A 57,671-nucleotide genomic window follows, 5' to 3' on the forward strand; every position below is an offset into this window, starting at 1 on the left:
GCTTTTGCTTAAATAATGGCAATCAATATGACCCAGCTGTCCCATTCTTTCCTTGATTATTTTCTGATGATTCTTTTAATCTTCGGAGTTAATCTGTTTACTTTATGCCGTTTTAAAATATTATAAACTCCTGAATAGGATGGCGTATGCTTTCCTAATTTGGGATTCAATATACTAACAATTTCATATCTGTTGTTTCCTTTTTCTCTTAATTCAATTACTTTTTGTTCTATAAAAGGCAAAGGGCGTCTGGTTTTATATCTTGGACCCCGCTTTTGGGGCAGTAAATCTATTGGCTTTCCGCTCTGCTTATAGCGATTGTAATACTTTAAAAAACTTTTTCTGCAGGTGTCATTGGCTGTATAAAAATCCATTGCTTTTTTATAAAGCGGATGGGTTTTGTTTTTTACCTGTTCATATTCTTTTATTAGAAAACGATATTTCTCTAAATAGTTCCGCTCTAATGTCGAATCCTGACTATTATTTCTCATCGTAACAAAATTTATTAAAGTTAAATTTTGTTACCGAATTATCTAACATCTACAGGAAGGACAATCGTTGCGGTTACTTTATGTTAAGTATTATGTTTGTTATTCAACAGAAAACCGAAACCCAATACCATGAAGGTTTTCAATCGAAATTCCTTTTTCATTTGATAGAATTTTACGCAGTCGGGAAATAAAAACGTCAAGACTTCTTCCCATAAAATAATCATCGGTTCCCCAAAGGGCAGTTAAAATTTGTTCTCTTTTTAAAACAAGGTTTCTATTGTCAAGAAATAGTTTCAGTAATTCGGCTTCTCGTTGTGTCAGTCCCACTTTTTCTTCTTCATTAAAGAGAATAAAATTTTTGGTATCAAATTGATACTTGCCAATCTCATAAACCGATTTTTCGGTCTTATTGTTTTTTTGGGAACGTTTCAGGAAAATTTCAATTTTCAGGATTAATTCCTCAATACTAAAAGGCTTAACCAAATAATCATCGGCACCAAGACGAAGTCCTTTTATACGGTCTTCTTTTAAAGTTTTAGCCGAAAGAAAAATAATAGGCACATCAGTATCCAGTTTTCGTACTTCTTCGGCCAATTCAAAACCGTCCATTTTTGGCATCATAATGTCAAAAATACAAATATCAAAATCTTCATTTTTAAAAGTTTCTAAACCTGATTTTCCATCGGTACAATGAATTACTTCATAGTTATGCTGCTCCAAATTGTCTTTGGTTAAAAAAGCAAGCGTTTCATCGTCTTCGGTGTAAAGTATTTTGAAGTTTTTCATTTTTTATAAGGAATTGACAAAGTTATGGTAACTCCGTTATCTGTATTATTTTCAGCTTTTATTTTCCAGTTCTGCAGACTGCAAATTTCTTTAACATAATATAAACCAAGTCCAAAACCGTTTACTTCATTACTCTTTTCGTTTTGAACGCGATAAAATTTATCAAATATAAAAGATAATTTTTTAGTAGAAATACCAATTCCGTTATCGATGAATTCTAATTTTAAAGTCGCATTTTCCTCGACTATTTTAATTGTAATTTCCGGTTTTTCATTGCAGTATTTTACCGCATTATCTAAAAGATTATAAACCAAATTGGCAAAATGAAAAACATCTGTATCCAATAAAAATTCCTTTGAAGTGCTTTCAATTTTAATAACAGCTTCGGGATATTTTAACTGAATATTTTCGATCGCTTCTTCAATAATCGGAACAATTAAAACCGTTTCTTTTTTTAATTCTAAAGGTGCATAATCTGATTTGGCAATATTTAAAATCTTCTCAATATGATGATTCAGCTTATTACTTTGATTGATAATAATCTCTGTATAAGTATGCAGCTTTTTATCATCTTTAATCGGGTTTTGTTCGCTTAAATATTTCGACGCAATTAAAATGGAAGATAAAGGCGTTTTAAATTCATGCGTCATATTATTAATAAAATCACGCTGTAATTCAGAGTATTTTTTTTGTTGTAAAAGTGTGAAAATCGAATAAACGTAAATCAATAAAATCAAGATCAGCATAATCGAAAGCACAAACCAAAAGCGCATTGAACTGAATAAATACGTCGTTTCATTAGGAAAACGAACCGCAAAATAATAAACTAAATTTTTATGTTTAGGAAAATAAACCGTCTGTTTACACTCTGATTTTTTTTTCGATAAAGAAATATAATCGCCATAAATCATTTCATCACTTTGGCAATTGTACATGGCATATTCAAAATCAGTCGTAATGTTCATTTTTTTGAATTCTGTTTTCAGATAAAACTCTAAAATATCAGGTTCAAATTCGTTGTCGACATTTACGATATAATAATCGTTGGCAATTTTTTGTACAGGATTTTGTGCCGGAAGTTCATGATTGGTTCCTTCGTATAATTTTTTGGCCACTTCCAAAAGCGCAAGATGGGCTTTTTGGCTCAGCTTTTTTTGTTCAATTGTAAAAGCCTCTTTGGTCCAAAGCAATTGCGCCACCAAAATACTGATAATGGCCACCAAACCGAGAATTATAATGCTATTGAGTTTATTTATTTTCAAGAAAACAGACTTTAGAGAGTGTAATATTAATCAAAATTCTAGTTAAAAACAGCGATTAACAAGTCATTAACAAACATTTGAAATCGGTTAACAGCGATTTGTTTTTGTCTGAATTACCTTTGTAATATAAAATTTGAACTATAAACCATTTAATATATTTAACTATGAAAATCATTAAAATTTCTATGTTGGCTTTGGCATTAAGCTTAATGTCTTTTTCGGCCATTGCTCCGGTAAAATCATTGGTTTCTGAAACAGCAGTTATCGAAACTGCCTCTACAATTGTATGGAAAGCAGAAACTATAGATGTTGGTCAAATTCCGCAGGGAACACCAAAAGCTATCGTTTACGAATTTAAAAATACAGGAAAAACAGCAGTTGTAATTACAAATGTTCAAGGTTCATGCGGTTGTACAGCAACAGATTATACTAAAGAACCAATTTTACCTGGCAAATCTGCAAAAGTTACGGCAACTTACAATGCAGCAAACAAAGGTGCTTTTACAAAAACAGTTACAGTAACAACAAGTGCTGAAACTACTCCAAAAGTACTTACTTTAAAAGGAACGGTTATTTAAATAAGGTTAGTTATAAAGTGGAGACTCCAAATATATGCCATGTATTTGGAGTTTTTTTATGCCTAAAAATGAAATAATTTTATTTTTTAATAGACTTGTTTTAAGTAAATCTTTTCTATTTTTATTAAAAATATTGTTATGAAAATTTGGCATTCATTTATCGCTTTTGTACTTCTTTTCACCATCGTTTCCTGTAATTCAAAAGGAGAAAAAAAAGAAGAAAACCAGAAAGCAGCAAAAGTAGTTATACCAGAACTGAAACTTTCTATTGACAGCACGGCTATTGCTGCTTTTTATGAAACCTATCCCAAATTGAAAAATTTTCAGGCTGAGGTAAATTCTTTGTATTTAAAAAAGAAATCTACTCAGTTATGGCTCGACAATAAAGGTGTAGTCGAATTTGGAAACACTTTGTACAGCAAATATAAAGGATTGGAAAATGAAGGGTTGAAAGCCAATTTTCCGTATAAAGAAATCAATGAAGTCTTTGACGGTAATGCCGATAATAAACTTTCAAAAGTCAATACCGATTTGATGATTACGAATCTATATTTTTATTATACCGAAAAAGTATATAGAGGATTTGATGAAAAAACTTCCAGATCGTTAGAATGGCTTCTGCCGAGAAAAAAACTCAATTATCAGGTTTTTACCGATTCTATTTTTAAAAAATCGACTATAAATGACGATAAGAAAAGTAAAATGTTCAGCCAGTATTATAAGCTTCGTGATGCTCTTAAACAATACAGAGAAATCGAAAAAAAGGGCGGCTGGAAAACAATAGAAGTTGAGGAAAATTTTAAAAGTTTAAAACTGGGAGATTCATCGGCAATTGTTTCACAAATTAGAGAAAGACTTTTTGTAACCCAGGATCTTAAAGAAGATAATAAAAGCGCTGTCTGCGATTCTATTTTAATTAAAGCTTTAAAAAACTACGAATTGCATCATGGATTTACGCCAAAAAATAACATTCTGCCAGAACATATCGCAGATTTAAATATTCCGGTTTCAGATAGAATAAAAACAATTATCGTTAACATGGAACGTTGCCGCTGGATCGATCCTGAACTGGAAAAAGGCAAACAATATATTGAGGTTAATATTCCTGAATTTAAATTGTACCTTATTCGTGACGGAAAAATTGCTTTTACATCGGCAGTTGTAGTGGGAAGAGCGATGACAAAAACGGTTATTTTTAGCGGTACAATGAGTAATATTGTTTTCAGCCCATACTGGAATGTACCGCCGAGTATTATTGCTAAAGAGATAAAACCCGGAATGGCCAAAAACAAAAATTATCTAAAACAGAAAAATCTGGAATGGAACAATGGTGCTGTGCGTCAGCTTCCGGGAATAAACAATTCACTTGGATTGGTAAAGTTCTTGTTTCCAAATACAAGTAATATTTATCTGCATGATACGCCATCAAAAAGTTTATTCGAAAGAGAAAGCAGAGCTTTTAGCCACGGCTGTGTACGTGTTGCAAAACCTCGTGAACTGGCAATTGAAATATTAAAAGAAGATCCGAAATGGACCGAAGCCCGAATAGATAAAGCTATGCATGCCGGCAAAGAAAGCTGGTATACCGTAAAGAAAAAATTCCCGGTTTACATAGGATATTTTACGGCATGGGTAGATCGAGAAGGACAATTAAACTTCTATAAAGATATTTATCAAAGAGATGAAAGTCTGCTTAAATTATTGACAGAGGAATAAAAGATTTTGCCACGAATTACACGAATTTTCACTAATTTTTTATCTGTAGAAAGGATAAATCATAATTCGTGAAAATTCGTGTAATTCGTGGCGAAAAAAAATTAACGCAAAACGTCAATACACTTATAAAAACGTTTGGTATAATGTTCCGTATCCAAAGCGGTAATGGTCACTTTTTGTGCTTTTCCGGATGAAGCATGAATAAATTTCGACTGCATTCCGTTGGCTTCGCAGATTATTCCCAAATGGCCTACAACGGTTCTGTCCTTGTATCCGTAAAAAACTAAAATATCTCCCACTTTAAAATCCTCAGGTTTTAAGGCAGTGCCTAAGTTTTTATAGCTGCCGGAACTTCTTGGCAGAGTCATGCCAAAATTTTTAAAAACATAACTTACAAAACCGGAACAATCAAATCCTTTTTTGGGATCACTGCTGGCGTATTTATAAGGAACATCCAAATATTTTTTAGCATACTCGATAATAGAATCGCGATTAATTTCAGTTTGAATTTTTGAATTATAAACAAGGGTTTGCTGTTCGTTCTTTTTTGTAGTAAAAGAAGAAAATAAGATAATAGATAAAAGGGCTGATAAAAGATACGATCGCATTATTTGTAAGTAAAAATGGGTTGAATCGCTAAAGATAGAGCCTAAATTTTGTAAATCAAAAGAATACCCTGTAACTAATTGTAAGAATTAACAGTTTTAACAATTGAACGATGGGTTTATGTGGTGTTTTTTTATTGCTTTTTGATGTTTTAGTATCTTTTTTGAAACAGTATTTCAGATATATTTGTGAATTACTTTTATAATTAACAAATAAATTATGTTTCTTAAAAAATATTCGTTTATAATTTTGTTTTTGCTGATTTCGACTCTTTCGATAGCTCAAAGTCTAAATCAAAATAAAACTTTTCTTTATGCAGGTCGAATTGAAAAACTTCAAAATGATAAGGTTATTTTGATTGGAACGGCATCTTCAGTTTCTTTTAATTTTAGCGGGAACGAATGTTCCATTTCACTTCAAAGTGTAGATGCTTATGAACATCATAATTATGTTTCCTTGGTTTTGGATGGAAAATATTTAGGGAAAATTAAAATTGAAAAAGGGGCAGTACAATCTTTTCCAATAAAAGCGGCTTCAAATAGAAAAGAGCATCGTCTCGAAATTTATAAAAATACAGAAGCGCACACTGGCGGTGTTTTATTTGCTGGAACAACGGCAAAATTGACTTCAATTTCATCAAAAAAGAAAAAGAAAATCGAATTTATTGGCGATTCTATAACTTGCGCGGCAGCAAGTGATTCTGTTGATTGTGACAAAGGAGAATACATGGACCATCATAACGGATATTATGCTTATGGACCAACACTTTCAAGAGCCATTGATGTAGATTATTTGACTAGTTCTGTTTCCGGAATTGGAATGTATCGCAATTGGAATGACGAAAACAAAGATGAAGCCATAATGCCGGATGTTTATCAGAATTTATATTTGACGAAAGACAATTCAAAACCTAAATATGATTTTGCTTTTCAGCCGAATATTATCAGCATTGCTTTAGGAACAAATGATTTTTCTGGCGGAGACGGAAAGAAAGAACGTTTGCCTTTTAATGCTGAAAAATACGTTTCTAATTACATTAATTTTATAAAAATGCTTTATGTGCACAATCCGAAAGCGCAGATTGTAATTACAAACAGCCCAATGGTTAATGGAGAAAAAGCAGTTGTTTTTGAAGATTGTCTGCATAAAGTTAAAAATGCTTTTGCTAATGATAAAGAACACAAGACTATTTTGATTTTCAAATTCAAACCAATGAAACCAAAGGGATGTTTAGGTCATCCTGATGTTGCAGATCAAAAAGTGATGGCAGATCAGTACGGACCTTTTTTAAAAAAGCTTCTAAATGAAAAATAAATTACTCTTCGTTTTCTTGTTTATGATTTTTGGTTCGGCTAAGGCCAATGTTACGCTTCCTGCTATTTTTGGCGATAATATGGTTTTACAGCGCAATTCTGAAGTTAGAATTTGGGGCTGGGCGAATCCTAAAGAAGAAATTAAATTAGTTTCCAGCTGGAACAATCAGGAATATAAAACCGTTACAAGTAATCAGGCAAAATGGGAACTTGTTATAAAAACTCCTGAAGCGGGCGGACCATATACAATTTCTCTAAAAGGATACAATGAAGTTGTACTCAAAAATATTTTAATTGGTGAAGTCTGGCTTTGTTCCGGACAATCGAACATGGAAATGTCAGCAAGTTGGGGAATTGACAACGGCGATGAAGAAGTTAAAAATGCGGCAAATCCGAATATTCGATTTTTTACGGTTTCAAAATCTACAGCTTTAACTCCTCAAAATAATGTATTAGGAAATTGGGTCGAATCGACTCCGGAAACCATGAAGTATTTCAGTGCCGTTGGTTATTTTTTTGCCAAACGTTTGCGCGAAGATTTAAAAAATGTTCCTATCGGATTAATTTCGTCTAACTGGGGCGGTACTCCGGCCGAAATCTGGATGCCGGAAGAAGTCGTTAAAAACGATGTTGTATTATTAGAAAATGCCAAAAAACTAAACGAACAGGAATATGGTCCGCATCAACCCGGACGAGCTTATAATGCTATGATTGCTCCAATTGCGGGATTTAAAATTGCAGGAACGATCTGGTATCAGGGCGAATCGAATGTGGGATCTTTGGTTTACGATAAAACGCTTTCGGCTTTGATTACCTCTTGGAGAAAGGCATGGAACGATGAATTTCCTTTTTACTTCGTTCAAATCGCACCTTATAAAACCGGAACTAATAATTTCGCTAACGTAACGGTTAGAAATTCTCAAAGAAAAATTTTAAAAGAAGTCTCGAAAACGGGAATGGTTTTGACTTCTGATATTTCGGATACGATAGATATTCACCCGAAAAACAAAAAATCAGTTGGAATTCGTTTGGCAAATCTGGCTTTGGCCGATACCTATAAAGTGAATTCAAATTTGGTGAATGGACCGCTTTTTAAAGAAATTAAAGTAGAGAAAAACAAAGTGACCGTTTCTTTTGATTATGCAGAAGGCTTATATTTTAAAGACAAAAAATCGAATCAATTTGAAGTGGCTGGAGTCGATGGTATTTTCTATCCGGCAGATGCTTCAATAAAAAATAATCAGGTGATTTTGACAAGTAAAAAAGTATTGAGTCCGGTAAAAGTGAGATTTGCGTGGGGAAATACAATTCAGTCGGATTTGTTTAATAAAGTGAATTTACCGGCTTCTTGTTTTACGACAGAATTTTAGAATGATAGTCCCGATAGCTATCGGGATTGCCCGCGGATTTTACTGATTGAACGGGTTAGCGCAGGTTTTTTGTTTGCTTTTGTCAGGCTGAGCGGAGTCGAAGCCCCGCAAAGTGAGATACACAAAGTTTTGTCATTTCGACTGAAAGGAGAAATCACACAAGAAACTCCTCACAGAATGTCGCCAATCTTTGTCGAATCCCGAGTGTGATTTCTCCTTTCAGTCGAAATGACAAGATTGTCTCTTTTGAAAACGATTTTGCGTGAGGGATAGCAGTGGAAAGCCCACAGCCTGACGAAGGAAGTGCGAGGACTTGTAACGAATAGCCCGATTCGCCGCGGCGAAACCAAGCCCAAAAGAATAAACTCAGTATCTCAGAATCTCAGCACCTTAGCGGCTTTTAAAAATAAACTAACCATGAAAAATAAAAAAATAATAATTATTGGGGTTTTGTCCCTGTTTACTGTTGAAAATATGAATGCACAAAAAAAGCCGTATTTAGATAAAAACAAAACTATTGAGCAAAGAATTGATTTGCTTTTGCCTTTGATGACATTGGAGGAAAAAGTGGGGCAGATGAACCAATACAATGGTTTTTGGGATGTTACGGGACCGGCTCCAAAAGGCGGAACGGCTGAATTAAAATACGAGCATTTACGAAAAGGATTAGTGGGCTCAATGCTTACGGTTCGTGGTGTGAAAGAGGTTCGTGCCGTGCAGAAAATTGCGGTTGAAGAAACTAGATTAGGGATTCCGCTTATCATTGGGTTTGATGTAATTCACGGTTATAAAACGTTAGGTCCGATTCCGCTGGCAGAAGCAGCAAGCTGGGATTTAGAGGCGATTAAAAAATCGGCGGCGATTGCGGCTGATGAAGCTTCAGCATCTGGAATTAACTGGACGTTTGGACCAAACGTAGATGTGGCAAATGACGCTCGTTGGGGACGTGTGATGGAAGGTGCAGGAGAAGATCCTTATTTGGGAAGTAAAATTGGTTATGCGAGGGTAAAAGGTTTTCAAGGGGAAACAATTGCCGATCTGGCTAAAGTAAATACAATTGCGGCATGTGCGAAACATTTTGCTGCGTATGGTTATGTGGAGGCTGGATTAGAATATAATATCGTTGATATTAGTAATTCTAAACTGTACAATTCGGTTTTGCCTCCTTTTGAAGCGACTGTAGAAGCTGGAGTTCGTACGTTTATGAATTCGTTTAATACTTTAAACGGTGTTCCGGCAACTGGAAATACTTTCCTGCAGAGAGATATTTTAAAAGGAAAATGGAAGTTTGATGGATTTGTAATCTCGGATTATGCTTCGATTCGCGAAATGATCGCACACGGATATGCCAAAGATGAAGCCGATGCAACAGCAAAAGCTGTTATTGCGGGTTCTGATATGGATATGGAATCGTATTTGTATGTGGCAAAATTGGTTGATTTGGTAAAATCTGGAAAGGTAAAAGAATCTTTGGTTGATGATGCGGTTCGCAGAATTCTTCGTGTGAAATTTGAATTGGGTTTATTTGATGATCCGTACAGATATTGTGATGAAAAACGAGAAAAAGAAGTTGTTGGAAGTAAAGCCAATAATGACGGTGTTCTGGACATGGCAAAAAAATCTATTGTTTTGTTGAAGAACGAGAAAAATTTGCTTCCGCTGAAGAAATCCGGACAAAAAATTGCTTTGATCGGCGCTTTGGCAAATGATAAAAACAGTCCGCTTGGAAGTTGGAGAATTGCTGCTGATGATAATACTGCGGTTTCGGTTTTAGAAGGAATGCAGCAATATAAAGACAATCAGTTGATTTTTGAAAAAGGAGCCGACTTATTGAAACAAAAAGCAACTTTCTTAACGGAAACGGTTTTCAACACAACTGACAAAAGCGGATTTGAAGCGGCAAAAACAGCGGCAAAAAATGCCGATGTTGTGGTTATGGTTTTAGGAGAATACGGTTTTCAGAGCGGGGAGGGAAGAAGCAGAACTGATTTGAATCTGCCTGGGTTGCAGCAGGAATTATTAGAGGAAATCTACAAAATGAATCCGAATGTGGTTTTGGTTTTAAATAATGGTCGTCCGCTGAGTATTCCGTGGGCTGCAGAAAATGTTCCGGCGATTGTAGAGGCTTGGCAACTGGGAACACAGACAGGAAATGCGGTTGCGCAGGTTTTATATGGGGATTACAATCCAAGTGGAAAACTGCCTATGTCGTTTCCGAGAAATGTAGGTCAGGTGCCAATTTATTACAACAAATACAGCACTGGAAGACCAATTGACAGCGACAAAAATGTCTTTTGGTCGCATTATATGGACGTGGAGAAAACGCCTCAATTTTCGTTTGGTTTTGGATTGAGTTATACTAAATTCGATTATAAAGATTTGAAATTGAATAAAACATCTTTTGCAAAAGGTGAAAAAGTTGAGGTTAGTGTTGACGTTACAAACACAGGAAATTATGACGGAAAAGAAGTCGTGCAATTGTATATTCACGATGAATTTGCGAGCATCGTTCGCCCAATTAAAGAATTAAAAGGGTTTGAATTGGTAAGTCTGAAAAAAGGTGAGACTAAAACGGTAACTTTTACTTTAACAGAGAAAGAACTTGGTTTTTATGACAACGAGGGGAATTATTTAGTAGAGCCCGGAACTTTTAAAATTATGGTGGGAGGAAGCTCTGATAAAGGTTTACAAAGTGGTTTTGAGATAAAAGAATAGGTTTTTCTTTAGGTGCAAAGTTTCAGAGGTACAGAGGTGCAAAGTTTTTTTCCGCGACCCGAGCGATAGCGAACTGGCGAAGAAATTCACGAATTTTTCAATAGCCCCTAGCTTTAGCTAGGGGAATAAGATTTGAATAATTAAGGGCTTTAGCCAAACTTCGTAGGTTTGGCTAAAGCCCTTTTGATTGTATTTATATTTTCATCCAGCTAAAGCTGGACGCAATTGATTTTTTTATGAAGTAAAAGCTAAAGCAGAAAGAATATGTTCTCTTTTTAATTCTGGAAAATCTTCAAGAATTTCGTCAAAAGACATTCCGGTAGAAAGCCACGAAAGAATATCTGAAACACAAATTCTAGTTCCTGTAATTACAGGTTTACCAAATCTAATGTCAGGATTTATTGAAATTAAATTTTGCCAGTTATTATTCATAATTTTATAATTTACACAAATTTACAAAAATTAAATACGATTTTGATTTTAAAATATTCATGTTTGTTTCTACCTTTAAATTCTATTAAAATTCCAACCTTTATACTAAAACGATGAAATATAACAGATGTGGTAAAAGCGGTTTATTACTGCCGGAGATTTCTTTAGGATTATGGCATAATTTCGGGTCGGTGGATAATTTTGAGAATGCTGAAAGTATCGCCGTAGAAGCTTTTAATAAAGGAATTACTCATTTTGATCTGGCTAATAATTACGGACCTGTTCCGGGTTCTGCTGAGGAAAATTTTGGTAAAATACTATGGCATAACTTTCAGGGAAACCTGCGTGATGAAATCGTAATTTCTACAAAAGCGGGTTATACCATGTGGAATGGCCCTTACGGAGATTGGGGATCTCGAAAATATCTGCTTTCGAGTTTAGACCAAAGTTTGAAGCGAATGAGCATTGATTATGTGGATATTTTTTATTCGCACCGCCCAGATCCTGAAACACCAATTGAAGAAACCATGATGGCGCTGGATCACGCTGTGAGAAGTGGAAAAGCGTTGTATGTTGGAATTAGTAATTATTCGGCAGAGCAGACTCGTGCTGCGGTTGATGTTTTAAAACAACTGGGAACGCCGTGTTTGATTCATCAGGCCAAATATTCGATGCTCGAACGCTGGGTAGAAAATGGTTTACTGGATGTTTTAGAAGAAAAAGGAGTAGGCTGTATTGCTTTTTCGCCTTTGGCACAAGGACTTTTAACGGACAAATATTTAAACGGAATCCCAGAAAATTCGAGAGCGCATAATCCAAACGGTCATTTGAAAGAAAATGAAGTTACAGAAGAACGTATTCAGAAATTAATTCAGTTAAATGAAATTGCGAAAAGCAGAAACCAATCTTTAGCACAATTGGCATTGGCATGGCTGCAAAAAGACAGACGAATTACATCGGTTTTAATTGGTGCCAGTTCTGTAAAGCAATTGTGTAATAATATTGATTGTTTACAAAACACTGATTTTTCGAATGACGAATTAAATGCTATTGAGAAAATATTGTCTTAATTGTTAATTATAAATTGTTAATTGTAAATGTTGAAATACATGGTTGTAGAGACGCACAGCAGTGCGTCTAACGTCCAGTTTGCGTCATGTATATCGTTGCGCATAAGACGCACTGCTGTGCGTCTCTACGGAAATTGGGTTGAGATAATATTATTATTTCTTCAACTTTAAATTGTATTTTTTTACAATCTCTAAGGTCGATTTATCGGTAGAAAAAACAGAATTCAAACCTTGTGGTTCCTGTGGCGGATCTGTTGTTAAAGGATCACTTGGATTCCATTTTCCGTCTTTAGTAATTGCTTTTCCTTCACCGCCAAATCCCCAGAAGTTTGCAGCTTGCAGCGGACCCTTATTTTTGACACTTTCGGCCACCCGGCTAAAAATATAATTGTAGAAGATATCTCGGTTTGCAACAGAAGATACCGCTGTTAAATTTTCGTTTTCTCTTGGAAGACCAAATTCTTCAATAATTATCGGGCGTTTTAAATGGTTTGCCACTTTTACGTGATCGTCAATATATTTTCCGGCATTTTCTAAAGTCGTTGGTAATGTTTTTTCTGGATTATCTGCTTTAAACCAACCCCAGTTTTTGGGCCAAATATGCATCGTTAAATAATCGATATTCGGATTCTGATGCGTGCGTTCAAAAATTTCCATGCTGTCATTTGAACTGTTTTTACCTTCAGAACCTGTCGAAATTAAGTGGTTTTTGTCAAGATTATCAATTAAATCAACGATGTTATTCAGCCAAATGGTAAATTTTGCTTCATTTTCCGGCGTAAAAGTGCGGGGTTCATTCCCAACCTGCCACGCCATAATGGTGTTATCATCAGTATATTTCTTTTTAGAATACGAATTTGTTCTTCCAATAATAAATTTTACATGATTTTCTAAAGCTTTCATACAAGGTTCACAGCTGTGAAACTGTTCTGTATATGCCATAAACTGAGGCCAGGTATTAGGCGGAATTGCAGGAACCGGAATTGCACCTTTTCCGTTCCATTCTAAATACTGCGACATGCCGCCAGACCATTCCCAGTTATTGGTTAGGTATAAAACGGCATACATTTTACGTTTGCCCATTTCGCTGATTAAAAAATCAAGTCCGTCGAGTAAATCTTCATCGTATTTTCCCTGCTCGTATTGCAGTGCCGGACGAACGGTAAAATCATATTTTCCGCCATCGGCACCCACTAAAATACGCAGATTGTCAATTCCGTTTTTTTGCAACAAATCGAGTTCGCGCAATAGTCTTTTTCTGTCTCCCACTTTTTTTGAAGCCAGTAAACTTCCGTACCAATAATTCGTTCCAATGTAGGCGTAAGGTTTATCGCCTTTATAAAATTGGTTTCCTTTTATGGTAATTTTTTCCTGCGCCTGACAAGCGATTGCTGAAAAAATAAGAGTTAATCCAAGAGTTTTTAGAAGTTTATTTTTCATGGTTTGTTTTGTTATTGTCATTGCAAGGAACGAAGCAATCTCAATCCTTTACTTTATCAGCAAATGTGCTTATTGTTTGGGTGGCTGCTTCGTTCCTCGCAATGAGATGCGTCGTTATTATTTCGGCATTTCATACATTTTGGGCAGCGTATTCAATAACGCTGATTTTGCTTTAGAACTATACGTTTTAAAATCGGCTGCGTTTGGAGCAGAACCAGTTGGTACATAATATCCGTCTTTGTTATTGTTCCAAAACATTACATAACTTATTTGAATATCATTTTTGGTTAAAGCATTGTATAATAAAGTTGAAAACCAATCTGTAATGGCCGGCGTTGTACTGGTAACGCGATAACCTGTTTCGGTTAAAGCTGCGATTTTTACTTTTGCTTTAGCATAATCAGAAAGAATTTTCAGCTTCGCATTGGCTTTGTCAGATCCCGTTTGACCTTGGTTATTGAAATCTCCGTAATTGTCCATTCCAAGAACATCAACATATTTATCGCCAGGATATCGGCTTAAATAATTGGTTTCGGTAGTGTATGAATTGTCCGGAGAAAAAGCGTAGAGAATATTGTGAACGCCTTTTGTGTTTTTTAAATAATCAACTGTAAATTGGTACGCTTGTTTGTATTTTTCTGGCGTGCAGAAATTAGCGCCCCACCAAAACCAGCTTCCGTCAAATTCGTGAAAAGGCCTGAAGATTATCGGAATCAATTCGCCATTTGCACCTTTTAGATTTGAAACTACGCTGGCAATTTTATCTAGTTTTTTCTTGTACCATTCGTTATTGGTTCCGCCTGGCAAAATACTTTTAAAAGCGGCTGCTTTTTCTTCTGTTGTCATATCGGCCGCATAAAAAGAAGCTTCTTTATTTGGTTCTCTCAAATGCCAGCAGAACGTATTGATTATGCCTTTCGCGTAAGCAGCTTTTGTATCAATAACAATTTTTTCTTCTTGTTGATAAAACCAATTTTCAGGCTTGCCATTATTTTCTTTATCAGTAATAAACATAAAATCTGAACCTATAATGGCAGGATCGTAACCTGTGTTTTTTTTGATGTCAGAATCTCCTCCGGCGTCTTGATAAAAACTGTTAAAAGCATCTTGCTGTCCAATTGCCGTTTTGGTTTTAGCCAGTTTTTTTAGATTATAAAATAAAGCGACAGTTTCTTTGGTAGCATTTGCGTCCACCATAAATGTTGCAGCATTTTGAGTTGTTAGAGGATCTACTTCTACCGGCGGATCAATGATAATGACAGGATCTGATTCTTTATCCGAAGAACAACTTATAAATGTTAGAACGGTGAGGCTTAAAAATGCTATTTTGAGAAATGTAGTCTTCATTTTTTTTAGGTTTTAATTCGGTTAATAAGCTCTAAACAGGCGCGGCTGTTGTGATATGGACATTTCCAGAATCCGGCTTTGTCTTTTTCTATTGGAGAATAATCTCGGTAAATTCCCCAAAACCATTCGCCGTTTTTAAGATCCACAATGTGTTTTTTAATGAAATTCCAGTTTTCAAGAACGACTTTCAGATATTCTTCATTTCCTGTTAATTGGTAAGCATTGTAAAAACCAATTAAAGCTTCGGCCTGAACCCACCAATGTTTTTCGGCAATTAGTTCGTTTTCTTTCGGATCAAATTCATACCAAAGGCCGCCATCGTGGTCTAATCCTTCTTTGGTAACTTCGGCAATTTGAACGGCGTGTTTTTTATAGCGCGCAATTAGATTCTCATCTTCTAAAACTTCGGCACAATGCAATAACAGCCAGGCAGCTTCAATGTCGTGTCCGTATGAAATCACGTCGGGTTTTTCGATCCAGTTTTCATCAAAAAATAAACGAAGATGTCCGGTTTCGGTATTAATGAAATGTTTTTCTATGGTTTCTAAAAGTTCAATACTGTCATTTCGGAGTGTTTCATCTTTCCATACTTTAAACAAATTGGCATAAGCTTCAATAATATGCAAATGCGTGTTCATTGTCTTTTTTTCGTTGGCATCTTTATCGCTTAAACGCAAATCCTCAATAGGCTGCCAATTGCGGGTAAAAGCTTCGAGATAACCTTTGTTTACAGGATCATAACTGTATTTTTGTATGCTTTTGTATAAGTTAATAGCAATTTCTAAAGCTTTTTGATCTTGAGAAATAGCATAATATTCAGATAATCCATAAATAGCAAAAGCTAAAGCATAAATCTGGTTTTTAGTATCTTTTGGTGTTTTGTCAGCATTAATGCTCCAAAAAAGACCGCCAAATTCTGGATCATAGAAGTGCTTTGAAAGATATTCAAAAGCCCTTTTGGCGATTTCTTTGTGACTTTCTTTTTTTGTGATGGGATAACTGGATGAAAATGTCCATAAAATTCTGGAATTCAAAACAGAACCTTTTTCTGCATTGGCAATAATATGATCGTTGAAATCAATTTGGCCAACAAAACCTCCGTTTTGATTATCAAGTGTATGTTTTGACCAATAATTCAGAATCGAATCCAGTTCGGTTGTTATTTCAGATTTAAGCTGTTTTAGATTTGCTGACACGGTGTATTAAATTGTATTATTTTTTTCGATTTGGCTGATTATTGTTTTTACAGAACCTGCAGAAATAAAAGTATCTGCCGGAGCATTGGTCACATAATCTACCAATTTATCTACCGAAGAAACAGCAACGTGCATTCTTGTATCTGATGATGCGTAATACACATAAACAGTTCCGTCAGCGTCTTCAATCCATCCGTTAGAAAATAAAACATTCGATACGTCGCCCACTCTTTCAATTCCTTCAGGGCCCATAAAATGTCCGGCGGGAACGTGAGTCACTTTCGAAATGTCATTTAAATCAGTCATAAACATATACAAAGTATAGCGTAATCCTGCAGCAGTATTTCGAACTCCGTGCGCCAAGTGTAACCAGCCTTTTTCGGTTTTAATAGGTGCAGGGCCAAGTCCGTTTTTTAATTCATAAATGGTATGATATTGTTTTCCAAAAATGATTTTTTCGTCTTTTACGACTGGATTTGTCATATCGTCAACGTATCCTAAACCAATTCCGCCTCCAGATCCAACGTCAATAAAACCGTCTTGCGGACGTGTGTAAAGGGCGTATTTTCCGTTTACAAATTCCGGATGCAAGACTACATTTCGCTGTTGTCCTGTATTTGAAATTAAATCCGGTAATCTTTCCCAGTTTACTAAATCTTTTGAGCGTACGATTCCTGCATTGGCTATGGCTGAACTTGTATCGCCTTTTGGCGCTTTTGGATCTTTTCTTTCGGTACAAAAAATACCGTAAACCCAGCCGTCTTCGTGGTTTATCAAACGCATGTCGTAAACGTTGGTATCTGGTTCTTCGGTTTGCGGAATCACGCAGGGTTTATCCCAAAATTTAAAATTATCTACGCCATTTGGACTTTCTGCAATGGCAAAAAATGATTTTCTGTCGATGCCTTCTACACGAACAGCCAAAAGGTATTTTCCGTTCCATTGCATTGCTCCGGCGTTGAAGGCGGCATTCATCCCGATTCTTTCCTGTAAAAACGGATTTGTTTTTTCGTTTAAATCAAAACGCCAGTTTAACGGAACGTGAGATGCGGTAACCACAGGGTTTTGATAACGCTGGTAAATTCCGTTTCCGGCATTTTCCTGCGGTGCATTTTTTTGCTCGATTAATGCTTTATGTTCTTTTTCTAATGCTGCTTTTCTATTTTGAAAAGTAGTCGAAGAGGATATTGTTGTCATATTTTTTGATTTCGGTATCTGATTTATTTTTTTAGTTTGCGTGGTCTCTTTTTTCGTTTAAATCTTGTTCTATCGTTTGCAGTTTTTCTTCGGATAAAGGATAGAATAAAATAAATGCGACTGATATTGCGGCTGCGATTGCAGGAAGGATGCTTAACATTAACTGAATTCCGTTTTGGGTTGCGGCTGTCTGTTCAACATTGGCTTGAAAACCATAATATCCTAAAAGCCATCCGGTTCCGGCTCCGCCAATTGTCCATCCAAATTTTTGTGACATTGACGAGGCTGAGAAAACCAATCCTGTGGCCCTGCGTCCTTGTTTCCATTCCGAATAATCGGCGCTGTCTGCATACATTGACCAGATTAACGGGAAAATGCAGCCGGCACAAATACTGATTAAAACCTGGAAACTCATGATTAGGAATACATCTTCTTTTCCGAAGAAATAGAAAACTAAACTTAGAATTGCAGCGATTGCCATGGCGCCAAAGAAGGTTTTCTTTTTACCAATTTTATTGGCAATAGGAGTAGCAATTATAACTCCGATGATATTGGCAGCCTGACCCAAAACCAAATAAATGGAGGTAGGAGTCATATGGAAATCGGTTCCAAAAAGTGAAAAATCAAAATTGACATTACTGCTTACATAGTATTTGAAATAGTAAACGGCAGCACCGTCTCGGATAGAATTAAAAACCAAAGTCCCGATTCCGGCTCCTAATAAAATCCACCAGGGTTTATTTTTTAAAAGGTCTTTTAAATCTTCTTTTAGGTTTGATTGTTCGTTTTCGATAGGTTTTACTCTTTCTTTAGTAAAGAAAAAACAAGCCCAGAAAAATGCGGTTGTAATAACTCCAAAAACAGATATTGTAGCCAGCCAGCCTGTTTTAGAATTTAGGCTTCCGCCGAAATAATTTACAAGAGGTTCAATCAGCCAAAGTGCCAAAAGACTGCCTCCAAATGCGAAGACCATTCTGTAAGACGATAAGGTGTTTCTGTCTTTTCTATCAGACGAGATGACACCCAGAAGTGATGCGTACGGAACGTTGATTAAAGAGTAAATCATCATCATTAAAGAATAAGTTACATAGGCATAAATTATTTTTCCTTTTTCGTCAAAATCCGGGGTATAAAAAGTTAAAACTCCAATCACGGCAAAAGGCACGGCAACCCATAATAAGTACGGTCTGAATTTTCCCCATTTGGTTTTAGTTCTGTCAGCAATAATGCCCACAATTGGGTCAAAACAGGAATCCCAAATTCGGGTAATCAAAAACATGGTTCCTACAACGGCAGGCGCTAATCCGAAAACATCGGTGTAGAAAAACAAAAGATACATACTAAAGATTTTCCAGAACATAGACGAAGCGGCATCTCCAAGTCCGTAACCAATTTTTTCTTTTAAACTAATTTTGTCGTGCATTGAGTGGTTATTTTAAGGTTTTGATTTTTGAGTTTGGTGATTATTTTAAAGCTTTTTTTATGTCTTTTTCAAATAAGGTTTTTTCGAGATTGTAATACTCCATAAAATCCTTTTCGCTTAGCTGTCCTTTAAAAGGGACGTAATAATGCATTTTCTTTTCGTTTTCCTGCCATCCGTGATTTCTCCACAATAAAACATAGGAAATTTTATAATTTCCAATGGCTTTAGAGAAAGTTCCTGTCCACCATTTTGGATCCGGAACAGCTTCGTAACCGGCTTCGGCAATGGCAATTAATTTGTGCTTTTCATGACCAATTTCGTCGATGATTTTCAATTGCTTTTGAACTTCTTCAATAAATTTTTGTCCGTCTTTATCATTATTATTTTGATAAGAATCAAAGCTTATCATATCGGCAAAATCATCACCGGGATAATTGGCCAGGAAATCTTCTTTGGTATTGAAACTGCTGGTATTGTACACATAAATAAGATTGTGAACGCCTTTTTTCTGAAGGTATTCAAAGGTGAATTTCCATGCTGTTTTAAATTCTTCTGGAGTACAATTTCCTTTTCCCCACCAAAACCAGCCTCCTGTAAGTTCGTGATAAGGTCTAAAGAGAATTGGAATGTTTTTTCCTTTTTTGTCTTTTAACGAAAGAAAGAAAGTCGCGGCTTTATCCAGCCATGAAGTAAATTTTTGATGATTTTCGCCTCCCGGTAAAATGGTTTTAAGGGAGTTTGGCGTATTATCCCAAGCGCTTTTTCCGGTTGCAGGATTATCAAAATGCCAGCTTATGGTTGAGATGCCGCCTCTTTCGTTAGCTTCTATAATGTATTGTTTCATTTTTGTAAAAGGAACGCCGTCTATATTATTGGCATTGTCTTTTTCTAAACCCGCAATATCCCAGCCGTAAACTGCCGGATAATCGCCTACTACATCTTTAATGTCGCTTCGGTTGTTTTCGTATTTCCAGTTTACACCGTAAGCTAGGTCATCCTGATGCCCAAAAAGGTACCCTTTTGCTGTAAGCTGGTTGAGCTTTTTATATAACAAAATAGTTTCAGGTGATGCTTTTTTATCTGCAAGTGACAAATTAGTATTACTGTTATTTTGCTGCGCAGCGCAGGAAGATCCTAATAATGCGGTAATTAAAAGTTTAAAAAAGTGTTTTTTCATTTTTGAAAATATTGTTTTTCAGTCGGTTTCTAATTTTACATTGAAAATGGATACCTGTTACTGAAGGCTGTTTTCTCTATTTGTAATTCAGTATTGTTTTCCTGATAAAATTATTAAAACTATAAAAAGGTTAAGTATTAAAAATGATTAATGTTTATTATTAATACTGTTTTTGTAAAGTTGATAATTTTATTTTTCAAAGATAAATGGATGTTTATAGCTTAATTAATATTATTTTATCAATTATATATCATATTATTGCAGGAAAAAAAGAAATCTAATTTTGCTAAAACAGTTTTTAAGAAAATGAGTACAGCTAAAAATTTTTATAGAGAGATCGCGCCGCTTTCTGCCGGAGATAGTTTTTTGGTTTTTGACAGGGTTAAAGATAGTTTCGATTTTCCGGTTCATTATCATCCTGAATTTGAGATCAATTTTATTTTAAACGGAAAAGGAGTAAGACGAGTAGTGGGAGATAATATTGAAGAAATTGACAATGTTGAACTGGTTTTAATAGGTCCGAACTTATATCACGGATGGGAGCTGAATAAATGCACAAACAAAAAAATCCATGAAATTACGATTCAGTTTCATAATGATTTGTTTCATGAATCACTGTTGGCAAGACGTATTATGAACCCAATTCGGGATATGTTCAATCGTTCGATTCACGGGATTTTATTTTCTAAAAAAGTGGCCGAAGAATTGACTCCAAGACTTGTAAGGCTTTCTAAACTGGATGGTATGGATTATTTCCTGGAAATTACTTCCTTATTATATGATTTGGCCAATTCCAGAAATCAGCGATTACTTTCTACTTACACAGTCGATTATGATAAGTTTGATGATTATGATAAAATGAAACTGGTTTATGAATATGTGCAGAAACATTTTGCAGATAAAATTACTTTAGAAGATGTTGCCAATGTAGCCAGCATGTCTATCATTTCTTTTAACCGATTTATTAAAAAACGCACCGGAAAGACTTTTGTTAATTATATAAATGATATTAGAATTGGATATGCAGCCCGATGGCTAGTTGAAAAAGATATGAGCGTTTCTGAAGTGGCTTTTAAGTCTGGCTTTAATAATATTGCCAACTTCAATCGTAGTTTTAAGGCTATTAAAAATTGTACTCCCAGTCAATATCGTGAAGATTTTTCTGGTCTAAAACGAATTTTATAGTGATACTTTTTTTTCACTAATAAATATTATTTTTAACGAAAACGTTTGATTTTGGCATTTTCGTTAACTTTTATTTATAATTTAGGTTACTTGAGGGTGAGTGTATTGCGAATAATGTAATTTTTGATTGGTTTTATTTTGATATATGTTTTTTTAAACTGATATAGTAAAAATATTATCATTAAATGATGGAATACTATCGATTTGATAATTCCTTCTGTTATAGATTTGTTAAATAATTTAGATGTTATATCGAGCTCTTTCCTATCTAAATTATAGATAAACAAATTTAAACTAACCAATCACTTATTATGAAAAAACTAATGACTAACTTTATTCATTGGAATGCTAACCACAGAGTAGTTCCATTGATTTTATTCTTGTTCCTGACGAGTAATTTTATTTCGGCTCAGGTAAAAATATCAGGAGTAGTGTCTGATGATAAAGGAATGACAATTCCTGGAGCCAATATTTCTGTTGTTGGCTCAAAAAATACAGCTTCTACAGATTTTGATGGTAAATATACTATCGATGCTCCTTCAAACGGAACTTTATTAGTAACTTTTATAGGTTTCGATTCTCAAAGAATTGCTATTAACGGCAGAACAAAAATTGATATTTCTTTAAAATCAACTTCAGAAGACTTAAAAGAGGTTGTTGTAATTGGATATGGAACTCAGAAAAAGAAAGATGTAAACGGTGCCATATCTTCGGTACGATCAAAAGATATTGAAAATTTAAAACAAGTTTCTATCGACCAGATGCTTCAGGGTAAAGCGGCCGGGGTTTCTGTAACCAATAACTCGGGTCAGCCGGGTGGTGCAGCTTCGGTACGTGTGCGTGGAACTACATCTATTACAGGAACAAACGAACCTTTGTATGTAATTGATGGTGTGCCAATTTCCGGAGATGCTACAGGAAAATCGACTAGCGGACAAGCTTTGGCTGGTAAAGACGGGTTTTCTTCTTCTGGAGGAAGCGGGAACAATGCCATGAGCCCTTTGTCTATGATTAATCCAAGCGATATCGAATCTATGGATATTTTAAAAGATGCTTCGGCAACTGCTATCTATGGATCAAGAGGAGCAAACGGGGTTATTATTATTACGACTAAATCGGGTAAAAAAGGAGGAGGAAAAATCGCTTATGAAAACTATACTTCTTTTGCTACAATATCAAATAAACTAGATGTTTTAACACTTTCGCAATATGCGACTTTAAAAACCAATCTGGCTAAACAATGGGGATTTCAGACTCGTCAGGAATTTTCTCATCCGGAATTATTAGGTGCTGGTACAAACTGGCAGGATGAGGTATATAGAACCGCAATTTCTAATAGTCATCAGCTTTCTTTTTCTGGTGCTAAAGACGGAACGAGTTATTATTTGTCTGGAAGTTATTTAGATAACGAAGGAACTATTATCAATTCTGGATTAAAAAGATATACGGTTAGATTGAATTTAGATTCAAAAATTAAACCTTGGTTAAGAATTGGAGGAAATTTAACTGGTGGTATCACAAATGAGAGAATTACGGTAAACCAAAGTTATTCAGGATTAATTTCAAATACTTTATTACAATCTCCTGATATTCCGGTTAGAAATACTGACGGTACATTTGCGGGTCCGCCAACATCAGAACAAAGTGTTACCTATTATAATCCTGTTGCTGAGGCTTTAACAAGAGAGAATAAATTGGTTAGAAAAAACTTTTTAGGAAATGTATATGCTGAAGCTGATATTTTTAAAGGATTAAAATATCGTATTGAGATTGCAGCAAATACAGAGTTTTCAGAAAATGATGATTTTAGACCTTCTTATGCCTGGGGAACTCAGACTAATGTAACAGCAGATTTAGATGTGAGAAGACAAAACTGGTATTCTACAAACATCAAAAATTTATTGACGTATGACAGAACATTCGGAAAACATAAATTTACGATTCTGGCTGGTCAGGAAGCAAATGATTCTCATTGGGAAGGTTTAGTTGCCTCTGCTCATGATTTTAAAACGAATACAATTCACACGATCAACTTAGCTGATCCTGATAATAATACAATCACGCAGTATAAAGGCAGTGCTTCGCTTTCGTCTCTTTTTGCTCGTATTATTTATGATTTTAATGATAAATACAGTATTACAGCTTCGATCAGACAAGATATTTCTTCTAAGTTTGATCCAACTACAAACAATCAAAAAGGTGTTTTCAATGCTATTTCGGGTTCTTGGAAATTGTCAAACGAATCTTTCATGGAAGGAACTCGTAAATATGTAGACAACATTAAGTTTAGAATTGGATATGGAGAAACCGGAAATCAGCAAATTCCAAACAATAGTTATTCGGCTATGTTAGGAACACAAAATTCTGGTTTAGGAAGCGGCTTTTTACCATCAAATTATCCAAACCCTGATTTAGTTTGGGAATCTTTAAATCAAACCAACTTAGGTATCGATTTTACTTTGCTTAACAACAAACTTTCTGCAAGTTTTGATGTGTATGATAAAAAATCGGAAGGGTTCTTGTTCCAAGTGCCATTGCCTCTTTACTTAACAGGCGGCGGCGGTCAGTATGGCGGAATTTCTGCCCCATATTCTAACTTAGGAACTATGACTAACAAAGGTTTCGATCTTACTTTAGGATACGATATGAGATCTACAGGAAAATTTAACTGGGATGCTTCTTTAGTTGTTTCTCATTACAAAAATAATCTGGACGAAATCGCAAACGGAATTGTGTTAACTCAAGAAGTTAATACTAACGGATATCAGCCGGTTGTGGTTACCAATACAACAGTTGGAAATCCAATTGGATTGTTTTACGGATATAAAACAGACGGAATTTTTAAAGATCAAACGGCATTGAATAATGCGCCGCTTCAGTTTGGACAGGCAGTTGGAACCGGAGCAGGACAGACTTCTTTGGGAGATGTTAAGTATGTGGATGTAAACGGTGACGGAAAAATAGATGCTGCTGATAAAACTTTTATTGGAAATCCGCATCCAAAATTCACTTACGGATTTACTAATAATTTCAGATACAAAAATGTAGATCTTTCTATTTTTCTTCAGGGATCATACGGAAATGACGTAATGAATTTGACCAGAAGAGCGGGTACAACCAATACTTCTTTGTATGATAATCAATTAGTAGACGCTATGGATTATTATTCGCCAACTAATACAGGAAGTAATAATCCGAGACCAATTGCTGATGCATCAAATACGAACCTGCTTATTTCTGATCGTTATGTTGAGGATGGTTCTTACTTAAGAATTCAAAACATTACGCTTGGCTATTCTTTACCGCAGGATGTTATTTCTAAATATAAGATATCGAGATTAAGATTGTACGGATCTGCTCAAAACTTATATACGTTTACTAATTATTCGGGTTATGATCCAGAGATTGGTTCATTTAATCAAAATGTGCTTTTGTCAGGAATTGACAACGGAAGATATCCGGTAGCAAGAACATTTTTAGTTGGACTTAACTTAGAATTTTAAAAATTAAAAAAAATGAAAAAGAAATCTTTTTTAAATAGATATAGTTTGCTTTTAATAGCAGTGACATTTTTGACTCTGGGTTCATGTCAGGATGATTTTACTGACAGGCCTTCTGAAGATGGAATAAGTTTGGATTCTTATTACAGTACAGACGATCAGGTTGCATCGGCAACAAACGGTATGTACAGCAGAACCTGGTTTCAAATGTATAATAAGTTTTGGTGGGCATTAGAAGTGGGTTCCGGAAACATGTATTCTGGTTCTTCTGATGTAAGCGGTTTAAGAACTTTTTCTATGAACGGAAGTGATCCTGAACTGGTAAACGGATGGTCGGCTTTATGGGCAAACGTACAGCAGTCTAATATGATTATCAATTTCCTTTCGGCAAGAGTTGGACCTGCAGTTTCTCAAAGCGTATTAGACAATACTATAGGAGAAGCTTACTTTATGAGAGCTACTGCTTATTTTGATTTAGTAAGACTTTGGGGTCCGGTGCCAATTATTGAAAATCCATTGGATTATACCAGTAATCCTTATATCAATACAAATCCGGTTGCTGATGTTTACAAACTAATCACAGCAGATTATTTAAGAGCAATTAATTTATTGGCAGGAAAAAACAGAGGAGCTAATTATGCTAATAACGGACACGTTTCTAAAGGTTCTGCCAGAGCAATGCTGGCAAAAGTGTATTTGTATCAAAAAGATTATGCAAATGCTAAAGCAATGGCAGAAACGGTTATTAACAGCGGTGAGTTTAAGCTTTTAGGCGGTGATCAGCTTCCTGGGAAAAGTTTTGCTGATTTGTTTACGTATCCAAACAATAATAATGAAGAATCTATTTTTGCACTTCAGTGGAAAGGTGATGGAAATTATGGTTCTGCCAATAACTGTAATACACAATTTGGGTTTCAGGACGGATTATTATCGACTTCAAATGCAGCTTACGCAGGAGTTTTTGGTCCAAGTCAGGAAGTGTTGCTTTCATTATATGGTGCAGGCGATTTAAGAAAACAAGAAACTGTAATGGTTCCGGGAGCTGTTTATCCTGGTATCAAAACAACACAAGGAATTGGTTTTACTGTTCCGGCTGATAAAGATCTGGCACAGGCATCTGGAGGTGCAATTAAAAAATATTGTATTGGTGTTGTAAACGGAAATGTTACCGGTCAAGCCGATGGATGGGCGATGATGGACAATAATACTTATGTAATGCGTTATGCCGAGTTATTATTGATTCATGCCGAAGCTGTTTTGGCTGGTGGAGCAAGTACATCTGATGCATCAGCTTTACGATCTATTAATGCAGTTAGAAAAAGAGCGGGTCTGGCAGATTTGACTTCAATTACTTTTGATGATATATTTTTAGAAAGAAGAAAAGAGTTGTGTTTTGAAGGAGATTATTGGTTTGATTTAGGACGTATCGACAAGACAAAAGCAATCGCAATTATGTCGGCACAAAATAGAGGAGACCGATACGGAGAGCGTCATTATACACCTGTGTATAGCGAAGATCACGCAACAAACGATTTCTATATGGATTATCCGGACAATGAGGTGGCAAAAAATCCTAAGTTATTGCAAGCGCCGGTTCCGTATACTTTTAAATAATTTCTAAAATTTAACTAATATGAAAAATATAAATATAAAATACCTTTTGCCAGTTATTACAATGGCATTTATGGTGCTGGGGATATTTTCATCGTGTGATAATGATGATACTGCGGGAAGTTCTGGAGCACCGGTAATTACAAGTGTAGCAAAATCTATTGAGGGAGATTTGGTTCCCGTTACAGTGGGCGATCCTAAAAATTATTACATCATTCAGGGAAAAGGCCTTTCTGGCGTAACTAAAATTTATTTTAATGATTTCGATACGTATTTCAATCCTACACTAGTTACAGACACTGCAATTTTTGTTTTAATTGATGAAAAAACACCTTTTGCAAATGCAAGTAATAAAATAAAAGTAGTTACCAATCAAGGAACGGTTTTATACGATTTTGTTGTAGCACCGCCAACCCCAAGATTTGACAGCTACAATCCTATCAATGCTGCTGAAGGTGATGTTGTAACGGTTTATGGAAATTATTTCCTAAATCCAACGGTTAAAGTGGGTACGGCAGATGTTCCGGTTATTTCTTCAACTTTAACAGAACTGACCTTTAAAATGCCGGCAAATGCATCAAATAAATATGTAACAGTTACTAATATTTCTGGTTCTGCGGTTTCTAAAGAAGCGGTTGGTTCTGCATTGTTTGATGATAAATGGTACAACGACTGGATGTTTGATGGTCCAGATGGAAAAGTTTCGTTAGAAAGCTCTGGAGCAGTACAAGGAAAAGTGATGCTTAAATCTGTTAATGATGCATGGAGCGGTAACCAATTTAGAAATAAAGACTGGGCAACGCTGGATGTGACAAACTACAGTGGTATTAGATTGTGGATAAAAGGCGATAAAGCAGGTAAAGTGGCTATTATTCTAAATGGAAACTGGTCAGATCCTGATGCTAAAGTTATCGAAGTTACCACACAATGGAAAGAGTATAATTTGCCTTGGAGTTCTTGGCCTTTTGCAGTAACAGGATTGCAAACTCTTGTATTAAAAGATTTTACTGGAGAAAAATCGAACTATTATTTAGATAATATTGGCTTCATTTTAAAATAGTTAGATAAAGAAGCGGTTATTCGTTTTGAGTTTTGTTTAAATATTCCCTAATCTACTCAATTAGGGAATATTTTTTTAGTGTAGATTGAAATTTAACTATTGATATTCAGTTTGTTATATGAATTTTTAGTATTGCTATTTGAGAAAATAGTATCTTTTTTCGTATAGTTTTCGGGTTATATTTATTACAATATTAACAAACCAAAAAAAAGAATTATGAAAAAAAATGACTTTACTTTCTTAACAAAAACCAAACTTTATTTGCTAAGTTTTATTCTAATCTCAGTGGGTTATCGACTAAGTGCTCAGGAAATTTCAGGTTTAAATCCTTATTGTTTGGCTTCGGGACCATCTTATTCAGTTGTTGCGCCAAGTTCTTCATATGATGAAGTAGTGTGGAGCTGCAGTGATCCAACTGTGACATTCTCTGGAAATCCTTCGCCTTTGTCACTTTCTAAAATTGTGTATAAAAGTCCGGGAACTATTGCCTCAGGAGAAACACTTACTGTGCAATTTAAAAGTGCAGGAACAATTGTCGCACAAAGACAAATTACATTTGTTTCGCCAGTGATGCCGGTACAGCCCAGTTATGTTGTTACAAAAACAAATGACTATTGTACAAATCAATATCATATAATAACCTTAACTGTAACTCCAAATCCAAATCCGAGCCCAAATACAAACTTTACAATCGCTCCAAGAGTAGCAGATCCAAGTATCATTATAACACAAACGTCAAAAAATATATTCGAATTAAAACTGCCATTAAATGGTCAGCCCTATTTTTTATATGATATAACCGCAACAACACCAATATCAGGATGCCAGTCGAATAATTTATCAACGACTTCATATAGTAATTCGGTTTCCTTAAACTTAACAGGTTGTGCAAATAACACTCCTAATCCGGGACCAAATTATGATTTTACAGTATCGCCCAATCCTTATAGTAATGGTTATATCACAATAGTAGCTGCTGAAGTTTCTTCTCAAGCTACGGGAACTTGCAGGGTTTACGATAGTTCTGGAGTTTTAAAACTTACCTTTTCTCTGCTAAGTTCTAGTACTTCCATTCCGCTTAAAACAGCTGTGGGAGCGTCAATGACAGCAGGAATTTATATTATTCAGGTAACCTATTCAAACGGAACTGTGAAATCTAAAAATTTAGTTGTGAATTAAAAAATGTTCTTCTTAAACAAAGAACTCCATTTCGAGGTAATCGATTTGGAGTTTTTTCTATCTTACATTATTGAATATCAATAAAAAAAAGATCTATAAGTACATAATCAGCAGAAAGAAAAATATCAAAATAATTTTAAAATGAAAAAAACAGTATTACTATTAGCAGTTTTAAGTTGTTTCAACTTTGGTTTCAGCCAGGGAAATACGCATACACAAACAGCAGGGAAATTTGAAGGTTTGGCTATGACGCCGCCTATGGGATGGAATTCCTGGAATACTTTTGCAACAAACATCGACGAAAAATTAGTAAAAGAAACGGCAGATATTATGGTTTCGTCAGGATTGGCCGCCGCCGGATACAATTATATAGTATTAGACGATGGCTGGATGACAAAAGAACGCAACGCAAACGGCGATTTAGTTCCTGATCCGGTTAAATTTCCTAACGGAATGAAAGCGGTAATAGATTATGTGCATAGCAAAGGTTTAAAATTTGGCTTATACAATTGCGCAGGAACCCAAACTTGTGCCGGATATCCGGGAACTCGCGGTTACGAATATCAGGATGCTCGTTTTTATGCTAAACTCGGAATTGATTTTCTAAAGTATGATTGGTGCAACACAAAAGGAATTACAGCACCAGAAGCTTATACCACAATGAGTAATGCCTTAAAAACAGCCGGAAGACCAATCGTTTTTAGTCTTTGCGAGTGGGGAGATAACCAGCCGTGGGAATGGGGAAAACCTGTTGGGAATTTGTGGAGAATTTCCGGAGATATTTATCCTTGTTTTGACTGCGAATTCAAACACCCCGAAAATTGGTCTTCTTGGGGATTTATGAAAATTGCCGAAATGAGAAAAGACATTCGTAAATATTCTGGTCCGGATCATTGGAATGATTTTGATATGATGGAAGTTGGAAACGAAATGAATGATACCGAAGATAAATCGCATTTTGCTATGTGGTGTATGCTTTCTTCTCCTTTATTTACAGGAAATGATTATAGAAAAATGTCAAAAGAAACTTTGGCAATTTTAACTAATAAAGAACTAATTGCCATAAACCAGGATAAATTAGGTATTCAAGGATTTAAACATACCATAGAAGATGGAGTAGAGGTTTGGGTAAAACCATTGTCTGATGGAAATTGGGCAGTTACCTTTTTAAATAGAACAGATGTTGCAAAAAAGATTAATTTCGACTGGAAAAAGAATACAATAAAAGACGCAGATTTTGGTTACGAAGCTGATTTTGCTAAATCGACATTCAAAATAAAAAACCTTTGGACCAATAAAGAAGCCGGAAACACAAAAAAGAATTTTACTGCAGAGCTGGCTTCTCATGATTGCATAACGTTGAAATTGTCTCTTTAAAAAAAGAATAAGATGAGGTTAAAAACAAGTTTAATTACAATTGCCTTTTTATTGATTTGTAGTTTTTCGAAAGCACAGTTTGTAAAAAAGCATGGACAGCTGAGTGTTCTGGGAACGCAGCTGGTCGATAAAAATAATGAACCAATTGTTTTGCGTGGTTTAAGTTTTGGATGGCATAGTATGTGGCCGAGATATTACAATGAAAAAGCGGTAAGCTGGCTGAAAAAAGATTTCAATTGCAATGTCGTTCGCGCTGCAATGGGAATCGAGCTTGGCGAATACTCCTATATTAAAGACCCGCAATTCTCAAAAGAGAAAATCGAAGCGGTTGTAAATGGAGCTATAAAATCAGATATATATGTCATTATCGATTGGCACAGTCACAACATTAATTTAAAAGAAGCCAAAGAGTTTTTTGCCGAGATGTCTAAAAAGTACTCTAAATATCCCAATATAATATATGAGATATTTAATGAACCGGATTACGAAACCTGGTGGGAAGTTAAAACCTATGCCGAAGAAGTAATAAGTGTTATTAGGGAGAATGACCCAAACAATATTATTTTGGTTGGAAGTCCGCATTGGGATCAGGATGTAAATCTTCCGGCCGAAGATCCAATTTTAGGATTCCATAATATAATGTATACCATGCATTTTTATGCTGCAACACATGGCAGAGAATTAAGAGACAGAACAGATGAAGCTTTAAAAAGAGGCCTCCCTATTTTTGTATCTGAATCTGCTGGAATGGAAGCTTCTGGCGACGGGCCATTAAACCTAAAAGCGTGGCAGGAATATATTGACTGGATGGAAGCTAAAAAATTAAGCTGGATTACCTGGTCGGTTTCAGATAAAGATGAAACTTGTTCTATTCTGAAAAAATCAGCAAAATCAGAAGGGAAATGGAAAGACGAAGATTTAAAAGAATCTGGAATAAAAGTTCGCGAGTTTTTAAGAAAATATAATAATAAGGAATAAAATATTTTTCTTTCATGTCTAAAAGCCTGTTCATATTTGAGCAGGCTTTTTTGTTTTTTAGAACTAAATAAAGGTTGAATAGCATCGAGATCTGGGGTAATTTTAATGAATAATTTTGTAAGAATTTTAATGGCTAGATGTAATCTTAAATGATGATTTGTGAATTGATGTCTTTTTGATGTTGTTTTTAAATGTTTTTTATTTACCCCTGTTTTTTTATGGGTATGTTTTGTTTTTAAGATGTTTTTTGGTGTTTTATGTTTTGTTTTGTCTTTTAAATTTAGGTAATACCCTTGTTTTTTGGTTTGAAAATTAAAATCACAGTTATTGATTTTTCAAAAACAAAACGCTATTAATGTCAAATCACGATTATTGCTTATTTAATTTTTGTAATCCATAATTCTTCATTAAAAACGTCAAAAAAGTAGATTTCAATTATTCTACTCATACAAAAGTTAATAAATTCGCTAATGAAAATGAGGAGGTTTTAGGGGAAGATTCAGGGTTTTAAAAATGACTTATACTATTAACTAGATATATAAAAGATTAACTAACCAAAATCAATTAATAACTAAAAACCAATTAACACATGAAAAAAGTATTTTACATTTTAGCTGCCACGTTAACTAGTTCTTTTTCTTTTGCACAAGAAGATGAATCACAAACTTCGCCGGCAACTACCTGGGGAGGATCTGCGGATGCTTACTATAAATATGATTTTTCTAAACAAATGAACGGATTAACGAGCTTTACCAACTCTCAGGATTCGTTTGAATTAGGAATGGCTTCGATCGAGGCAGGTCATACTTTCGGAAAAGCTTCTGTTTTTGTAGATTTAGGTTTCGGAAAAAGAGCAGGAGAATTTTCATATAATGAAACAACAGATAAAGATATAAATGCTAAATTTTTAATTAAACAATTATTTTTCACTTATCAAATTACAGACAAATTTAAAGTTGTTGCCGGTAGTTTTGGTACGCACATTGGGTATGAAGTGTTAGATGCTGTAGACAATAAAAACTACAGTATGTCTTATGCCTTTTCTTATGGACCGTTCTTTAATACAGGAGTTAAAGCACAGTATACATCGGGTAAATTTACAGCAATGTTTGGTATCACAAATCCAACTGATTTTAAATCAGCGATGGATGCAGGATCAACACAAAAAACATACATCGGGCAATTGGGGTATATTGGAGAAACAGGAAGCGTTTACCTGAATTTTACTTCAGGAAGTACAAATCCAACACCTGGAAGCACAATACCGGTATCTAACGAGAATAAAACTCAATTCGATTTAGTGGCTTCTAAAACAATAAGCGATAGTTTTGCTCTTGGATTTAATGCCACTTATGCTAATACTAAAAATGATTTCGACAGCACTTTAGATGGTGATTGGTTTTCATTAGTAGGATATGCTAACTATTCTTTCAGCCCATCTTTACTTTTGGCTTACAGAATGGAATATTTTGATGCAAAAGATGCTGCTCCAAGTTTAGGAACGCTGACAGGATCTAATGTATTTGCTAATACGGTTTCATTAAATTATAAAGTAGGAAAATTAACGATTATTCCTGAGTTAAGATACGATGCTGCTTCTGAAGATATCTTTTTAAATAAAGATGCTAATCCAACAGGAGGATCTATCTTTGCCTTAATTGCTACAACATACTCTTTCTAGAGATAAAGATTGATATTTTTTTTTTTTTTTGGAGCTGTCGAAACATACTCATGTTTTGGCAGCTTTTTTATTTTGTTATTTTTTGTTTCAGGTTTTTTGCCACAGATTAAAGAGGAATAGAAAGATTAATTTTCTTTGGATGTATAATTTTTTCGCTACGACCCGAGTGGTAAATGTTATTAAGTTAAGATTAAATAATAAAAAATGCTCCAGAGGAGCTGAATATTGATAGTACAATTTATTTCCATGTACAAAAGCTCCAGCGGAGCTATATTGTTAAAATATTTCGCTCCGCTGGAGTTAAAATCACGGTGTATATAATGCTATAAATATTCAGCTCTTCTGGAGCGATAAACCACCTAATTCACGGCAAGCTTTTGAATAAAAAAACGCATTTCTACTATTTTAGAAATGCGTTTTATAATATTTTAAACAGCTCTTATTTACTGAATTTGTTTCTTGTAAATAGAGTATATCGTATCAATTGTTTTTCGATCTAAAGTTGAGGTTGCGTCAGTTTGGATATAATGTAATTTGAAAGCCTGAATCGCAGCTGATAAATTTTTAGTGTTATATCCAATAATTCGCAATGCAGGTTCTATTTTAAAATCAAAAGGAGCTTCTTCTAGAACAGCGTCAGGCCAAATTCCGAAACCTTTTTCGGCTAATGTTTTCCACGGAAATAAAGCACTTGGATCTTGTTTTCTTCCCGGAGCAATATCTGCGTGGCCTAAAAAGTTTTGAGTCGGGATATTATAATCCTTTTTCAACTTTGTTAATAATGCCACTAAACTGCTGATTTGTGCTTCTGTAAAAGGTTTAAAGCCGTTATTGTCAAGCTCAATACCAATAGAGGAAGAATTTAAATCAGTATTTTTTCCCCAAGTTGAATTTCCGGCATGCCATGCTCTTAAATAATCATTTAGCATTTGAACCACTTTTCCGTTTTCAGAAATAATATAGTGGGCGCTAACTTGAGTTCTTGTTTTTGTAAATGTATTTATCGTTTGCTGCACAGAATCCTGAGCGGTATGATGAATAATTACAAAACTTGGTTTTCTTAAATTAAAATTTACGGTACCAATCCATTCTGTACTAATGCCGTTTAATAAAGCAGTCGATCCTGTTTTAGACAAAGTATCTTTTATAATACCAAGTTGAGAAGCATAAGTGGTATCAATAATAACCGGACTTATCGGCGGTATTGTCTTTGCTTCTTTATTTGTAATTTGGTTTTCTAAAGTCTTTAACTGCTGATCGTATGCTTTTTCAGTAGTTTTATAAGGATTTGTTGAGCAAGAAGTAATGATAATTGCTAAGATCAGATAACAAATATGTTTTCTTACCATAATATTTACATTTTATGAAGTTTAGAACAATTATTCCAGAGTTTTCTCAGTTGGTTTTTCTTCTTCTTTATTGTCTTTATCTTTGTCTTTTTTCTTTTTTGATTTTGATGCCTTTTTGATCTCTTTAAAGTTATCCATGAAATTGGTGTATTTCGGGATCTGATCCGGGTTCAAAAATGCAGTTATCTTTTTTGTCATACTTTCTTTTAGAGCTTTCATTTGCTCCATTTTCTGATCTTGACTGCTGTTTTCATTTTTTAAAAGAATCCCTTGTTCTCTTAAACTATCAGCAAAAACATTTGTAATAGCAATTGTTTGAAGCTCATCCAGATTAACCACCGGTTTCATTTCTTCTACAATTTTTGCAGCAGTTTCCTCAACAGGTATTTCTTTAGGTTTGCTTGTGTTTTGCTGCGGGCCCTGCATCATGCTTCTGTCCATTCCCATTCCGCTGCCTCTTCCGCCATATCCACCGCCGTAACCGCCGCCATAACCATTATTGTAGCCGTTTCCGTATTGAGCTGAAACTGAGGTAAAACAGAATAAAGTAAAAACTAAAATAAATAAGTTTTGTATAGTTTTCATAAAAGTGTTTTTGAGTAGATTAGCAATTGTTTAGGGTAAATTTAAGCAGGTTCTCCGTATAAATCAAATTCTGTTGCTTCAATTATCTTGATATTAACAAATTCGCCAGTTTTTACATAATGTTTAGAAGCGTCAATTAAAACTTCATTGTCTACATCCGGGCTGTCAAACTCTGTTCTTCCCACAAAATGTGCGCCTTCTTTTCTGTCAATAATACATCTAAATACCTGACCAACTTTTTCTTGGTTTAAATCCCATGAAATTTGAGATTGTAATTCCATAATTTCATTTGCTCTTGCTTGCTTAACATCATCCGGAACATCATCTTCTAGTAAATAAGCATGGGTATTTTCTTCATGAGAATAAGCAAAACATCCCATTCTGTCAAACTTCATTTCCTGAACGAAATCTTTCAAAATTTCAAAATCTTCCTGCGTTTCTCCAGGATATCCAACAATTAAAGTAGTTCTGATCGCCATTCCTGGAACTGCTGCACGGAAATCTTTTAATAACTGAGTCGTTTTAGCCTGAGTTGTACCACGGCGCATTGATTTCAAAATAGAATCTGAAATATGCTGCAACGGAATATCGATATAATTACAAATTTTAGGCTCGCGTTTCATTAATTCTAAAACATCCATCGGGAAACCGGTAGGATAAGCATAATGCAATCTAATCCATTCAATTCCTTCAACATTTGCTAAAGCTTCTAATAATTCTGCCAGATTTCTCTTTTTATAAAGGTCTAAGCCGTAATAAGTTAAATCCTGAGCAATTAGTATTAATTCTTTAACGCCATTTTTTGCTAAACCTTGTGCTTCTTTTACTAATTTTTCAATTGGCTGCGAAACATGAGTACCACGCATCAACGGAATTGCACAGAAACTACAAGGTCTGTCGCATCCTTCAGCAATTTTTAAATACGCATAATTTTTAGGAGTTGTCGTTAATCTTTCTCCTAATAATTCATGTTTATAGTCGGCTCCTAAAGCTTTTAATAATTGAGGTAATTCAGTTGTGCCAAAATATTGATCCACATTCGGAATTTCTTTTTCTAAATCTGGTCTGTAACGTTCAGATAAACATCCAGTCACGAAAACTTTATCAACTAATCCTTTGTCTTTTTTGTCGGCATATTCCAAAATCATGTTTACAGACTCTGCTTTTGCATTATCAATAAAACCACAAGTGTTAATTACAATAATGTTTCCTTCGTCCTTTGCAGAGGCTTCGTGAGTTACTTCTTTTCCGTTTGCACGAAGCTGTCCCATAAGGACTTCACTGTCATATACATTTTTTGAACACCCAAGAGTGATTACGTTAATTTTGTTCTTTTTTAAAGACTTGGTTCTCATACTTTTATAAATTGGAGTGCAAAATTACACTTTTTTATTCAAACACCGCTTGTTTCCCATTCATTTAGATGTTTTTTATGAAGCTATTCCCGCTGATCCGCTATATCTTTTCCTTGCTAAAGAAGCAAGAAAAAGGATGCCGCTTCCATCGGGGCTAAAAAAAATCCGCCAAGTTACACCTGACGGAAATTTACATACATCTATTTATTCTTAATTACAATTCAAATAATAATGTCAGAGAAACATTGTTCAATGTTGAAGTAATGTTTGCTGCGTCAGTAAATCCTCTGCTAAATATAGGCTGGTTCGACTTTCTTTCTAAATACGAATAAGCTAAGTCCAGTTTGGTTCCTCCAAAATTATAGCCTAAACCAGCAGAAAAACTGTTTGTGTCTCCAATTGTAGTTCCATCTTTATAAGGACTTCCTTCAAAACGATAACCACCTCGAAGACTTAATTGTTTTATTTTGTATTCAGCACCAACTCTTAATTCGCCGTTGCTGGTAAGTTGGCTGTTCATTGCGCTGTTGGTTCTTCTAAATGCTTCGTCACTTGTTGGTTTGTATTTAGTGTTGCTGTAGTCTTTAATAGCATAATCGATGCTAAGCAAACCTGATTTTCCAAATACATAAGCGGCACTAAAAGTTACTTTTCCAGGAGTTTGTAATGTGTATGAATCGTATACATTAATAACATTAGGATTAACATCGTAATAATTAATTGGTCCGCCTGTAGCTTCTGTTGTAGAGTATAGACTTTGCGAAAGTTCGTCATAAAGTTCATACCATGTATTAGACTCATACGCTATACCAAGTCTAAATGCATCGGTTACTTTTGCAATTGCTCCCAATTGAAAAGAGAATCCATTTCCATAGGTATATAATTCATTGTTGAATCTTACTTCAGAAATAGTTTCTGTTGGAGTAAGCGGGCTGTTGTTGTACTCAAAAAAACTGCTTGATCTTCTAAAGTCAGTAATGTGTACGTTTAAATTTGCTCCTAAATAAATACGGTCTTTATAAGATGTTGCAATGTTAAAACTTAATTTACTGTTATATCCTCTGGCGTTAATTTGATTTTCTTGAATGTAACCGCTTCCGGAAGGAACATTAGATTTATATTGTGTGTTGTTGTTATTTTCGGTGGTAGGAACAATTACTTTTCCATAATATCCAAAATAAGCTTGCTGCTCATCAAAAAATTGATCTCTGTAAGGTATGCCTTTTATAGCTCCTAATTCAATTCCGTTAGCGTAATCTACGAAATAGTTTGCTATAGAGTTGTTTGGGTTTTTTCCTGAAGTAAAAACATCACTGTTAAAGTTATTGGTGTTTTCATAGTTTACACCAATGGCAATTTTATTCCATCCGTTATTTGGATTTCTGTCTTTAAAAACAAAAATACCACCCGCTTGATTTAGGATAAAGGAGTTGTCCTTGTCTTGTGTTACATTATTGCTGAAATATTTAGAATCATTAACAATGTTTTGATTGCTTAATGTTACTCCAACTTGATTATTGTTGAAAATAGCGGATCCAGCCGGATTTACTGTTATTGCAGAAAGGTCACCGCCTACGGCTCCAAAAGCACCGCTCATAGCTCTGAATCTTGCAGTTCCGGTAATATTATCTTGTGCGAATCGTACAGCATCAGAAACTTCTTGAGAATATGAGGCGCTGGCAGTTAGTCCTGTAATTAATAGGAGAAATATTTTTTTCATTTGGTGAGGTTTTAATGTGTAATTAGATGTGCAAAAGGGGAAAAATGTTACCTTCTTCCGCCTCCGCCTCCGCCGTATGATCTTCCACCACCGCCACCGCCGCCACCAGACGATCTCATGCTTCCGCCGCCACTGTTCATTGAACGAGATGGGCTAGGAGAGTAGCTTCTTGATGGACTGCTGTTGGTGTTGTTGTAGTTGTAGCTTCTGTTTGTGGTTGTACTGCTTGATGATCTTCTGTTAGAATAATCATAAGTACTGTTTTGACCTTGAGTATAGCTTCTTCTATTGCTGAAATTCGGACTTGAACTATTGTCGTATGTTCTTCCGTTTACAGATGAACCTCTTCTGTAATCAGAATAGCTGTTAGATCTGTTGGTGTAATTTCTATTTGTTGTATAGCTGTTGCTTCTGTTGCTAAAGCTTCTATTGGTGTAATTTCTGTTTGAGCTGTAGTCTCTACCTGAATAATAGCTTCTGTTTGAAGCGTAGTTTCTGCCGCCATAGTAAGCTGCTGAACCTCTTCTTCCGTAGCTGTATGAGTAGTTTCCGTAGTATCTGGATGATCCCCAATATCCTGGGTAACCCCATCCTGGACCCCAATATCCAGGGTACCCCCAAGCATATCCAGGGTATCCCCATCCAGCGCCCCAATAACCGCCGTATCCTCCCCATCCGTATCCGTAATATGGATATCCAAATCCAAAGCCAATTGACCAGGCTGGATTAGAATAAACATTTACAGAAACGTCAGAATTGCTGCTTCCCCATGCTGGATAAGCAACGGCTGCAGTTTGTGTGCTGTCAGTGTCAGCGTAATTTCCGTAATTATCTACATCGGTAAAAATTTCAGTTGGCTGATTGTCATCCTGAAGCGATCTAAAGTAATCTTTATATTGATTATTAGCGTTTGTGGTATTTGTTTGAGCATATCTGTTGGTGCTGGTACCATATACACCATCATTGTCGTGGTAAGATGTATTTTGGTAAGAACCACACGATGCTAGTAGAAAACTCAGTAATCCAATTAAGTAAAAATGACTTGAGTTTTGGCGGAGAGTAATAGAAGTTTTCATATCTGTCGTGTTTTTTATTGTTGCACATTACAAAAATAGTTAGTTTTGTCAAACTATTTAGTTAAAATTATTAAAACAAAATTTGTGCCAAACTATATAATATGAGTAAGAACCTTACTACGCGATCAGAAGATTATTCGAAATGGTATAATGAGCTGGTTGTCAAAGCAGATTTAGCTGAAAATTCAGGAGTTAGAGGGTGTATGGTGATTAAGCCATACGGATATGCCATTTGGGAGAAAATGCAGGCAGAGTTAGATAGAATGTTTAAGGAAACGGGACATCAAAATGCTTATTTTCCTTTATTTGTTCCTAAAAGCATGTTTGAGGCTGAGGAGAAAAACGCTGAAGGATTTGCAAAAGAGTGCGCTGTTGTAACGCACTATAGATTAAAGAATGATCCGGATAGAGAAGGAAAACTAATGGTTGATCCTAATGCTAAGCTGGAAGAAGAGCTTATTGTTCGGCCTACAAGTGAGGCAATTATCTGGTCTACATATAAAGGTTGGGTACAGTCTTATAGAGATTTACCTTTGCTTATTAATCAATGGGCAAATGTGGTGCGTTGGGAAATGCGTACGCGTTTGTTTTTAAGAACGGCAGAATTTTTATGGCAGGAAGGGCATACGGCTCACGCTACAAAAGCAGAAGCGATAGAGGAATCTGAAAAAATGATGAATGTCTATGCTGATTTTGCTGAAAATTTTATGGCAATACCTGTTGTAAAAGGAATTAAAACAGAAAGTGAACGTTTTGCGGGTGCAGATGAAACCTATTGTATTGAAGCATTGATGCAGGATGGAAAAGCTTTGCAAGCAGGAACTTCTCACTTCTTAGGTCAGAACTTTGCTAAAGCTTTTGATGTGAAGTTTGCTAATGCAGAAGGAAAACAAGAGCACGTTTGGGGAACTTCTTGGGGGGTTTCTACTCGTTTAATGGGAGCGTTGATTATGACGCATTCTGATGATCAGGGATTGGTGCTGCCTCCAAATTTAGCTCCAATACAAGTGGTAATTGTGCCTATTCATAAAACAGATGAGCAGTTAGAGCAAATTACGGCTGCGGTTAATGAATTGACTGCAAAACTGAGAAAACTTAAGATTGCGGTCAAGTATGATGACAGAACAACCCAAAAACCAGGATTCAAGTTTGCTGAATGGGAATTGAAAGGTGTTCCTGTTAGAATTGCTGTTGGTCCAAAGGATTTAGAAAACGGAACTTTTGAAGTAGCAAGACGTGATAATTTATCAAAAGAAGTTGTAGCTGCGGATAAAATTGTGGAATATGTAAATGATTTGTTAGAACAGATTCAAAAAGATCTATTTGACAGAGCATTAAACTATCGAAATACTCATATTACGGAAGTAAATAATTTTGAGGAGTTTAAAGAAGTTTTAGAAGGAAAAGGAGGATTTATTTCGGCTCATTGGGACGGTACTGCCGCAACCGAAGAGAAGATAAAAGATTTGACAAAAGCGACAATTCGATGCATTCCTTTAGACGCTGTTGAAGAGGCGGGAACCTGTGTGTTTACTGGTAATCCGTCTACTAAAAGAGCGCTGTTTGCTAAGGCCTATTAAAAAAAAATAAAAAAATTTGCATCAGCTATTGTGCAACTAAAAAATAGATGTATCTTTGCATCCGCATTAGAGAAATACATGGTCCGTTCGTCTATCGGTTAGGACGCCAGGTTTTCATCCTGGTAAGGGGGGTTCGATTCCCCCACGGACTACTTTTTTTTATGCGATTTTAAGTTATTTAACTTGATGTAATGGTCCGTTCGTCTATCGGTTAGGACGCCAGGTTTTCATCCTGGTAAGGGGGGTTCGATTCCCCCACGGACTACAATTTCAATTTTATATAAATTGAAGAAAACTTAGAAGAAACGGTCTGTTCGTCTAGGGGTTAGGACTCCAGGCTTTCGTCCTGGTAACAGGGGTTCGATTCCCTTACAGACTACAAAATTAGTTGTAAATAAGTTTTGTAAAATAAGAATTGGTGTCTCGGTTTTTATTTTATTAGTTAAAACCAAAGTGATTGTTTTAGCAATTGTGGGAGGTTTTTCTTTTTTAACTAGTATTTATAATAATTATTACATCTAAAATTAAAAGAAAATGGCAAATCATAAGTCAGCATTAAAAAGAATCAGAAGCAACGAAAAAAGAAGAGTTCTTAACAGATATCAACATAAAACTACTCGTAATGCTATTAAAGCATTAAGAATAGCTACTGATAAAGCAGATGCTACTGCAAAATTATCAACTGTAATTTCTATGATTGATAAATTAGCTAAAAAGAACATCATTCATGATAATAAAGCTTCTAACTTGAAGTCTAAATTAACTAAGCATGTTGCTAAATTGTAATTAATTACAATTTCCTAAATATACAAAAAGTCCTCTTTTAGAGGACTTTTTTTGTTTACAGTATATTTGTTTTTTAATTTCTAAATATAAAAAAAATCCAAATTCCAACTTTTAAACTATAAGTATTGGAGTTTGGATTTTAAGTATTGAGAATTAAATGTTTAATTTTAATCTTTTAGTCCTATTTTCTTTTTAAGATATTCCAGCATTGCCTGAGTAATAGGTTTTGAAAGAAAATCGATTATTATAGGGTATCTTTTTGCTTTTGCGAGATCTTCAGGATCAATTGTAGAAGATAATACAATGACTTTTGCGGTATTAAATTCCATATAGGCCTCAGAAGTAAAGTGATCTAAAAATTCCCATCCACCCATAACAGGCATGTTTAAATCCAGGAAAATCAGCTCAGGTTTTTTGTTTACTTTGTTTTTGTTGTTTGTGTATTTTAAAGTATTAAAATGGTGTAATGCTTCTTCGCCATTTTGAGCAGTAATAATTTCATGCGAAAATGAGGATTTCGAAATTACCTTTTTGCATAGCATTAATGTGATTGGGTCATCATCAATGCATAAAATTTGCTCGAGCATGTCTTTAATTTTTAAATGTTATAGTAAATGTGGTGCCTTTATTAACTTCGCTGTCTATTGTAATGGTTCCTCCCATGGTTTCAACCTGAGATTTTACAAGGTACAATCCCAATCCTTTGCTGTCGGGATAATTATGAAATCTTTGGTAAAGGCCAAAAACTTTATCCCGATTTCTTTCCAGATCTATTCCAATTCCGTTGTCCTTAAAGGTTAGAATGGCATGATGATCTATTTGTTCGGCTGTAATAGATATTTTTAGCTTTCTGTTTTCTGATTTGTATTTTATTGAGTTCGTCAGTAGATTCAGTAAAATACTTTCTATATAAGCTTTGTTTGTGTTTAAAAGAGGAACACGATCAAATTTTAGTTTAATAATAGGTTTGTGTAATTCAATTTGAAAAGAAAGCTGACTAAAAACATTTTCAAAGACTTCTTTTAATGAAACCTCTTCCTTTTGCATAGAAGGGTTGTCTTTTATGATAATTACTTTTACCAGATCGTTTATGGTTTCATTTAATAAATGCGTTGATTTTGTAAAACCTGCCAAAATTTCTTCTAGTTCTTCGTTTTCCATTGGAATATCTTCAATGAGATTTAAAAGTCCGATTAGATTAGATAATGGCGCACGAAGATTGTGTGATGTAATATAGGAGAATTGTTTTAAGTCCTTATTGTTTTGCGTCAGTTCGCGAATAAGGTGTTCTTTTTCGGTTTCTAGTTTTTTCTCGTCTGTAATATCTCTTTGTATGGAAATCCAGTGAGTAATAACTCCTTCATTATTAAAAATAGGAATCATGGCAAAACGAACCCAGTATTCTTCTTTGGTTTTGGTGTAGGTTATGGTTTCGATAACGCATTCCTCTTCGTTTTTTATAGCTCTTAAAAGTTTTTTTAATTCTTCAGAATCAGATTTTGGACCTTTAAATATGTTTGTCGATTTTCCAATAATTTCATTAGATTGATAGCCTGACATTTGAGAAAAAGCCGGATTTACGTAAACAATTCGCGGAATTTTGCGATCCAAAGAATTAGCTTCGGTAATTAAAATAGAATCTTTAGATTGTGTAATTACAGTTTCTAACAGTTTTAATCGCTGTTCTTCTTCCTTTTGTTTGGTAATATCCTGAATTGCCCCAATCATTCTAATCGCTCTTCCGTTTTCATCTTTTAGTAAAAAACCTCGGTCTAAAACGTATTTATAGGTACCATCTGCACATCGAAAACGGTATTGATCCTGCCATTTTTCTGTCTTTTGTTCAATAAATGAGTATAATTTTATTGACATTCTTATACTGTCTTCCGGGTGAATTTTATCAAACCACCACTTTGAAGTTTTACCAACTTCCTGCTGATTATAACCAAAAACACTCTCTATTCCTTTGTTCCAATTTATGCTGTCTTTTTGAATTTTCCAGTCCCAAATAGTGTCACTTGTTGCTTTTGCAACGATGTCATATTTTTCATTTGATTCCTTAATTTCTTCATTTGTTTTTTTTAATTTTTTAAAAACAGAAATATTTTTCTTTTCATTTGTCGCTAATATATATCTGAAAATGAAACCTGTAGTAATGATGAAAAAAACATCTTTAAGAAAAAATAAATAAGAATATTTGGATTGAAAAAAGTAGTCAGTTAGTAGATTATGGCAGACTATGGCCATAATTAGCGATATGATAACGTAAACGAGAGTAATTTGGAGAGTTTTACTTTTCATTACTCAAATATAGTTAAATTAACTATAACTAAACAATAACTAAAGTTCATTTTAGGGGGTAATTTAATACTAGATTAACGAACTAATTACTTGTATATACGCAAACTATCGCAGAAACGTTTTTTTTATCAAAATAAAGTGTACTTTTGCACCCATTAAAAATCACAAATGGAATCTATTAGAAATATTGCAATTATTGCCCACGTCGATCACGGTAAAACCACTTTGGTTGATAAAATTATGTATCACTGTCAATTATTTCGTGACAACGAAAATACAGGTGATTTAATTCTTGATAATAACGATTTAGAGCGTGAGAGAGGTATTACTATTACTTCTAAAAACGTTTCTGTTCAGTACAAAGGAACAAAAATCAATATTATCGACACTCCAGGCCACGCGGATTTTGGAGGTGAAGTAGAACGTGTATTGAACATGGCCGATGGTGTATGTTTGCTAGTGGATGCTTTTGAGGGTCCTATGCCGCAAACTCGTTTTGTGTTACAAAAAGCTATTGACTTAGGTTTGAAACCTTGTGTAGTTATTAATAAAGTTGATAAAGAAAACTGTACTCCTGAAGAAGTTCACGAAAAAGTTTTTGATTTGATGTTTGAATTAGGTGCAACTGAAGAGCAGTTAGATTTCCCAACTGTTTACGGTTCTGCTAAAAACAACTGGATGTCTGACGATTGGAAAAACCAAACTGAAAACATTGAGCCTTTATTAGACATGGTTATTGCTAATGTGCCAGCTCCTAAAGTTTCTGAAGGAACTCCACAAATGTTAATCACATCTTTAGATTTCTCTGCATTTACAGGTCGTATCGCTATTGGTCGTCTTGAAAGAGGTATCTTGAAAGAAGGTATGCCAATATCTTTAGTAAAAAGAGATGGTACTGTAACAAAATCAAGAATTAAAGAATTACACACTTTTGAAGGTCTTGGCCGTAAAAAAGTGGCAGAAGTAATCGCAGGAGATATTTGTGCTGTAGTTGGTGTTGAAGGTTTTGAAATTGGAGATACTATTGCAGATAACGAAAATCCTGAAGGTTTAGCTTCTATTGCTATTGATGAGCCTACAATGAGTATGTTGTTTACAATCAATGACTCACCTTTCTTTGGTAAAGAAGGTAAATTTGTAACTTCTCGTCATATTAGAGAAAGATTGACAAAAGAATTAGAGAAAAACTTAGCTATGAAGTTAGGTGAAACTGATTCTGCAGATAAATTCATGGTTTTTGGCCGTGGTGTACTTCACTTATCTGTTCTTATTGAAACAATGAGAAGAGAAGGGTACGAATTACAAATTGGTCAGCCGCAAGTTATCATCAAAGAAATTGATGGTAAAAAATGTGAACCAATTGAGGAATTAACAATCGATTTACCAGAAAATCTTTCAGGTAGAGCAGTTGAGTTCGTAACAGTTCGTAAAGGTGAAATGTTAAGTATGGAGACTAAAGGTGAGCGTATGATCATTAAATTTAATATTCCTTCTCGTGGAATTATTGGTTTAAGAAATCAATTGCTTACTGCTACAGCTGGTGAAGCTATTATGTCTCACCGTTTTATTGGATATGAGCCTTACAAAGGAGAAATCTCTGGACGTAACAAAGGTTCGTTAATTTCTATGGAAAAAGGAAAAGCTATTCCTTATTCTATTGATAAATTACAAGATCGTGGTAAGTTTTTTGTTGAACCAAATGCTGAAATCTACGAAGGTCAGGTAATTGGAGAAAACTCTCGTGGAGATGATATGTGTGTAAACGTAACGAAAGAGAAAAAACAATCTAACGTTCGTTCTTCTGGAAATGATGAAAAAGCAAGAATCATTCCTCCAATTATTTTCTCATTAGAGGAAGCTTTAGAGTACATTCAAAAAGATGAATATGTAGAGGTAACTCCAAAATCTATTCGTTTGAGAAAAATCTATTTGACAGAAACTGATAGAAAAAGATTTAAAGTTTAATTAGTTTTAAATTTCAATATAAAATCCCAAATTCCATTAGGAGTTTGGGATTTTTTTTATGCTTTAAATCAGGTTTAATTTTCAATATGAAAATTCCAAATTCCAATTAGAAATTTGTTTTTTATACCTTAAGATTTATTGGAATTTACTTATTTTGATTTTTTTGAACTCTTATCTTTTCAAACTAAAATGCCCTTTTACATTTCTGCCGTCAACAAAGATCAAAGTAAACCAATAATCGTCAGAAGGAAGCTGCTGGCCATTGTATAAACCGTTCCAGCCTACGCTGTTCTTACTCATTTCTTTTAAAAACTTTCCGTAACGATCAAAAATGTGTATCGTATAGTCCGGAAGTAAATTAGAATCTTCAATAACCCATAGGTCATTATAACCGTCTCCATTTGGGGTAAAGAATCTAGGATAATCTAACACGTAAACTAAAAATGAGTTTGATAATCCACATCCGTTTTTATCTCTTGCAATCGCATTATACGTTCCTGCAGCTACTCTGGTAAACAAAGGATCATCCTGAAAAGTTAATCCATCTAATGAAAACTCGTAGTTTCCAACCCCTGTATAATCGATTAAAACGGAATTATCGTTTCCGGAAAAATCTTTAACTTCTGCTTTTGTTATTGTGGCAGGTTCTGATAATATTACTTTAAATGTTTTCGTTTTTTCACAGCCATTCGCATCTTTTACTGTTACGGAATAATCGCCTGGAGTAGTAACGGTTAAAGTATTAGAAGTATTTGTTGGTGATGTATTCCATGAATAACTGCTAAAACCTGGATTTACCGTTAAGGTTACATCGCCGCCTTTGCATAAAAATTCAGATTCGTTTTCAAAATTTGGCGGATCAAAAGTATTTACGACCAAAGGAACTGGCACAACATCATAACAATCAGGACCATTTACAACTCTGGCATAAATAGTCTGATTATATGCGGTAGTATTTTTAAAAATATTAGGCAGCTGATTTGTTTCTGTTAAAGCATTATTAGCAGTTAAATAATAATTTGCAGATAATCCGCTTGGTAGTCCGGCAGTAATTTTTGGCGTAACTTCTGCATTCAGATCAAATTGGTAAAAACCATCCTGTACAGCGTCTCCGTCGCAGGTATTTATTGGAGTAGGATCAGCAATTGATGTAGCTGCTATTTGCAGTGTTACTTCGGCAGTTGTAAAACAACCATATTCATTTTCTAAACGGGCATAAACAATTTGATTGTTTGCTGTATTTATATAGTTATTTGGTGTTGCAATTTTATTTGTTTTAGCCTGAGCATTAGCTAATGTTGTATAATATCCTTCGTTTGTAATAGTCGAAACATTATTTTTTACAATATTATTTGCTTTGCTTAAATCAAAAATAGATATCCCATCTGCGTTATCATCACATTGCAGAAGAATCGTATTTGTTGATAGAATTTGCGGTGCATAATCAATTTTTATTTCTCCGGATAATACGCATGGTGGTGTTGTGCCTATAACGGTGGCTTCCACTCTGTAATTTCCTGCATTTACTACTTTATAAGTAGAACCTGTACCCAAAATAGTCGCAGGATCATCTTTTTTAAACCATTTAAAAGTATAAGAAACAGGATCAAGATGGGTGTCAAGATTGATTTCTTCTCCAAAGCAAGCAGGATTATTTGTGGCAGTTGTACGATCCTGACCTAAAAGAATTCTGGATGCAAAACTTCCTGCTTCAAGAAATATTGCCGATTCCAGATTTCTATTTCTATCATCAGCGATTACCAATTTTACGTGATATGTTTTTCCTGCAATTACAGTAGATTGGGCTGTCATAACTACAGTTTCACCAGCATAATTTACAGGACTTGTATTGGTATTTAAACCGTCAAAATAATTTACGTTTTGAGCTTCGCAGCCCGTATAAGTAATACCTCCGGGTCTTGCTCCTGGTTCAATTTTCGGGCGAATGTCGATAGAAGAAACAGGTGTGTTGGTATTAGGGATTACGGCTAAATTTGTATAAGGTCCGGAGCTTCCAGCTTCTTTGATTAAAAATGCAAATCCATCAGAATAATTACAAGGGTAATCGTACTGGTATTCATTGGAAGCAAAAATATAATTAAAGCTCAATGAATTTGCTGCAGCAATAAAATCAAATTCTAGCACCGTTGCGTTTACAGAATGACTGCCTAATGTCTGGTCAAGATCGCTGTCGCCAAGCCAGTTTGGGCTGTCATTGCTTACCAATTCGCTTACAAAAGGTCCAATAGCACTTTGAGCTGTTGAGGTAACCAGTACAATTCCTTCAGAAAAAGGAAAACTGCTGCCATTGCTGTTGAAGTAAGCAAAACTTTGTCTTCCGGGTCTAAAAGTATCTCCTGTGCCAGTAGAATTAGAGGCAGCAGCACATGAGCTATTAACTAAAATATCTTCAATGAGCTGCTGTGGTGTTTTTGTATCATCAATGCTTATAACTTGTGCATTCATCTTTAAAGATAAAACGCATAAAAATAGAATAATAAAAAAACTTCTTGTCTGCTTCATAGTATAGCAAATATACTACAAATCTCTATTTTTTAATAATTTGTAAGAAAAATATACAAACAAAAAGATCCAGACCAAAACAATGAAAATCGAAAAATAATGTACGCCGTAATCTTTATTGCTGTCAACTCCCATTTGGTTTCCTATGTTTCTTATGACAGATAATCTGGAAAAAGGTTCAATAATTAAATTAGACATGGCTTCTAATGGAAAGAATTGCATAATATAATCGCCGGTGCTGCTTTGAGGAAAAAGTCTAAAAGTTAGAATTCCTTTTATAATTCCTTCCAAAATACTCCAAACCAGTAAAAAACCTAATGCAAAAGCAGAGCGTTTTACTAAAATTCCTAGGAATAAACAGAAAGCAAAGAAACCAGTAAGTTTTACAAAAAAGGCCAGTAAGTAATCTAAATCCATGAAAATGACATCAAATTCATTGTAAGATGAAAAGCTTAGTCCAAGCAGTAAGCTCATTACAAATACAAAAATGGTAGAGCATAAAGCAAATAAAACAACAGTAAGAAATTTAGACAAAATGAATTCCTGTTTGCTTAGGCCGTCAATTAAATTTTGTTTTAATGTACCATAACTGTATTCGTTTGCCATCATAGAGACAATTACAATAGCAAGGAAAAATTTAAGCAGTGCGGCAATATAGGTATTGAAATGCCAGATAAACGGAAAATTAAAAATTCCCATTTCGGCTAAATGAAACTTAAAAACGCCCAGATCAAATTTAATCGAAGCAATTAAAGCAATAAAGGAAAGTAATACGAAATACGTTATAGTAAGAATACGACTGGCTTTGTTTTTCCAGATTTTTTGCAATTCTATAGAGATAAGTCTGTTCATGGCTTAGTTAGTTTTTGGATTGGTATTTTTGGTTAATTCTAAAAATTGAGCTTCCAAACTATTTTTACGTTTTACCAAATGACTTAAAATAATGTTTTTAGAGAATAAAAACTGATTCAGCTCTGAGGCTGATAACTCAGATTTTAAGTAAACCAAAATTTTTCCGTCTTCTTCTTTAATCTGACCCACAGCCGGATGCTCTTTTAGAACAGATTGAAGAGCTGTATTGTCATTCGAAGAAATTTCGAAGAAACCTTCATTTGCAGACATTCCATCAACAGAACCCGAATATAAAACTTCACCTTTGCGTAAAACGACTACATGCGAACATACTTTTTCGACTTCGTCTAATAAATGCGAAGCCAATAAAATTGTAGTTCCGTGCGAAGCAATTTCTTTAATAATATCTCGAATTTGGTGAATTCCCTGCGGATCTAAACCATTTGTTGGTTCATCCAGAATTAAAATTTCAGGATCGTTTAAAAGTGCCGATGCAATCGCCAGACGTTGTTTCATTCCCAAAGAAAAAGTACTGAACTTGCTGTCTTTTCTTTCCATTAATCCAACAAGATTTAGCTTTTCTTCAATCTTAGAATAATTAATGCTTTTGATTTTGCAAACTAGTTTAAGGTTTTCTTCGGCCGTCATGTACGGATAAAAATTAGGACGCTCAATTATAGCTCCCACTTTTTTTAAGGCTTCATGAGTTTTTACATTGCCATCAAACCATTTGTAATCGCCGGATGTTTTGTTTACAACACTCAAAACGATTCCTAAAGTGGTCGATTTTCCGCTTCCGTTAGGACCTAGAATTCCGTAAACATGACCTTTTTGTATGCTAAAAGATACATTTTTAAGAGCGTGAATTCGCCCGTATCTTTTACTGAGATTCTGGATAGTAAGTATGGTTTCCAAATTTGTTTCGGTTTTAGTTTTTAGTAAGACGAACCAATCAGCATATTGTTACGCCAAATTTATTTTTATCATCTTATTGATGTAAATTTGTAATAAAGATATTCAAAATGAGCGAACCTTTGATGGTGTTGAAGAAACCGTCTTATCCTTTAACACAACCACTTTTAAGTTATTTAGACAGATACGAGCGTATTTCGAAAGTATCTGTGTTTTATGATGATTTACTGCGATTTTCAGGTTCGATAAATGTGTACGATAAAAACGAAACCGATACTTTATGGATTCGGGTTTATTATGGTGAATTCGAAAGAAACGAAATCGATTTGAATCTCAAGAAAATCTATTCGCTTTTACATTCTGATGGAAATAGTGAGATTATTCAGTACCTGAATGTCGATGCTATTGATTATTGCACATTTGGAAACTCGAAACCTTTTAGAATTAAAGTTCGAAATATCCTAAATGATAATTATGTTCATTTTTATATTAAAAAAGCCGATGCTTCGAGAATCTACGGATTAGAATTAGAAGATATTCTTTCGCCGGATAAAATCAACTTTTTGGTTTACAATGATACTTTGATTGAGGAACATATCATCGGGATTCCGGGTGATGTTTTTATGGATACCTTGCTGGACAAATGTACCGAAACAGAAAAAGCACAAATTGCCAAAGAGTTTGTAAAGTTTAACGAACGCTGTATGATCAGACTTTTGGGCGATATGCGAGCTTATAATTATGTAATTGTCCCAATTCATGATTTTGATCAGGTTGTGTATAAAATCCGCCCTATTGATTTCGATCAGCAATGTTACGAGGGAAATTTCAAAGTATATCGTCCGCAGTTTTTTAAAGAAAATTATCCAATGATTAAGCTGATTAAAGAGAAATTGGAAGAACGTTCTATTATTCAGTACAAAGACGAAGAAAGAGCGATTTTGGCCAAACGTATTCATTCAGCCGAAACAAGAATAAAAAAGTTATTAAATATAATGTGCCACGATACCATTTCGACACAAGAACATTTGAACCAGTTGAAAATGGAATTGTACCGATATACCAACGACATGAAATTTAAAAACGCCAGATCGATGGGACATATTATGCATGCCGCTTTTGAATTTATTATTCGTAATTTTAAAAATACAAATTTAGTTTAAAGTTATTAGGCCGCTCCCGATAGCTGTCGGGATCACAGATTAAAATGATTTTTTACAATTCTTTAATCCTTATAATCTGTGAAATCTGTGGCTGAACAAAAAAAACAATCTTATGAAAAAGTCTTTTATAGTAGTCGTTTCTTTAGTTTTATTAGCCTGTCAGCAGCAATCTGGCAGTGATTTGAAAACGCTTTATTCGCTTCCTAAAAAATTAAAAGAAGTGTCGGGAATTACCTATTTCCCGGAAACCAATATAATTTATACTTTGGAAGACAGCGGTAATAAAAATGCGATTTATGCAATAAATGCCAAAGGAAAGCTGGAAAAAACGATTACGATTTCTAATGCCACAAATGTTGATTGGGAAGATATTACCAAAGATAAAGTTGGAAATATTTATATAGGTGATTTTGGAAATAACGATAACGAACGCAGAGATTTATGTATTTATAAATTGGCTAAAAATCAGTTAAATAATGATTTGGCTTCCGCCGAATATAAAATCTCATTCTCTTATCCGGAGCAAACCGAATTTCCTCCAAAGAAAAAAGAGATGTTTTTTGATGTGGAAGGTTTCTTTGAACACAACGGATATTTTTACCTTTTTACAAAAAACCGAAGCAAAGGTTTTGACGGAACGGCTTTTATCTACAAAATAAAAAATGCAAAAGGAACTCAAAAAGCAGTGAAAATTGGAGAGTTTAAAACCTGTAGTAATTACAATCACTGCGTTTTAACCAGCGCCACAATTAGTCCTGACGGAAAAAAGGTAGCTTTGCTTAGTCACGATAAAGTAGTTTTATTTACAGGTTTTAAAGGAGATTTATTTCATAAAGGAACTCAAACCGAAATCAATCTGGAGCATTTTTCTCAAAAAGAAGCCATGGTTTTTAAAGACAACAATACCCTTTTAATCGCCGACGAAAAAACAAACAAAATAGGAGGGAATGTTTATGAGTTTTCTCTAAGTCACTAAGGTTCTGAGGTTCTGAGATACTAAGGGACTAAGGTTCTAAGTTTAGAAATGCTAAGAAAAGATTAGCCACGAATTCACGAATTTTAATTAAAAATAATTCGTGAATTCGTGGATGTTTTAAAACCTTAGCGCCTTAGTACCTCAGAACCTTAGCACCTTTTAAAAGCTATAAGCTGCTCCAAAAATAACTCTTCCTACTTCGTCAGGAGATTTAAAATAAGAGATTCTGGCCGTTAGAACGTTAATAGCATTCAGCCAAAGTCCGCCGCCGTAATCCTGATGCCATTTTCTTGAATTTTCACCATCAAGCCAAATTCTTCCGTAGTCAAAACCTCCTAAAATTCCGTAAGTTAACGGTGCAATAGTTTTTTCAATTTTACCCAGACTTAAACGTAAATCAGAGCTTTGAGAGAAATACGAACTACCCAAAAAACGATCATTTCTATAACCGCGCAAATCTGTATCGCCGCCTAAAGCTGCACCTTGATAAAACTCGTAATTGTTATTTAAAATAGCTTTTCCTTTAACATAAGTTGCCAGAACCAGTTTTCCGTTGTGGTCAATTTTATGTGTAAATCCTAAGTAACTTTCAAGAGTTGGAAAATTTTGTTTTGTTTCGCTTAAGTTGGTTGTCCAGGTTGCAGCAACCATAAAAGCCATGCCTAAAGTTGGTTTTGCAGCAAAATCAGAATTTTTAAAAAGATATTTAACCTTTAATCCTCCAAAATTCTGCGTATCAAAAACATTTGGATTCACAATATCCGGCGTATTAATGTATCTGTTTTCTGTGTTTTCAACCGTCATTCTCTGAAAAATTGGCTGTACGCTAAATTCACTTCCGTATCTTCCAACGTGACGAATGGCGCCCGAAACATTAAACTTTCTAATTCGAACTCGGTTGTAATCCATTCCAAGATCATCGTCATGATTTTGGGTTTCATTTCCGTAACCAAAATAATTCATGGCAAAATTTGGAGTGGTATAAAGCGATTCAACATCAATAACCCATTTACCCAATAATCCAGGAAAGTGAGCAGCATAATTAAATTCTAAACCGCCAGTAGCAAAATAGTAAAATGCATTTAAAACGTGTCTTTGCGTATAAGGATTTTGTTTGAAGTTATTTACGGTATAATTTAAATTAACACCCACTTTTACACCATCATCAGGATTAAAACCAATATTTGGCAAGCCCGAAACTACATTGTATTTTGGTTTTTCATAATTATACAAATTCACATCGTAATCGTCTGTTAACTGTGTTTTTGTTTTAGAATCCAAGTTATAGGTGTTCTCTTTTGATTTAAAATCGTAAACAATAACTTTTCTTCCGTTTTCGATATTATAAGTATCATTATTCTGGCCGCCAATTAAACGAATTTTAATTCTCGATTTCTGATCGCCTTTTACTTCAAAAACATCATTATCGTCTAAACCATAAATCCATAAGTTTTTGGTTTTGGCATCGGTTACGGTTTTAGTATACTGCAATTCATCGCCTTCTTTTTTCATTCTGAAAACCTGAATTTCAATACTTTTTTTATGATTATGATTTAAAACAAACTTATCTTTTTTATCTGTTCCGGCAATCATAACGGTTTTGCTCAGGACATCAAAATACTCCGAAGCATATTTTTGAAGTTCTTTTTTTCTGCTTTTTAGTTTACGTTTAATGTCTTCAACCGTTTCATCCTGAGCCTCTTTTGGCATGTTTTTAAAAGCAGCGTCAATATCGCTGTCAGTTAAATTTTCCTGAATATATTTTGCCTCCGCAATCCAGTCTTTTTCTTCGGCAGTTTTTAAAAAGGCCAAATCCATAGGGTAAGGTTCTCTGCCCAGCCATTTTACATTGTCGATTTTGTTTTTAAAAGTACGCATGTGGCGAAGCGCCGGAATGTTCATTAAAAGCGAAAGCAGCGTACCGTCGTATTTCGCAAAAGCCTGATCTCTGTCTCGCGGAATAGGTTTGTAAATTACTTTTCCGTCTTTTTTATATTCGGCCCAGCGCCATTGATCGCTGTGTCTGTCCCAGTCGCCAATAAGCATATCAAACAAACGCGCTTTAATGTATTCTTTTTCGTCAACGCTGTATTTCTCATCTTTATGAAGATTGGTCATTAAATCGTCTGTACCAATGATGTTAGTTGGATTTCCAAAATTTTTACCGTCTAAATGATTATCAGCAGGTCTTTCTTCAATCATATACAACTGATCTCCAAAACCGGCATTAAATTCGCCTAAACCGTTTTGTTTCGGGATATAATATAAAATTGGGTTGGTGTGTAAAAGTCCAATTTTGTCTGACATACTGCCAATGGCAAATGGAGCATACGGGTGAGAAGTAGTATAGAAATCTAATAAGAAATTCTCGGCATAAGTATCTTCAAAATCATTTACAACATATTGATCTTTAAAAGCAACAGATTGTAAAAATACAGTAGCACTTTTTTTCATGCCGCGCATTACATATTCGCGTCCTTTTGGATCAGACATTCTTAAAGAAACAGATTGATGTCCGCCGCCTTCGCGAATAGGTTTTAAACCGCCTTTTAAAGTATCTACAGTTGCTACTTTAACTTCAATTGGCATACTGTAATATTTTCTGTAATGCTGTCCGAAAAGGAATTTATGAAACAAACTTTTATCTGTCATTTTTGTCGAATAGATAGAAGTTGTAATAGTAGAGGGAAATTTATTCGGGATATCAGCTGCCCAGTTAATTTCTTTAGCTTTTATAATTTCGCGTTCAAAAAGCAGTTTTTCTTTATTGTTTTCATTTCCAAAAAAAGAAACTTTTGCGTCGCCGCTTTTAAACAAGGTTAAAGTGGCGTAACCATTTCCGCCATAAGAGAAATCATTTGGGTTTACAGCTCTTGCTGCTTCAGATTTTGATCCGGCACCGCTTATAATCTGCTGGATATTTTCTTTGTTGATATATTGCAGGTTATGATCGTGTCCTGAAACTACGATAACATTTTTCTGCTTTTGTAAAAGCGTTTTAATTCGCTTAGCATAAATGGTATATTGCTTGTTTTGAATGTCCTGCGGACTCACTCCGGAAGTCTTTCGCAATAAATTAATAAAAGAACCAATTACCGGAAGCGGAATTTTGTTCTCTAATGGGAATAATTGTTTTTCCAGTGAAAATTGTCCGCCATGTGTTCCGTTGCTCAGCAAAGGATGATGAATTGCTAAAACAACCGTTTTTTCCTGATTTTTATTTAAAATATTTTCAAGCTCATCAAAGAAAGCTTCTCTGGTTTTAATATCGCAATTGTCATTAATCGTTGGATGATTGTCCCAGTCTTCAAGAAACCATTCACTGTCAATAGTTACTAACGTAGTAGTACTATCAATTTTTACATCTTCTATCGCACAGGATTTTCTTGGCAGAAATGCTTTTTTATCGTTTAGATGTTTCGTTACAAAATCGGCCTGAAGTTCTAAGCCTTTAATACCGCTGTACCAATCGTGATTTCCGGGAATAAAAACAGTTTTTCCTTTAAAACCTTTAGCCAGTTTTAATTGATTGGTCAGTTTTGTTTCGGCTAAAGCCTTGTCTGCAGCATTTTTATCGCTCGGAAAACCTTTCGGATAAATATTATCTCCCAAAAAGATTAAAGTTGATTTTTTGCTCGATTTTTTCAGCTTTTCATGCAATAATTCCAGCGTTTGCTGTGCCTGCTCTTCATCAGCATTTCCGGCATCTCCAACAAGATAAAAAGTATGGGCAATTTTTATGGTATCTGTTGCGTTTTCTGTTTCGTTGGCACTAACATTTCGTCCATACTGCGGTTTATGCGTAGAACAGGAATTTATTAGTACTATAGTGGTAATTGCTAATGAAAAGTTTTTAATCTTAGCAATAAAATGATTATCCAAAAACAATTTCATAATTTAGTGGTGTAAAAAATATTCTCTATGAATCTAATAGAACAATCCGAAGATTTCGTCAGTAATTTACTCAAAGATAAACTTTCTAATTTATATTCTTATCATAATTTTAACCATACTTTCACTGTAGTTACAGCGGTAAAAGAGTTATGTAAAAAAGAAGATGTAGGAGGAGATGAAAAAGAGGCGCTTTTGGTTGCAGCATGGTTTCATGATACAGGATATATTGAAGGCTATGAAAACCATGAAAGTAAAAGTGTAAAAATAGCGGCTGATTTTTTAAGGGAAAAAGGAAAATCAGAAGATTTTATACAACTTGTTTCCAGCTTAATTTTGGCTACAGCCAAAGAATACGAGCCCAAAACACATTTAGAAAAAATAATTAAAGATGCCGATTATGCGCATCTTATGGGGGAGGAGTACACTACAACCTGCGAATTACTGCGTTTAGAATTAAAAAATACAGGAATAGTAAATTTTTCTAATGCCGAATGGACAAGGGAAAATTTAAACTTTTTACTAAATAAACATCGATTTTATACGGATCATGCTTTGAAAAAATGGCAGCCTTTAAAAGAAAAAAACCTGCTTTTGATTCAGAAAAAAATAAATAAACAGGAATTGAAAGCCGCTGCAGCCAGAGAAGACGAAAACAAAAAGAAAGATAAAGTAGAAAAACCGGATCGCGGCATTGACACTTTATTTCGCGTTACACTTGGAAATCACACGCGTTTAAGCGGTATTGCCGATAGTAAAGCCAATATTTTGTTATCAGTAAATGCAATTATTATTTCGATTGCATTGTCATCGATTATTCCGAAACTAGACAGTCCGAAGAATGCACATTTAGTAGTTCCTACTTTTATAATGTTGATGTCGAGCGTTATTACCATTATTTTTGCTATTCTTTCTACAAGACCAAAAGTAACGTCGGGATTTTTTACACGTGATGATGTTGAGGCAAAAAAAGTGAATTTGATGTTTTTTGGAAATTTCTATAAAATGCCCCTTGAAGATTACGATTGGGCAATGAACGAAATGATGAAAGACCGAGATTATTTATATTCGACCATGATTAAGGATTTGTACTACCTCGGTTTAGTTCTTCAAAGAAAATACAATTTACTGCGTATTGCCTATAACTTTTTCATGTTTGGAATAATTATTACGGTAATTGCGTTTGTAATTGCGTTTAAATCGATTTAATTTTTAACGTAAGAATAAAAGATTAGCAGCTTTGTCAAAGTTTAAAACTTTGACAAAGCTTTTTTAATATAAAAAAAAGCTCAACTAATTAGTTGAGCTCGTCTAGTAAATCCTGGTAAGTGATTTTTTTAACCGAAGAACTTGCGGTGTTATTTATCACTTTTACACGAATGGCTCTTAAGCCTGAAACTCCCTGAAGATCTTCGACTTCAAATTGTTCTATTGCTGGTTCAAGAACTTTCTTGTGCTGTAAGTACTTAATATATTTTAAATATTCTGCTTCTTCACTGTTTTGAGTATATACAATTGTAATTTTCTCTTTTTCAGTAATACGTTCCGTTGTGCCTTTAATGTTCGATTTGTCGATTCGTTTTTTAACGACTTCGTATCTTGCATTGTAGGTTCCGTCTACATCAAAACGTTTTTCATCCATTCTAAAACGAATAGAAAGAGGCTGGCTGAAAACTAAAATCAGTGAAGTAACATCTAATTCGTATGGAAGCGATTCTTTAAGCTGATGATGTTCTAATTCCATTTCGCATAAAGTCTGCAATTGCCACAAACGAAGATTATGCAAATACATAATATCAAAAGGCTTCGTTGGTGCAATAGAGGCTCCTATGTATAAATTATGCTCAACACCATCTGTTTTAAAACGCTCGTAATAATGCGGATAAATTTGCTGCGCTTCAACCTGCTTTTTATCTAAAACTGTTGCCAGTCTTTTGTTGATAATGG

Annotated in this window: 43 protein-coding genes and 3 tRNA genes (1 of these 46 running past the window's edge); 23 read left to right on the forward strand and 23 right to left on the reverse strand. The window is 34.7% G+C overall.

Going from position 1 to position 57,671, the window contains the following annotated elements; all coding sequences use genetic code 11:
- Window positions 1-56: 56 nt before the first annotated feature.
- The 3 genes from AC1RRQ_RS12380 to AC1RRQ_RS12390 form a co-directional block, all read right to left on the reverse strand.
- Entirely contained in the window at window positions 57-491 is a 435-nt protein-coding gene (locus tag AC1RRQ_RS12380) for a hypothetical protein (RefSeq protein WP_493023342.1), read from the reverse strand.
- 99 nt (window positions 492-590) lie between these two features.
- Window positions 591-1,277 carry a response regulator transcription factor gene (locus AC1RRQ_RS12385; RefSeq protein ID WP_493023343.1) on the reverse strand — a complete coding sequence of 229 codons (687 nt, stop codon included), beginning with the start codon at window positions 1,275-1,277 and terminating at the stop codon, window positions 591-593.
- Window positions 1,274-2,539 (reverse strand): sensor histidine kinase, encoded by a 1,266-nt coding sequence (locus tag AC1RRQ_RS12390; RefSeq protein WP_493023344.1) that lies wholly within the window; start codon window positions 2,537-2,539, stop codon window positions 1,274-1,276. Before AC1RRQ_RS12390 ends, AC1RRQ_RS12385 begins: the two co-directional genes overlap by 4 nt.
- A gap of 164 nt (window positions 2,540-2,703) precedes the next feature.
- On the opposite strand from AC1RRQ_RS12390, the gene AC1RRQ_RS12395 reads away from it, so the two are divergent.
- Both AC1RRQ_RS12395 and AC1RRQ_RS12400 read left to right on the forward strand, forming a co-directional pair.
- Window positions 2,704-3,117, forward strand: a complete 414-nt coding sequence (locus AC1RRQ_RS12395; protein WP_493023345.1) for a DUF1573 domain-containing protein — start codon at window positions 2,704-2,706, stop codon at window positions 3,115-3,117.
- A 138-nt stretch (window positions 3,118-3,255) separates the two neighbouring features.
- A complete protein-coding gene (locus AC1RRQ_RS12400; RefSeq protein ID WP_493023346.1) occupies window positions 3,256-4,833 on the forward strand; it encodes a L,D-transpeptidase family protein in 1,578 nt (525 codons plus the stop codon).
- A 101-nt stretch (window positions 4,834-4,934) separates the two neighbouring features.
- Here the strand turns inward: AC1RRQ_RS12400 and AC1RRQ_RS12405 are convergent, their stop codons facing one another.
- A complete protein-coding gene (locus tag AC1RRQ_RS12405) occupies window positions 4,935-5,441 on the reverse strand; it encodes a C40 family peptidase (protein WP_493023347.1) in 507 nt (168 codons plus the stop codon).
- A 217-nt stretch (window positions 5,442-5,658) separates the two neighbouring features.
- Here AC1RRQ_RS12405 and AC1RRQ_RS12410 point away from each other — a divergent pair, with 217 nt between their 5' ends.
- From AC1RRQ_RS12410 to bglX, 3 genes are all read left to right on the forward strand, one after another.
- Entirely contained in the window at window positions 5,659-6,753 is a 1,095-nt protein-coding gene (locus AC1RRQ_RS12410) for an SGNH/GDSL hydrolase family protein (protein WP_493023348.1), read from the forward strand.
- Window positions 6,743-8,122: a sialate O-acetylesterase gene (locus AC1RRQ_RS12415; RefSeq protein ID WP_493023349.1), complete on the forward strand. Its 1,380-nt coding sequence runs from the start codon at window positions 6,743-6,745 to the stop codon at window positions 8,120-8,122. The genes AC1RRQ_RS12410 and AC1RRQ_RS12415 overlap by 11 nt, the downstream gene beginning before the upstream one ends.
- A 417-nt stretch (window positions 8,123-8,539) precedes the next feature.
- Entirely contained in the window at window positions 8,540-10,837 is a 2,298-nt protein-coding gene (gene bglX / locus AC1RRQ_RS12420) for a beta-glucosidase BglX (RefSeq protein ID WP_493023350.1), read from the forward strand.
- Between the two features lie 234 nt (window positions 10,838-11,071).
- Here the strand turns inward: bglX and AC1RRQ_RS12425 are convergent, their stop codons facing one another.
- Entirely contained in the window at window positions 11,072-11,269 is a 198-nt protein-coding gene (locus tag AC1RRQ_RS12425) for a DUF433 domain-containing protein (RefSeq protein WP_493023351.1), read from the reverse strand.
- 113 nt (window positions 11,270-11,382) lie between these two features.
- Here AC1RRQ_RS12425 and mgrA point away from each other — a divergent pair, with 113 nt between their 5' ends.
- A complete protein-coding gene (mgrA, locus tag AC1RRQ_RS12430) occupies window positions 11,383-12,339 on the forward strand; it encodes an L-glyceraldehyde 3-phosphate reductase (protein WP_493023353.1) in 957 nt (318 codons plus the stop codon).
- 153 nt (window positions 12,340-12,492) lie between these two features.
- Here mgrA and AC1RRQ_RS12435 read toward each other — a convergent pair whose 3' ends face one another.
- The 6 genes from AC1RRQ_RS12435 to AC1RRQ_RS12460 all read right to left on the reverse strand — a co-directional run bounded on the left by AC1RRQ_RS12435 (window position 12,493) and on the right by AC1RRQ_RS12460 (window position 20,119).
- Entirely contained in the window at window positions 12,493-13,779 is a 1,287-nt protein-coding gene (locus tag AC1RRQ_RS12435; protein ID WP_493023354.1) for a glycoside hydrolase 5 family protein, read from the reverse strand.
- A gap of 117 nt (window positions 13,780-13,896) precedes the next feature.
- Window positions 13,897-15,126: a glycoside hydrolase family 26 protein gene (locus tag AC1RRQ_RS12440; RefSeq protein WP_493023355.1), complete on the reverse strand. Its 1,230-nt coding sequence runs from the start codon at window positions 15,124-15,126 to the stop codon at window positions 13,897-13,899.
- Window positions 15,127-15,131: 5 nt separating this feature from the next.
- Complete coding sequence (locus AC1RRQ_RS12445) at window positions 15,132-16,322, reverse strand: AGE family epimerase/isomerase (protein WP_493023356.1); 1,191 nt, start codon at window positions 16,320-16,322, stop codon at window positions 15,132-15,134.
- A 6-nt stretch (window positions 16,323-16,328) separates the two neighbouring features.
- Window positions 16,329-17,519, reverse strand: coding sequence for a glycoside hydrolase family 130 protein (locus tag AC1RRQ_RS12450; RefSeq protein WP_493023357.1), 1,191 nt, complete (start codon window positions 17,517-17,519; stop codon window positions 16,329-16,331).
- 31 nt (window positions 17,520-17,550) lie between these two features.
- The gene (locus tag AC1RRQ_RS12455; protein ID WP_493023358.1) at window positions 17,551-18,942 is read right to left on the reverse strand and encodes an MFS transporter; all 1,392 of its coding nucleotides are present in this window, start codon (window positions 18,940-18,942) and stop codon (window positions 17,551-17,553) included.
- Window positions 18,943-18,982: 40 nt separating this feature from the next.
- Window positions 18,983-20,119 (reverse strand): glycoside hydrolase family 26 protein, encoded by a 1,137-nt coding sequence (locus AC1RRQ_RS12460; protein ID WP_493023359.1) that lies wholly within the window; start codon window positions 20,117-20,119, stop codon window positions 18,983-18,985.
- A gap of 306 nt (window positions 20,120-20,425) precedes the next feature.
- On the opposite strand from AC1RRQ_RS12460, the gene AC1RRQ_RS12465 reads away from it, so the two are divergent.
- From AC1RRQ_RS12465 to AC1RRQ_RS12500, 8 genes are all read left to right on the forward strand, one after another.
- On the forward strand, window positions 20,426-21,304 hold the full coding sequence (locus AC1RRQ_RS12465) for a helix-turn-helix domain-containing protein (protein ID WP_073417103.1): 879 nt from the start codon (window positions 20,426-20,428) through the stop codon (window positions 21,302-21,304).
- 311 nt (window positions 21,305-21,615) lie between these two features.
- Window positions 21,616-24,807, forward strand: coding sequence for a SusC/RagA family TonB-linked outer membrane protein (locus AC1RRQ_RS12470; protein WP_493023360.1), 3,192 nt, complete (start codon window positions 21,616-21,618; stop codon window positions 24,805-24,807).
- Window positions 24,808-24,819: 12 nt separating this feature from the next.
- Entirely contained in the window at window positions 24,820-26,418 is a 1,599-nt protein-coding gene (locus AC1RRQ_RS12475; RefSeq protein WP_493023361.1) for a RagB/SusD family nutrient uptake outer membrane protein, read from the forward strand.
- Window positions 26,419-26,437: 19 nt separating this feature from the next.
- On the forward strand, window positions 26,438-27,475 hold the full coding sequence (locus AC1RRQ_RS12480; RefSeq protein ID WP_493023362.1) for an IPT/TIG domain-containing protein: 1,038 nt from the start codon (window positions 26,438-26,440) through the stop codon (window positions 27,473-27,475).
- Between the two features lie 216 nt (window positions 27,476-27,691).
- Window positions 27,692-28,654, forward strand: coding sequence for a T9SS type A sorting domain-containing protein (locus AC1RRQ_RS12485; RefSeq protein WP_493023363.1), 963 nt, complete (start codon window positions 27,692-27,694; stop codon window positions 28,652-28,654).
- A 141-nt stretch (window positions 28,655-28,795) separates the two neighbouring features.
- Window positions 28,796-30,031: a glycoside hydrolase family 27 protein gene (locus AC1RRQ_RS12490; RefSeq protein ID WP_493023365.1), complete on the forward strand. Its 1,236-nt coding sequence runs from the start codon at window positions 28,796-28,798 to the stop codon at window positions 30,029-30,031.
- A 12-nt stretch (window positions 30,032-30,043) separates the two neighbouring features.
- A complete protein-coding gene (locus AC1RRQ_RS12495) occupies window positions 30,044-31,009 on the forward strand; it encodes a glycoside hydrolase family 5 protein (protein WP_493023366.1) in 966 nt (321 codons plus the stop codon).
- 589 nt (window positions 31,010-31,598) lie between these two features.
- A complete protein-coding gene (locus tag AC1RRQ_RS12500) occupies window positions 31,599-32,690 on the forward strand; it encodes an outer membrane beta-barrel protein (RefSeq protein ID WP_493023367.1) in 1,092 nt (363 codons plus the stop codon).
- Between the two features lie 443 nt (window positions 32,691-33,133).
- Here the strand turns inward: AC1RRQ_RS12500 and AC1RRQ_RS12505 are convergent, their stop codons facing one another.
- The 5 genes from AC1RRQ_RS12505 to AC1RRQ_RS12525 form a co-directional block, all read right to left on the reverse strand.
- Window positions 33,134-34,039 (reverse strand): N-acetylmuramoyl-L-alanine amidase, encoded by a 906-nt coding sequence (locus AC1RRQ_RS12505; protein WP_493023368.1) that lies wholly within the window; start codon window positions 34,037-34,039, stop codon window positions 33,134-33,136.
- 30 nt (window positions 34,040-34,069) lie between these two features.
- Window positions 34,070-34,624, reverse strand: coding sequence for a hypothetical protein (locus AC1RRQ_RS12510; protein ID WP_493023369.1), 555 nt, complete (start codon window positions 34,622-34,624; stop codon window positions 34,070-34,072).
- Between the two features lie 41 nt (window positions 34,625-34,665).
- A complete protein-coding gene (gene rimO, locus AC1RRQ_RS12515) occupies window positions 34,666-35,979 on the reverse strand; it encodes a 30S ribosomal protein S12 methylthiotransferase RimO (RefSeq protein WP_493023370.1) in 1,314 nt (437 codons plus the stop codon).
- 214 nt (window positions 35,980-36,193) lie between these two features.
- On the reverse strand, window positions 36,194-37,699 hold the full coding sequence (locus tag AC1RRQ_RS12520; protein WP_493023371.1) for an OmpP1/FadL family transporter: 1,506 nt from the start codon (window positions 37,697-37,699) through the stop codon (window positions 36,194-36,196).
- A gap of 47 nt (window positions 37,700-37,746) precedes the next feature.
- Complete coding sequence (locus AC1RRQ_RS12525) at window positions 37,747-38,775, reverse strand: hypothetical protein (RefSeq protein WP_493023372.1); 1,029 nt, start codon at window positions 38,773-38,775, stop codon at window positions 37,747-37,749.
- 101 nt (window positions 38,776-38,876) lie between these two features.
- Between AC1RRQ_RS12525 and proS the strand changes: the two genes are divergently transcribed.
- The 5 genes from proS to rpsT all read left to right on the forward strand — a co-directional run bounded on the left by proS (window position 38,877) and on the right by rpsT (window position 41,141).
- The gene (gene proS, locus AC1RRQ_RS12530; RefSeq protein ID WP_493023373.1) at window positions 38,877-40,355 is read left to right on the forward strand and encodes a proline--tRNA ligase; all 1,479 of its coding nucleotides are present in this window, start codon (window positions 38,877-38,879) and stop codon (window positions 40,353-40,355) included.
- An 80-nt stretch (window positions 40,356-40,435) separates the two neighbouring features.
- Window positions 40,436-40,507: transfer RNA gene (locus AC1RRQ_RS12535), tRNA-Glu, on the forward strand.
- A 41-nt stretch (window positions 40,508-40,548) separates the two neighbouring features.
- Window positions 40,549-40,620 (forward strand) — tRNA-Glu (locus tag AC1RRQ_RS12540).
- 42 nt (window positions 40,621-40,662) lie between these two features.
- Window positions 40,663-40,734: transfer RNA gene (locus AC1RRQ_RS12545), tRNA-Glu, on the forward strand.
- Between the two features lie 155 nt (window positions 40,735-40,889).
- Complete coding sequence (rpsT, locus tag AC1RRQ_RS12550; protein ID WP_068844538.1) at window positions 40,890-41,141, forward strand: 30S ribosomal protein S20; 252 nt, start codon at window positions 40,890-40,892, stop codon at window positions 41,139-41,141.
- A 167-nt stretch (window positions 41,142-41,308) separates the two neighbouring features.
- Here the strand turns inward: rpsT and AC1RRQ_RS12555 are convergent, their stop codons facing one another.
- Complete coding sequence (locus AC1RRQ_RS12555; protein ID WP_493023374.1) at window positions 41,309-41,728, reverse strand: response regulator; 420 nt, start codon at window positions 41,726-41,728, stop codon at window positions 41,309-41,311.
- Between the two features lie 4 nt (window positions 41,729-41,732).
- Entirely contained in the window at window positions 41,733-43,442 is a 1,710-nt protein-coding gene (locus AC1RRQ_RS12560; RefSeq protein WP_493023375.1) for a PAS domain-containing sensor histidine kinase, read from the reverse strand.
- Window positions 43,443-43,610: 168 nt separating this feature from the next.
- Between AC1RRQ_RS12560 and typA the strand changes: the two genes are divergently transcribed.
- On the forward strand, window positions 43,611-45,407 hold the full coding sequence (gene typA, locus AC1RRQ_RS12565) for a translational GTPase TypA (RefSeq protein WP_493023376.1): 1,797 nt from the start codon (window positions 43,611-43,613) through the stop codon (window positions 45,405-45,407).
- Window positions 45,408-45,578: 171 nt separating this feature from the next.
- Here typA and AC1RRQ_RS12570 read toward each other — a convergent pair whose 3' ends face one another.
- The 3 genes from AC1RRQ_RS12570 to AC1RRQ_RS12580 form a co-directional block, all read right to left on the reverse strand.
- Entirely contained in the window at window positions 45,579-47,873 is a 2,295-nt protein-coding gene (locus AC1RRQ_RS12570) for an FIDD domain-containing protein (protein WP_493023377.1), read from the reverse strand.
- A 72-nt stretch (window positions 47,874-47,945) separates the two neighbouring features.
- Window positions 47,946-48,782 (reverse strand): ABC transporter permease, encoded by an 837-nt coding sequence (locus AC1RRQ_RS12575; protein ID WP_493023378.1) that lies wholly within the window; start codon window positions 48,780-48,782, stop codon window positions 47,946-47,948.
- Between the two features lie 3 nt (window positions 48,783-48,785).
- Window positions 48,786-49,697: an ABC transporter ATP-binding protein gene (locus tag AC1RRQ_RS12580; RefSeq protein ID WP_493023379.1), complete on the reverse strand. Its 912-nt coding sequence runs from the start codon at window positions 49,695-49,697 to the stop codon at window positions 48,786-48,788.
- A gap of 107 nt (window positions 49,698-49,804) precedes the next feature.
- On the opposite strand from AC1RRQ_RS12580, the gene AC1RRQ_RS12585 reads away from it, so the two are divergent.
- Window positions 49,805-50,857 (forward strand): hypothetical protein, encoded by a 1,053-nt coding sequence (locus AC1RRQ_RS12585; protein WP_493023380.1) that lies wholly within the window; start codon window positions 49,805-49,807, stop codon window positions 50,855-50,857.
- Between the two features lie 112 nt (window positions 50,858-50,969).
- Window positions 50,970-51,833: a hypothetical protein gene (locus AC1RRQ_RS12590; protein ID WP_493023381.1), complete on the forward strand. Its 864-nt coding sequence runs from the start codon at window positions 50,970-50,972 to the stop codon at window positions 51,831-51,833.
- 159 nt (window positions 51,834-51,992) lie between these two features.
- Here AC1RRQ_RS12590 and AC1RRQ_RS12595 read toward each other — a convergent pair whose 3' ends face one another.
- Window positions 51,993-55,727, reverse strand: a complete 3,735-nt coding sequence (locus tag AC1RRQ_RS12595) for a metallophosphoesterase (protein WP_493023382.1) — start codon at window positions 55,725-55,727, stop codon at window positions 51,993-51,995.
- 27 nt (window positions 55,728-55,754) lie between these two features.
- On the opposite strand from AC1RRQ_RS12595, the gene AC1RRQ_RS12600 reads away from it, so the two are divergent.
- On the forward strand, window positions 55,755-56,933 hold the full coding sequence (locus AC1RRQ_RS12600) for a Pycsar system effector family protein (RefSeq protein ID WP_493023383.1): 1,179 nt from the start codon (window positions 55,755-55,757) through the stop codon (window positions 56,931-56,933).
- Between the two features lie 88 nt (window positions 56,934-57,021).
- Here AC1RRQ_RS12600 and AC1RRQ_RS12605 read toward each other — a convergent pair whose 3' ends face one another.
- A protein-coding gene (locus AC1RRQ_RS12605; RefSeq protein WP_493023384.1) for a GAF domain-containing protein crosses the window boundary here: on the reverse strand, window positions 57,022-57,671 show its 3' portion. The gene runs 1,720 nt beyond the window's last position; 650 of the gene's 2,370 nt are visible here — the last part of the coding sequence; its start codon lies beyond the right edge, outside the window; it ends in the stop codon at window positions 57,022-57,024.

Source organism: Flavobacterium sp. GW821-FHT12A05, assembly GCF_058807735.1.

What these genes read in the sequence shown, in the direction of transcription:
- AC1RRQ_RS12400 (WP_493023346.1), top strand. Translation starts at nt 3,256, where the DNA reads ATGAAAATTTGGCATTCATTTATCGCTTTTGTACTTCTTTTCACCATC.
- AC1RRQ_RS12460 (WP_493023359.1), bottom strand. Translation starts at nt 20,119, where the DNA reads ATGAAAAAACACTTTTTTAAACTTTTAATTACCGCATTATTAGGATCT.
- AC1RRQ_RS12575 (WP_493023378.1), bottom strand. Translation starts at nt 48,782, where the DNA reads ATGAACAGACTTATCTCTATAGAATTGCAAAAAATCTGGAAAAACAAA.
- AC1RRQ_RS12490 (WP_493023365.1), top strand. Translation starts at nt 28,796, where the DNA reads ATGAAAAAAACAGTATTACTATTAGCAGTTTTAAGTTGTTTCAACTTT.
- AC1RRQ_RS12560 (WP_493023375.1), bottom strand. Translation starts at nt 43,442, where the DNA reads ATGAAAAGTAAAACTCTCCAAATTACTCTCGTTTACGTTATCATATCG.
- AC1RRQ_RS12380 (WP_493023342.1), bottom strand. Translation starts at nt 491, where the DNA reads ATGAGAAATAATAGTCAGGATTCGACATTAGAGCGGAACTATTTAGAG.
- proS (WP_493023373.1), top strand. Translation starts at nt 38,877, where the DNA reads ATGAGTAAGAACCTTACTACGCGATCAGAAGATTATTCGAAATGGTAT.
- AC1RRQ_RS12465 (WP_073417103.1), top strand. Translation starts at nt 20,426, where the DNA reads ATGAGTACAGCTAAAAATTTTTATAGAGAGATCGCGCCGCTTTCTGCC.
- typA (WP_493023376.1), top strand. Translation starts at nt 43,611, where the DNA reads ATGGAATCTATTAGAAATATTGCAATTATTGCCCACGTCGATCACGGT.
- AC1RRQ_RS12435 (WP_493023354.1), bottom strand. Translation starts at nt 13,779, where the DNA reads ATGAAAAATAAACTTCTAAAAACTCTTGGATTAACTCTTATTTTTTCA.
- AC1RRQ_RS12590 (WP_493023381.1), top strand. Translation starts at nt 50,970, where the DNA reads ATGAAAAAGTCTTTTATAGTAGTCGTTTCTTTAGTTTTATTAGCCTGT.
- AC1RRQ_RS12525 (WP_493023372.1), bottom strand. Translation starts at nt 38,775, where the DNA reads ATGAAAACTTCTATTACTCTCCGCCAAAACTCAAGTCATTTTTACTTA.
- AC1RRQ_RS12450 (WP_493023357.1), bottom strand. Translation starts at nt 17,519, where the DNA reads ATGACAACAATATCCTCTTCGACTACTTTTCAAAATAGAAAAGCAGCA.
- AC1RRQ_RS12415 (WP_493023349.1), top strand. Translation starts at nt 6,743, where the DNA reads ATGAAAAATAAATTACTCTTCGTTTTCTTGTTTATGATTTTTGGTTCG.
- AC1RRQ_RS12395 (WP_493023345.1), top strand. Translation starts at nt 2,704, where the DNA reads ATGAAAATCATTAAAATTTCTATGTTGGCTTTGGCATTAAGCTTAATG.
- AC1RRQ_RS12440 (WP_493023355.1), bottom strand. Translation starts at nt 15,126, where the DNA reads ATGAAGACTACATTTCTCAAAATAGCATTTTTAAGCCTCACCGTTCTA.
- AC1RRQ_RS12510 (WP_493023369.1), bottom strand. Translation starts at nt 34,624, where the DNA reads ATGAAAACTATACAAAACTTATTTATTTTAGTTTTTACTTTATTCTGT.
- AC1RRQ_RS12555 (WP_493023374.1), bottom strand. Translation starts at nt 41,728, where the DNA reads ATGCTCGAGCAAATTTTATGCATTGATGATGACCCAATCACATTAATG.
- AC1RRQ_RS12385 (WP_493023343.1), bottom strand. Translation starts at nt 1,277, where the DNA reads ATGAAAAACTTCAAAATACTTTACACCGAAGACGATGAAACGCTTGCT.
- mgrA (WP_493023353.1), top strand. Translation starts at nt 11,383, where the DNA reads ATGAAATATAACAGATGTGGTAAAAGCGGTTTATTACTGCCGGAGATT.
- rimO (WP_493023370.1), bottom strand. Translation starts at nt 35,979, where the DNA reads ATGAGAACCAAGTCTTTAAAAAAGAACAAAATTAACGTAATCACTCTT.
- AC1RRQ_RS12405 (WP_493023347.1), bottom strand. Translation starts at nt 5,441, where the DNA reads ATGCGATCGTATCTTTTATCAGCCCTTTTATCTATTATCTTATTTTCT.
- AC1RRQ_RS12520 (WP_493023371.1), bottom strand. Translation starts at nt 37,699, where the DNA reads ATGAAAAAAATATTTCTCCTATTAATTACAGGACTAACTGCCAGCGCC.
- AC1RRQ_RS12595 (WP_493023382.1), bottom strand. Translation starts at nt 55,727, where the DNA reads ATGAAATTGTTTTTGGATAATCATTTTATTGCTAAGATTAAAAACTTT.
- AC1RRQ_RS12585 (WP_493023380.1), top strand. Translation starts at nt 49,805, where the DNA reads ATGAGCGAACCTTTGATGGTGTTGAAGAAACCGTCTTATCCTTTAACA.
- AC1RRQ_RS12485 (WP_493023363.1), top strand. Translation starts at nt 27,692, where the DNA reads ATGAAAAAAAATGACTTTACTTTCTTAACAAAAACCAAACTTTATTTG.
- AC1RRQ_RS12495 (WP_493023366.1), top strand. Translation starts at nt 30,044, where the DNA reads ATGAGGTTAAAAACAAGTTTAATTACAATTGCCTTTTTATTGATTTGT.
- AC1RRQ_RS12480 (WP_493023362.1), top strand. Translation starts at nt 26,438, where the DNA reads ATGAAAAATATAAATATAAAATACCTTTTGCCAGTTATTACAATGGCA.
- bglX (WP_493023350.1), top strand. Translation starts at nt 8,540, where the DNA reads ATGAAAAATAAAAAAATAATAATTATTGGGGTTTTGTCCCTGTTTACT.
- AC1RRQ_RS12505 (WP_493023368.1), bottom strand. Translation starts at nt 34,039, where the DNA reads ATGGTAAGAAAACATATTTGTTATCTGATCTTAGCAATTATCATTACT.
- rpsT (WP_068844538.1), top strand. Translation starts at nt 40,890, where the DNA reads ATGGCAAATCATAAGTCAGCATTAAAAAGAATCAGAAGCAACGAAAAA.
- AC1RRQ_RS12425 (WP_493023351.1), bottom strand. Translation starts at nt 11,269, where the DNA reads ATGAATAATAACTGGCAAAATTTAATTTCAATAAATCCTGACATTAGA.
- AC1RRQ_RS12470 (WP_493023360.1), top strand. Translation starts at nt 21,616, where the DNA reads ATGAAAAAACTAATGACTAACTTTATTCATTGGAATGCTAACCACAGA.
- AC1RRQ_RS12410 (WP_493023348.1), top strand. Translation starts at nt 5,659, where the DNA reads ATGTTTCTTAAAAAATATTCGTTTATAATTTTGTTTTTGCTGATTTCG.
- AC1RRQ_RS12600 (WP_493023383.1), top strand. Translation starts at nt 55,755, where the DNA reads ATGAATCTAATAGAACAATCCGAAGATTTCGTCAGTAATTTACTCAAA.
- AC1RRQ_RS12475 (WP_493023361.1), top strand. Translation starts at nt 24,820, where the DNA reads ATGAAAAAGAAATCTTTTTTAAATAGATATAGTTTGCTTTTAATAGCA.
- AC1RRQ_RS12455 (WP_493023358.1), bottom strand. Translation starts at nt 18,942, where the DNA reads ATGCACGACAAAATTAGTTTAAAAGAAAAAATTGGTTACGGACTTGGA.
- AC1RRQ_RS12500 (WP_493023367.1), top strand. Translation starts at nt 31,599, where the DNA reads ATGAAAAAAGTATTTTACATTTTAGCTGCCACGTTAACTAGTTCTTTT.
- AC1RRQ_RS12570 (WP_493023377.1), bottom strand. Translation starts at nt 47,873, where the DNA reads ATGAATGCACAAGTTATAAGCATTGATGATACAAAAACACCACAGCAG.